At 70.7% G+C, this 55,864-nt stretch carries 49 protein-coding genes (1 of these 49 cut by a window edge); 23 read left to right on the forward strand and 26 right to left on the reverse strand.

The features are described from left to right. The coding region (locus tag GXW76_RS09555; RefSeq protein ID WP_211861785.1) for a hypothetical protein at nucleotides 1-243 on the reverse strand (243 nt) is incomplete at its 3' end. A gap of 129 nt (nucleotides 244-372) precedes the next feature. On the opposite strand from GXW76_RS09555, the gene GXW76_RS09560 reads away from it, so the two are divergent. After that, complete coding sequence (locus GXW76_RS09560) at nucleotides 373-1,464, forward strand: isocitrate/isopropylmalate dehydrogenase family protein (RefSeq protein ID WP_211861786.1); 1,092 nt, start codon at nucleotides 373-375, stop codon at nucleotides 1,462-1,464. 305 nt (nucleotides 1,465-1,769) lie between these two features. Here GXW76_RS09560 and GXW76_RS09565 read toward each other — a convergent pair whose 3' ends face one another. Continuing rightward, nucleotides 1,770-2,747: a tripartite tricarboxylate transporter substrate binding protein gene (locus GXW76_RS09565; protein ID WP_211861787.1), complete on the reverse strand. Its 978-nt coding sequence runs from the start codon at nucleotides 2,745-2,747 to the stop codon at nucleotides 1,770-1,772. Nucleotides 2,748-2,853: 106 nt separating this feature from the next. Here GXW76_RS09565 and GXW76_RS09570 point away from each other — a divergent pair, with 106 nt between their 5' ends. Next, nucleotides 2,854-3,663, forward strand: a complete 810-nt coding sequence (locus tag GXW76_RS09570) for a GntR family transcriptional regulator (protein ID WP_211861788.1) — start codon at nucleotides 2,854-2,856, stop codon at nucleotides 3,661-3,663. A gap of 4 nt (nucleotides 3,664-3,667) precedes the next feature. On the opposite strand, the gene GXW76_RS09575 is transcribed toward GXW76_RS09570, so the two are convergent. Continuing rightward, nucleotides 3,668-5,089 carry an MmgE/PrpD family protein gene (locus GXW76_RS09575; RefSeq protein ID WP_211861789.1) on the reverse strand — a complete coding sequence of 474 codons (1,422 nt, stop codon included), beginning with the start codon at nucleotides 5,087-5,089 and terminating at the stop codon, nucleotides 3,668-3,670. A 123-nt stretch (nucleotides 5,090-5,212) separates the two neighbouring features. Between GXW76_RS09575 and GXW76_RS09580 the strand changes: the two genes are divergently transcribed. From GXW76_RS09580 to GXW76_RS09590, 3 genes are read left to right on the forward strand one after another with little or no spacing between them, the layout of a single operon-like run. Then, nucleotides 5,213-6,004 (forward strand): enoyl-CoA hydratase/isomerase family protein, encoded by a 792-nt coding sequence (locus tag GXW76_RS09580; protein WP_211861790.1) that lies wholly within the window; start codon nucleotides 5,213-5,215, stop codon nucleotides 6,002-6,004. Nucleotides 6,005-6,014: 10 nt separating this feature from the next. Continuing rightward, nucleotides 6,015-8,096, forward strand: a complete 2,082-nt coding sequence (locus tag GXW76_RS09585) for an acetate--CoA ligase family protein (protein WP_211861791.1) — start codon at nucleotides 6,015-6,017, stop codon at nucleotides 8,094-8,096. A gap of 20 nt (nucleotides 8,097-8,116) precedes the next feature. Continuing rightward, nucleotides 8,117-9,280 carry an acyl-CoA dehydrogenase family protein gene (locus GXW76_RS09590; RefSeq protein ID WP_211861792.1) on the forward strand — a complete coding sequence of 388 codons (1,164 nt, stop codon included), beginning with the start codon at nucleotides 8,117-8,119 and terminating at the stop codon, nucleotides 9,278-9,280. A gap of 70 nt (nucleotides 9,281-9,350) precedes the next feature. On the opposite strand, the gene GXW76_RS09595 is transcribed toward GXW76_RS09590, so the two are convergent. Next, entirely contained in the window at nucleotides 9,351-10,130 is a 780-nt protein-coding gene (locus tag GXW76_RS09595; protein ID WP_211861793.1) for an enoyl-CoA hydratase-related protein, read from the reverse strand. Between the two features lie 179 nt (nucleotides 10,131-10,309). On the opposite strand from GXW76_RS09595, the gene GXW76_RS09600 reads away from it, so the two are divergent. Both GXW76_RS09600 and GXW76_RS09605 read left to right on the forward strand, forming a co-directional pair. Then, nucleotides 10,310-10,642, forward strand: a complete 333-nt coding sequence (locus tag GXW76_RS09600; RefSeq protein ID WP_211861794.1) for an FKBP-type peptidyl-prolyl cis-trans isomerase — start codon at nucleotides 10,310-10,312, stop codon at nucleotides 10,640-10,642. Between the two features lie 49 nt (nucleotides 10,643-10,691). Beyond that, the gene (locus GXW76_RS09605; protein WP_338150925.1) at nucleotides 10,692-12,011 is read left to right on the forward strand and encodes an MFS transporter; all 1,320 of its coding nucleotides are present in this window, start codon (nucleotides 10,692-10,694) and stop codon (nucleotides 12,009-12,011) included. Between the two features lie 6 nt (nucleotides 12,012-12,017). Here the strand turns inward: GXW76_RS09605 and GXW76_RS09610 are convergent, their stop codons facing one another. Together GXW76_RS09610 and GXW76_RS09615 are read right to left on the reverse strand one after the other, a co-directional pair. Further along, the gene (locus GXW76_RS09610) at nucleotides 12,018-13,631 is read right to left on the reverse strand and encodes a GMC family oxidoreductase (protein WP_338150922.1); all 1,614 of its coding nucleotides are present in this window, start codon (nucleotides 13,629-13,631) and stop codon (nucleotides 12,018-12,020) included. 108 nt (nucleotides 13,632-13,739) lie between these two features. Next, nucleotides 13,740-14,339 (reverse strand): glutathione S-transferase N-terminal domain-containing protein, encoded by a 600-nt coding sequence (locus tag GXW76_RS09615; protein ID WP_211861796.1) that lies wholly within the window; start codon nucleotides 14,337-14,339, stop codon nucleotides 13,740-13,742. A gap of 93 nt (nucleotides 14,340-14,432) precedes the next feature. Here GXW76_RS09615 and GXW76_RS09620 point away from each other — a divergent pair, with 93 nt between their 5' ends. Continuing rightward, nucleotides 14,433-15,179 carry a dienelactone hydrolase family protein gene (locus GXW76_RS09620; protein WP_211861797.1) on the forward strand — a complete coding sequence of 249 codons (747 nt, stop codon included), beginning with the start codon at nucleotides 14,433-14,435 and terminating at the stop codon, nucleotides 15,177-15,179. Nucleotides 15,180-15,193: 14 nt separating this feature from the next. Here GXW76_RS09620 and GXW76_RS09625 read toward each other — a convergent pair whose 3' ends face one another. Beyond that, nucleotides 15,194-17,485, reverse strand: coding sequence for a heavy metal translocating P-type ATPase (locus GXW76_RS09625; RefSeq protein ID WP_211861798.1), 2,292 nt, complete (start codon nucleotides 17,483-17,485; stop codon nucleotides 15,194-15,196). 363 nt (nucleotides 17,486-17,848) lie between these two features. Here GXW76_RS09625 and GXW76_RS09630 point away from each other — a divergent pair, with 363 nt between their 5' ends. The 6 genes from GXW76_RS09630 (at nucleotide 17,849) to GXW76_RS09655 (ending at nucleotide 24,179) form a co-directional block, all read left to right on the forward strand. Continuing rightward, nucleotides 17,849-19,018, forward strand: a complete 1,170-nt coding sequence (locus GXW76_RS09630; RefSeq protein ID WP_338150926.1) for an MFS transporter — start codon at nucleotides 17,849-17,851, stop codon at nucleotides 19,016-19,018. A 16-nt stretch (nucleotides 19,019-19,034) separates the two neighbouring features. Further along, nucleotides 19,035-19,907 carry an MBL fold metallo-hydrolase gene (locus GXW76_RS09635; RefSeq protein WP_211861800.1) on the forward strand — a complete coding sequence of 291 codons (873 nt, stop codon included), beginning with the start codon at nucleotides 19,035-19,037 and terminating at the stop codon, nucleotides 19,905-19,907. 194 nt (nucleotides 19,908-20,101) lie between these two features. Beyond that, the gene (locus GXW76_RS09640; RefSeq protein ID WP_211861801.1) at nucleotides 20,102-20,842 is read left to right on the forward strand and encodes an enoyl-CoA hydratase/isomerase family protein; all 741 of its coding nucleotides are present in this window, start codon (nucleotides 20,102-20,104) and stop codon (nucleotides 20,840-20,842) included. 3 nt (nucleotides 20,843-20,845) lie between these two features. Beyond that, a complete protein-coding gene (locus GXW76_RS09645; protein WP_211861802.1) occupies nucleotides 20,846-21,967 on the forward strand; it encodes a CaiB/BaiF CoA transferase family protein in 1,122 nt (373 codons plus the stop codon). Between the two features lie 52 nt (nucleotides 21,968-22,019). Beyond that, nucleotides 22,020-23,180, forward strand: a complete 1,161-nt coding sequence (locus GXW76_RS09650; RefSeq protein ID WP_211861803.1) for an acyl-CoA dehydrogenase family protein — start codon at nucleotides 22,020-22,022, stop codon at nucleotides 23,178-23,180. Between the two features lie 30 nt (nucleotides 23,181-23,210). Then, a complete protein-coding gene (locus GXW76_RS09655) occupies nucleotides 23,211-24,179 on the forward strand; it encodes a tripartite tricarboxylate transporter substrate binding protein (RefSeq protein ID WP_211861804.1) in 969 nt (322 codons plus the stop codon). Here the strand turns inward: GXW76_RS09655 and GXW76_RS09660 are convergent. Further along, entirely contained in the window at nucleotides 24,166-25,707 is a 1,542-nt protein-coding gene (locus tag GXW76_RS09660) for an AMP-binding protein (protein WP_211861805.1), read from the reverse strand. The genes GXW76_RS09655 and GXW76_RS09660 overlap by 14 nt on opposite strands. 96 nt (nucleotides 25,708-25,803) lie before the next feature. On the opposite strand from GXW76_RS09660, the gene GXW76_RS09665 reads away from it, so the two are divergent. Together GXW76_RS09665 and GXW76_RS09670 are read left to right on the forward strand one after the other, a co-directional pair. After that, complete coding sequence (locus GXW76_RS09665; protein WP_211861806.1) at nucleotides 25,804-26,511, forward strand: NUDIX hydrolase; 708 nt, start codon at nucleotides 25,804-25,806, stop codon at nucleotides 26,509-26,511. 41 nt (nucleotides 26,512-26,552) lie between these two features. Next, on the forward strand, nucleotides 26,553-27,758 hold the full coding sequence (locus GXW76_RS09670; RefSeq protein ID WP_211861807.1) for an LLM class flavin-dependent oxidoreductase: 1,206 nt from the start codon (nucleotides 26,553-26,555) through the stop codon (nucleotides 27,756-27,758). Nucleotides 27,759-27,883: 125 nt separating this feature from the next. On the opposite strand, the gene GXW76_RS09675 is transcribed toward GXW76_RS09670, so the two are convergent. From GXW76_RS09675 to GXW76_RS09715, 9 genes are all read right to left on the reverse strand, one after another. Beyond that, nucleotides 27,884-28,855, reverse strand: a complete 972-nt coding sequence (locus GXW76_RS09675) for a Bug family tripartite tricarboxylate transporter substrate binding protein (protein WP_211861808.1) — start codon at nucleotides 28,853-28,855, stop codon at nucleotides 27,884-27,886. Nucleotides 28,856-28,922: 67 nt separating this feature from the next. Then, complete coding sequence (locus GXW76_RS09680) at nucleotides 28,923-30,074, reverse strand: thiolase C-terminal domain-containing protein (protein ID WP_211861809.1); 1,152 nt, start codon at nucleotides 30,072-30,074, stop codon at nucleotides 28,923-28,925. A 5-nt stretch (nucleotides 30,075-30,079) separates the two neighbouring features. Beyond that, on the reverse strand, nucleotides 30,080-30,496 hold the full coding sequence (locus GXW76_RS09685; RefSeq protein WP_211861810.1) for a Zn-ribbon domain-containing OB-fold protein: 417 nt from the start codon (nucleotides 30,494-30,496) through the stop codon (nucleotides 30,080-30,082). A 70-nt stretch (nucleotides 30,497-30,566) separates the two neighbouring features. Continuing rightward, a complete protein-coding gene (locus tag GXW76_RS09690) occupies nucleotides 30,567-31,436 on the reverse strand; it encodes a glycosyltransferase family 2 protein (RefSeq protein ID WP_211861811.1) in 870 nt (289 codons plus the stop codon). Beyond that, nucleotides 31,436-32,311 (reverse strand): glycosyltransferase family 2 protein, encoded by an 876-nt coding sequence (locus GXW76_RS09695; protein WP_211861812.1) that lies wholly within the window; start codon nucleotides 32,309-32,311, stop codon nucleotides 31,436-31,438. Before GXW76_RS09695 ends, GXW76_RS09690 begins: the two co-directional genes overlap by 1 nt. Further along, nucleotides 32,308-33,420: a glycosyltransferase gene (locus tag GXW76_RS09700; protein WP_211861813.1), complete on the reverse strand. Its 1,113-nt coding sequence runs from the start codon at nucleotides 33,418-33,420 to the stop codon at nucleotides 32,308-32,310. The genes GXW76_RS09695 and GXW76_RS09700 overlap by 4 nt, the downstream gene beginning before the upstream one ends. After that, nucleotides 33,417-34,493: a glycosyltransferase family 4 protein gene (locus GXW76_RS09705; RefSeq protein ID WP_211861814.1), complete on the reverse strand. Its 1,077-nt coding sequence runs from the start codon at nucleotides 34,491-34,493 to the stop codon at nucleotides 33,417-33,419. The genes GXW76_RS09700 and GXW76_RS09705 overlap by 4 nt, the downstream gene beginning before the upstream one ends. Next, nucleotides 34,490-35,998, reverse strand: a complete 1,509-nt coding sequence (locus GXW76_RS09710; protein ID WP_211861815.1) for a flippase — start codon at nucleotides 35,996-35,998, stop codon at nucleotides 34,490-34,492. Before GXW76_RS09710 ends, GXW76_RS09705 begins: the two co-directional genes overlap by 4 nt. A 133-nt stretch (nucleotides 35,999-36,131) precedes the next feature. Then, nucleotides 36,132-36,770, reverse strand: coding sequence for a sugar transferase (locus GXW76_RS09715; RefSeq protein ID WP_246514069.1), 639 nt, complete (start codon nucleotides 36,768-36,770; stop codon nucleotides 36,132-36,134). A 331-nt stretch (nucleotides 36,771-37,101) separates the two neighbouring features. Here GXW76_RS09715 and GXW76_RS09720 point away from each other — a divergent pair, with 331 nt between their 5' ends. After that, complete coding sequence (locus tag GXW76_RS09720) at nucleotides 37,102-38,727, forward strand: DUF6311 domain-containing protein (protein WP_211861817.1); 1,626 nt, start codon at nucleotides 37,102-37,104, stop codon at nucleotides 38,725-38,727. Here GXW76_RS09720 and GXW76_RS09725 read toward each other — a convergent pair. The 8 genes from GXW76_RS09725 to GXW76_RS09760 all read right to left on the reverse strand — a co-directional run bounded on the left by GXW76_RS09725 (nucleotide 38,646) and on the right by GXW76_RS09760 (nucleotide 47,140). Further along, the gene (locus GXW76_RS09725) at nucleotides 38,646-39,659 is read right to left on the reverse strand and encodes a glycosyltransferase family 2 protein (protein ID WP_211861818.1); all 1,014 of its coding nucleotides are present in this window, start codon (nucleotides 39,657-39,659) and stop codon (nucleotides 38,646-38,648) included. The two genes, GXW76_RS09720 and GXW76_RS09725, sit on opposite strands and share 82 nt — an antisense overlap. Before the next feature lie 92 nt (nucleotides 39,660-39,751). Beyond that, entirely contained in the window at nucleotides 39,752-40,717 is a 966-nt protein-coding gene (locus GXW76_RS09730; RefSeq protein ID WP_211861819.1) for a Bug family tripartite tricarboxylate transporter substrate binding protein, read from the reverse strand. 236 nt (nucleotides 40,718-40,953) lie between these two features. Further along, nucleotides 40,954-41,691 carry a TorF family putative porin gene (locus GXW76_RS09735; protein ID WP_211861820.1) on the reverse strand — a complete coding sequence of 246 codons (738 nt, stop codon included), beginning with the start codon at nucleotides 41,689-41,691 and terminating at the stop codon, nucleotides 40,954-40,956. 249 nt (nucleotides 41,692-41,940) lie between these two features. After that, complete coding sequence (locus GXW76_RS09740) at nucleotides 41,941-43,617, reverse strand: thiamine pyrophosphate-dependent enzyme (protein ID WP_211861821.1); 1,677 nt, start codon at nucleotides 43,615-43,617, stop codon at nucleotides 41,941-41,943. A 239-nt stretch (nucleotides 43,618-43,856) separates the two neighbouring features. Beyond that, entirely contained in the window at nucleotides 43,857-44,834 is a 978-nt protein-coding gene (locus GXW76_RS09745) for a Bug family tripartite tricarboxylate transporter substrate binding protein (RefSeq protein ID WP_246514070.1), read from the reverse strand. Between the two features lie 342 nt (nucleotides 44,835-45,176). Beyond that, on the reverse strand, nucleotides 45,177-45,821 hold the full coding sequence (locus tag GXW76_RS09750) for a flavin reductase family protein (protein ID WP_211861822.1): 645 nt from the start codon (nucleotides 45,819-45,821) through the stop codon (nucleotides 45,177-45,179). Nucleotides 45,822-45,899: 78 nt separating this feature from the next. Next, the gene (locus tag GXW76_RS09755; protein ID WP_211861823.1) at nucleotides 45,900-46,115 is read right to left on the reverse strand and encodes a DUF2061 domain-containing protein; all 216 of its coding nucleotides are present in this window, start codon (nucleotides 46,113-46,115) and stop codon (nucleotides 45,900-45,902) included. Between the two features lie 47 nt (nucleotides 46,116-46,162). Next, complete coding sequence (locus tag GXW76_RS09760; protein WP_211861824.1) at nucleotides 46,163-47,140, reverse strand: 2-hydroxyacid dehydrogenase; 978 nt, start codon at nucleotides 47,138-47,140, stop codon at nucleotides 46,163-46,165. Nucleotides 47,141-47,266: 126 nt separating this feature from the next. On the opposite strand from GXW76_RS09760, the gene GXW76_RS09765 reads away from it, so the two are divergent. From GXW76_RS09765 to GXW76_RS09790, 6 genes are all read left to right on the forward strand, one after another. Further along, entirely contained in the window at nucleotides 47,267-48,058 is a 792-nt protein-coding gene (locus GXW76_RS09765; RefSeq protein ID WP_211861825.1) for an SDR family oxidoreductase, read from the forward strand. A 179-nt stretch (nucleotides 48,059-48,237) separates the two neighbouring features. Beyond that, complete coding sequence (locus tag GXW76_RS09770; protein WP_211861826.1) at nucleotides 48,238-49,503, forward strand: Zn-dependent hydrolase; 1,266 nt, start codon at nucleotides 48,238-48,240, stop codon at nucleotides 49,501-49,503. Nucleotides 49,504-49,510: 7 nt separating this feature from the next. Then, nucleotides 49,511-50,398 carry a LysR family transcriptional regulator gene (locus GXW76_RS09775; RefSeq protein ID WP_211861827.1) on the forward strand — a complete coding sequence of 296 codons (888 nt, stop codon included), beginning with the start codon at nucleotides 49,511-49,513 and terminating at the stop codon, nucleotides 50,396-50,398. An 86-nt stretch (nucleotides 50,399-50,484) separates the two neighbouring features. Continuing rightward, on the forward strand, nucleotides 50,485-51,282 hold the full coding sequence (locus tag GXW76_RS09780; protein ID WP_211861828.1) for a putative hydro-lyase: 798 nt from the start codon (nucleotides 50,485-50,487) through the stop codon (nucleotides 51,280-51,282). A 34-nt stretch (nucleotides 51,283-51,316) separates the two neighbouring features. Then, the gene (locus tag GXW76_RS09785; RefSeq protein WP_246514071.1) at nucleotides 51,317-53,428 is read left to right on the forward strand and encodes a hydantoinase/oxoprolinase family protein; all 2,112 of its coding nucleotides are present in this window, start codon (nucleotides 51,317-51,319) and stop codon (nucleotides 53,426-53,428) included. Next, nucleotides 53,428-55,098, forward strand: coding sequence for a hydantoinase B/oxoprolinase family protein (locus tag GXW76_RS09790; RefSeq protein WP_211861829.1), 1,671 nt, complete (start codon nucleotides 53,428-53,430; stop codon nucleotides 55,096-55,098). Before GXW76_RS09785 ends, GXW76_RS09790 begins: the two co-directional genes overlap by 1 nt. Nucleotides 55,099-55,212: 114 nt before the next feature. On the opposite strand, the gene motA is transcribed toward GXW76_RS09790, so the two are convergent. Further along, nucleotides 55,213-55,864, reverse strand: the 3' portion of a protein-coding gene (gene motA, locus GXW76_RS09795) for a flagellar motor stator protein MotA (protein ID WP_211861830.1). It continues 215 nt past the right edge of the window; the window shows 652 of its 867 coding nt (coding positions 216-867); the start codon falls outside the window, past its right edge — the gene reads right to left on this strand; the stop codon is at nucleotides 55,213-55,215.

Here is a 55,864-nt window from a genome sequence, read left to right on the forward strand (position 1 = left end):
CTTCGCCTCGGCGCGGGCGGCGGCGGCCGCCTGGGCCTGGCGTGCCTCGAGCCCGCGGGCGAGGAAGGCGCCATACGCCGCCGGTGCATCCTCCGGCCGCTCGGCCCGCAGCGCGGCCTCCTGCGCGGCGGCCGCTTCCTCCTGGGCGGCGAGCGCACCCCGCGCTTCCGCAAGCCGGCGCTGGGCAGTGGTGACCTCCAGGGAGCGCAGCCTGGCAAGGGTGGCGAGCGGATCGCGTGGCACGGGTGCAGGGGCTTGGCAGTGGTTTCCGCATCTTCGCGCCGACGCCTTGCCGCAGGGTGAATGGCGGCTCCTGGCGCGCGGGCCGCCGCCATGGGACAAGCGCCGGAACGAAGGCCCCGAGGAAGCTCCATGTCCCTTCCGTCCAACACGCTGAGCATCGCCGTCCTGCCGGGCGACGGCATCGGCACCGAGGTGACGGCGGCGACGCTTGCCGTGCTCGAGCCTCTGGCGAAGCGCCATGGCCTCGGCCTGGCCTACGAGCAGTTGCGCGCCGGCGCCTTCTGCTACCGCGACACCGGCACGGCGATGAGCGAGGAGACCTTCGACAAGGCGGCGAAGGCGGATGCGATCCTGCTCGGCGCCATGGGCTGGCCGGAGATCCGCGCCGCCGACGGGACCGAGATCGCGCCGCAGTTGGACCTGCGCTTCCGGTTGAACCTCTATGCGGGCGTGCGGCCCTTCCGCGCGCTGCCCGGCGTGCCGGTGGCGCTGGCCGATCCGCGTGCGCGCGACATCGACCTGGTGATCGTGCGCGAGAGCACCGAGGGCCTCTTCTTCTCCCGCGACCGCGGCACCGTCACGCACGACATGGCGGAGGAGACGCTGCGCATCACCCGCGGCACGACGGAGCGCCTAGCACGCTTCTCCTTCGACCTCGCGCGGCGGCGGGCGGAACGGCGCGGGCGCAAGGGCACGGTGACGCTGGTGGACAAGGCCAACGTCTTCCGCGCCTTCGCCTTCATGCGCGGCATCTTCGCCGAGGTCGCGGCCGGCTACCCGGATGTCGCGCATGGCGCGCACTACGTCGATGCGATGGCACTGGACCTCGTGCGCAAGCCCTGGGCCTTCGACGTGCTGCCGACCGAGAACATGTTCGGCGACATCCTCTCGGACCTCGGCGCCGGCCTCGTCGGCGGCATGGGCTTCGCGCCGAGCGCCGACATCGGCGACACCCACGCTGTGTTCCAGCCCGCGCACGGGACGGCGCCGGACATCGCGGGGCAGGGGCTCGCGAACCCGACGGCGACGATCCTCTCCGCCGCGATGATGCTGGACTGGCTCGCCGGCAAGGGCGCCGGGCAGGCCTATGCCGATGCGGCGGCGGAACTCGACGCGGCGGTGGATGCCGCCTTCGCGGACGGACTGCGGACGCCCGACATCGGCGGGCGGGATGGCACGGCGGCGGCGGCGCGCGCGGTGGCGGAGCGGATCGGTCGCTAGAGCAGATCGCATGCGGCCGGAATCAGCCGTATGCATGAAGATGCTCGCTCAGCCATGGCTGGTGTGCTGCCCGCGAAGTTTGCTGGATTTCCAGCAAGCGGAGCGGACAAGCAGGCCACTGAGATCGAGGGCAGGTGGCCTGAGAGCGATGTCGGCGGGACTTCGGAATCGGGATACTGGAGCCGTATCCCCGCCCCCGTGAACGTGGCGGGCAGGACGCGGCGAAGTGCCTCTGCCGCCATCCGCTTCCGCGGCACGGCAGCCCAGGCCGGGCTCCGCGGCCAGCGCCCCGACCCGCCGCCGCGTCAGTTCACGCTGATTCGCGCCTCGCGCGCCACCTGCCGCCAGCGCAGGATGTCGGCGCGCAGCGCGTCGCGGAACTCGGCGAGGCCGAGTGGCGCCGGCTGCGCGCCGTCGAGTTCGAGGTAGCGGAGGTAGGACGGCGCGCGCGCCGCCGCGCTGATCTCGGCGTTCAGGCGTTCCTGCACCGGCTGGGGCACGCCGCGCGGCGCCAGGATGCCCCACCAGACGGCGACATCGAAGTCGATGCCGGTGCTCTCGCGGATGGTGGGGATCGCGGGCATGCCGGCGAAGCGCTGGGCGGTGGTCACCGCGATCACCGGCACCGTCCCGGCGTCGACCAGGCCGCGCACGGAGGCGAGCGTGGTCATCAGGAAGTCGATCCGCCCGGCGACGAGGTCGCTCTGCGCCGGTGCGATGCCGGCATAGGGGATCGCCTCCATCTGCAGCCGGCTCGCGAGGTTGAAGGCCTCCATCGTGAAATGCCCGACGCCGCCCATCCCTGCCATCCCGTAGAGCAGCTTGCCGGGATTGGCGCGCGCGTGGCGCACGAGTTCGTCCATGGTGCGGAAGGGGCTGTTCGGCTTCGTCACCACCACCATCGGCGCGGTGCAGAGCCGCGCGATCGCGTCGAAGCTCTCGATCGCGTCGAAGGTGTTGCGGCGGATGGTCGAACTGGTGGCGAAGGAACTGGAGGCCAGCAGCAGCGTGTGCCCGTCCGGCGGCGCGCTGGCGACGAAGCCCGCGCCGATCGAGCCCGCGGCGCCGGGGCGGTTCTCCACCACCACGGGCCGGCCGAGGGCGGTCTGCAGCGCATCCGCGATCGGCCGGGCGATGTTGTCGTTGCTGCCGCCCGGCGTGAAGGGGACCACCAGGCGGATGCTCTGGCTGGGCCAGCCGGGCGTATTGGCGCGCGCGGCGCCGGCCAAGGCGAGGCCGGCGGTGGCCCCGAGCAGGCCGCGGCGGGTCGGGTGGTGGGGCACGGCGTTTCCTCCTGCGGCGCCGGACATTATGAATGCATCGGACGCCGATAATGTCATATGCTTGTACGGACATGCCTATAACTTCCCGCCTTCGGAATCAATGACCATGGTGCGACGCGTGCCCGCGGCCCGACCCCCTCTCGCCGCGGCGGCCATGGCCGATGCGGCGCAACTGCTGGCCGGCAGCCAGCCGCGCTACGCCACCGTGGCGACGGCGCTGGCGGCCGAGATCCTCGAGGGCAAGCGCCCGGTCGGCACGCTGCTGCCGACCGAGCAGGAACTTGGCCAGAGCTTCGGCGTCAGCCGCTCCACCGTCCGCCAGGCGCTACGGCGGCTGGCCGAGCTTGGCCTGGTCGCGAGTGCGCAGGGCGTCGGCACGCGGGTGATCGCCGACCAGCCGCGCGGCCGCTACGTGCTGGCGGTGCGCTCGGTGACCGACGTGATGGGCTATGCCGCGCGCACACACCTCGACATCCGCGGCCGCGGGAAGGTGGTGGCGGATGCCGCGCTGGCCGAGCGCCTCGGCTGCGAGGTCGGCTCGCACTGGGTGCATGTGGCCGGGCTGCGTCGCGCGGCGGAGGGGCGGGCGGCGCCGATCTCGCTCTGCGACCTCTACATCGCGGAGGAGTTCGCCGAGGTGGCGGCCTCGCCCGACCTCGCCATGACGCCGGCCTACCGGCTGATCGCGCAGCGCCGCGGCGTGCCGGTCGAGACGGTGCAGCAGGACATCGCCGCCATCGCGCTCGACGCCGCGCAGGCGGAGGTGCTCGGCGTCGCGCCGGGCTCGCCGGGCCTTTACATCCGCCGGCAGTTCTTCGCCGCCAGCGGCAGGCTGGTGGAAGCGACGACCAACATCCACGCCGCCGCCGACCAGTTCGTCTATACCCTCCGCCTCGGCGGGCCGGAGGAAGGCTGACGGCTCAGGCCGCCAGCGCCTCGGCGAGCGGCGCGATGTCGGCGAGCTCGTCCACCTTCCACAGCATGTCGAGCGCCGCCTGCGCGCGCGCCTGGCCCAGCCGCGGGGCGACGAGGCCGAGGAACTTCTCGGCGACGCCCGCATCGGTCAGCGGGTTGGAGGCGGAGCCGAAGGGCTCCATCACCGTGCGCTCGAGCACGCGCCCGTCGGCGGTGGTGACCTTCACCTTGGCGCCGCGCTTGCGCGGGTAGATGGCATCGCACTCCTCGTCGATCGTGGTGCGGATCGCGCCCGTCAGCCCCAGGATCGCAGGGTCGCGGCGTTCGGCCTCGCCGAAGTCGGCGAGCGTGACGCGGCCGCGCACCAGCGCGGTGGCGACGGTGAAGGGGATGCTCATCTGGGCGGTGGTCATCTCGGTCCAGCCCACTTCGCCATGCGCGGCGGCGACGGCGTAGCTGCCGATGTCCACCGCCTTCACCTGCGCCGCGGTCAGCCCGTCCTTCGCCGCCATGTCGAGCACCGCGTCGATCATGGCGTGGATGTGCCGGCAGGATGCGTAGGGCTTCATGTAGCAGTTGGCGACGGCGAAGCGGGACTTCGGGTGGTTGTCCCCGGCCGCGAGGATGTCGAGCTTCGCGTAGTCGATGCCTTCGCCGCCGGCATAGGCGTTGAAGAACCCGTCCTTGAACTCCAGCGCGCCGCGCGGGGTGGGCAGGCCGGCCTCGACCAGCAGCGCGGCAAGCACACCCTCGCGCGCCGCGTGGCCCGGATGGGTGCGCTTCACGTCGCCACCGGCGAGGAAGGTGAAGATCCCGGAGGCGTAGGAAGCGGCGGCGCCGATCGCGCCTTCCATGCGGTCCGCGTCATAGCCGAGCAACGCGCCGGCGGTGACGGCGGAACCGATCACGCCCGCGGTGCCGGTGTTGTGGAAGCCGCGCCAGCGTGACCGCGGATGGCTCGCGGCGGCGATGCGGCAGGTCGCCTCGTAGCCGGCGACGACGGAAGCAAGGAACGCCTTGCCGCTGACATGACGCTGCGCGCCCAGCGCGAGCGCCGCCGGGACCACCACGCCGCCCGGATGCACCGAGCCCGCGCGGTAGCCGTCGTCCAGTTCCAGCCCGTGGCCGCAGGTGCCGCCGACATAGGTGGCCGAGAGCACGTCATAACGCTGCTTCACGCCCGCCATCGGGACGGTGCCGGCGCCGATGCCGGCAGCGGCGAAGGCCTTCTCCACCGACAGGGTCGCATCCTGCGTCGCGCCGGCGATCATGGCGCCGAGCGTGTCGATGGTGTGCCGGCGCGCCGCGTGGCGGGCGAAGTCGTCCACCTGCGTGAGGTCGAGCCCCGCCACGAATTCCGCCAGGGCGCGCGTCGGCCCCTGGGTGGCAACGGCGGAGGACTTGCTGTCCGGGATCGGCATGTCCATCAGGGGCACTTCCTTCGCGGTGGAGGCCAGGTCGGCCGCGTTGTCATCTTGTGCGAACAAGTTTATGACGGCCCGCACCCCCGGCGCAACCCGGGACGACAAACCTGACCGGGAGGACCCGACATGGCCGACACACCCAGCCCCGAGACCCTGCTGGAAGCCCGCGACGGCCATGTCGCCACCCTGACGATCAACCGCCCGCCCAACAACCACATCAGCCGCGAACTCATGGTCACGCTGGCCGACAGGCTCGAGGCGCTGGACCGGGACGACACCTGCCGCGTCGTGGTGCTGACCGGCGCGGGCAAGCATTTCTGCGCCGGGGCGGATTTCTCGAAGGGGGATTCGGGCGGACTGGCCTCGCCGGAAGGTGCGCCGGGGCGGACGCTCTATGTCGAGGCGGCGCGGCTGTTCCGCACGCGCAAGCCGATCATCGCGGCGGTGCAGGGGGCGGCGGTCGGCGCCGGGCTCGGCCTCGCGGTGGCGGCGGATTTCCGCGTGACCTGCGAGGAAGCGCGCTATTCGGCGAACTTCACGCGCCTCGGCTTCCATCCCGGCTTCGGGCTGTCCTTCACCCTGCCGCGGCTGATCGGGCAGCAGCAGGCGGCGCTGCTGTTCTACACGGGGCGGCGGATCGACGGGGCCGAGGCGTACCGCATCGGCCTTGCCGACATGCTGGTGCCGCAGGCCGAGGTGCTGTCGATGGCGCAGACGCTGGCGAAGGAGATCGCGATCTCCTCCCCGGCGGCGGTGCAGGGCGTGCGCGCCTCCATGCGGCGCGGCATCGCCGAGGCCTTCGAGGCGGCGACCGAGCGCGAGTACCAGCAGCAGGTCTGGCAGCGCCAGATGGAGGACTTCGCGGAAGGCCGCACCGCCATGGCCGAGCGCCGCGAGCCGCGCTTCACGGGCCGCTGAGATGAACGTGATGAACGACCGTGCCGTGCTGGCCGAGGCCATCTTCCGCCCGCGCGCCATCGCGCTGATCGGCGCCACGGCCGACCAGTCCAAGAACAATGCCCGCGCGCAGCGGCTGCTGAAGAAGTCCGGCTATGGCGGGCGCATCCTGCCGATCAATCCGGGCCGCAGCGAGATCATGGGCGATGTGGCCTATCCCGACATCCGCCAGGCGCCCGGGCCGATCGACCATGCCTTCATCATGGTGCCGTCCGCCGCCGTGCCGGACGCGATAGCCGGCTGCGTCGAGAAAGGGGTGAAGGTCGCGACGCTCTACAGCGCCGGCTTCGCCGAGATCGGCGCCGAGGGGCGCGCCATGCAGGACCGCATCGTCGCCATGGCGCGCGAGGGCGGGCTGCGGCTGATCGGGCCGAACTGCCTGGGCCTTGTGAATGTCACGGACGGCGTGCCGATCACCAACAACGCGGCGGTGGAAGCCGAGGAACTGCGCCCCGGCTGGCTCAGCGTGGTGTCGCAGAGCGGCAGCATGATGGGTGCGCTGCTCTCCCGCGCCATGGCGCGCGGCTTCACCTTCGCGAAGCTCGTCTCGGTCGGCAACGAGAGCGACATCGGCGCCGGCGAGATGGCCGAACTGATGGTCGAGGACGAGGCGACACGCTGCGTGCTCATGTTCCTCGAGACGCTGCGCGACGCGCCGAGGCTCGCCGCCGCCGCGCGGCGGGCGCATGCGCTCGGCAAGCCGGTGATCGTGTACAAGCTCGGACGTTCGGATGTGGGGCGGCAGATCGCGGTGTCGCATACCGGCGCGATGGTCGGCGCGGACGAACTCGCCGCGACCTTCTTCCGCGAGAACGGCATCCTGCGCGTCGAGACGCTCGAAGGGCTCGTGGAACTGCCGCGCCTGGTGCTCGGCCGCACGCCGCCCAAGGGCAACCGCGTCGCGATGCTGACCGGCACGGGCGGCGGCGCGGCGATGGTTGTGGACGGCGTCGGCACGCGTGGCGACCAGGTCGTCGGCCCGACGCCGGACATGCGTGCGCGCCTGGCCGAGCAGGGCATTCACATCAGCGACTCCCCGCTGATCGACCTGCCCATGGGCGGCGGGCGCGGGCATTACACGACGGTGCTGAAGGAACTCGTGGCCTCGGACCACTGCGACGCGGTGGTGGCGGTGCTCGGGTCCACCGCGCGGCTGCGGCCGACGCAGGTGAACGACAACGTCCTGGACGTCTATGACGGCAGCAAGCCGATCGCCGTCTTCGCCGCGCCGCAGGCGGACGAGGCGCTGCGCATCCTGGACGAGGCCGGTGTCGCCGGCTTCCGCACGCCGGAAACCTGCGCCGACGCGCTGCACACATTCCTGAACTGGCGCGCGCCGAAGCCGGTGGAGAACGTGCCCGAGGCCGCGTGGCGCGGGGCGGCGGAACGGCTCTACGCGGTCGGCGCGCCGCGGCTCGATGAGGCGCAGGCCTGCGACGTGTTCGCGGCGCTCGGCATCGAAGGGCCGGGCAGCCGCATCGTGGCGGCGCCCGAGGAAGCGACGGGCTTCGCCGGCCCGGTCGCGGTGAAGCTGCTGTCGCCCGACATCCTGCACAAGACCGATGCCGGGCTGGTGCGCCTGAACGTCGAGGGCGACGCCGCCATCCGCGAGACGGTCGCCGCACTGCTCGCCATCGCGCGGGAAGAATTCCCGCAGGCCCGCGTGAAGGGCGTGCTGGTGGCGCCGATGCATCGCGGGCTTGCCGAGGTGATCCTCGGCTTCCGGCACGACCCGGAGGTCGGGCCGGTGGTCATGCTCGGCATGGGCGGCGTGCTGGCGGAACTGAAGCGCAGCTATTGCGTGCGACTCGCGCCGGTGTCGGAAGCGACCGCGATGGAGATGATCGCGGAACTGCCGGAACTGAAGCTGATCCAGGGCTTCCGCAACCTGCCGCGCGGCGACGTCGCGGCGTTGGCGCGTGCCATCCGTTCGATCTCGCTGCTGGCCTGCCTCGATGGCGCGCCGGTGCAGGAAGCCGAGATCAACCCGCTCATCATCCGTGCCGAAGGGCAGGGGGCCGTCGCCGTGGACGGCCTCATCGCGCTCGGCTGACCACGCAGGACACGACCAAGATGACGATCATCTCCGAAGAGGCCCGCATGCTGCAGGACCTCGTGGCCAAGTTCGTCGAGCGCGAACTGATGCCGCTGGAGCCGGCGGTCCTCGCGCGCGAGGCGGCCGGCGGCAAATGGGCGCTGACCGAGGAGGAAGAGGCGCCGATCCTCGCCAAGTGCAAGGAGCTCGGCCTCTGGGGCCTCGACGTGCCGGAGGATATGGGCGGCGCCAACCTGCCGACGGTGACGCGCATGCTGGTGGAGGAGGAAGTCTCCCGCACCATCGTGCCCTTCGAGTTCCCGCCCGACAGCCCGAACCTGCACATGATGATGGCGGTCGCGAACGAGGACCAGCGTGAGCGCTACCTCAAGCCCTATGCCGAGGGCGTTGCGAAGTCCGGCATCGCCATCTCCGAACCCGGCGCGGGCGGCGACCCGGCCGGCATGATCACGCGCGCGCGCAAGGACGGCTCGGACTGGGTCATCAACGGCCGCAAGATCTGGGTCAGCCGCGTTCCTGCCGCCGACTTCATCATCGTCATGGCCCGCACCGGGGAGGGCAAGCGCGCCGAGGGCATGACTGCCTTCATCGTCGAGCGCGGCACGCCGGGCTTCATCGTCGAGCGCGAGATCAAGATGATCGGCGGGCGGCTCACCTACGAGCTGGTCTTCGACGAATGCCGCGTGCCGGAAAGCCAGGTGCTGGGCGAGATCGGCCAGGGCTATGCGCCGATGCAGCTCCGCCTGAACGTGCGCCGGCTCCAGATGGGTGCGCGCTGCGTCGGCATGTGCCGCCGCGCCATTGAAATGATGACCACCCAGGCCAAGCAGCGCGTGACCTTCGGCGTGCCGCTGGCCGATCGCCAGGCGATCCAGTGGTGGATCGCCGACGCCGCCATCAAGATCCACGCGACGCGGCTGATGGTGCTCTCGGCGGCCGAGAAGATGGAAGCCGGCGAGGACGTCAAGGACGAGGCCTCGATGATCAAGGTCTTCGCGACCGAGATGGCGCGGGACGTGCTCGACCAGGCGATGCAGACCTTCGGCGCCATGGGCATGACGAAGGAGTTGCCGCTGCATCTCTTCGCCCAGCAGGCGCGGCTGATGCGGATCTACGAAGGCCCGACCGAGGTGCACCGCATGGCCATCGCCAAGCGCGTCCTGCGCCGCGGCTCCGTCTGACCCCCTATCCGCGGGTCCAGGGGACCGTCGTCCCCTGGCGGGGGAGTTCGAGGGGGCGGCGCCCCCTCGATCACCTGTTCTGCCAATCGGGCTTCCGCTTCTCCGCGAAGGCCTTCGGCCCTTCGATGTAGTCCTGGCTGTCGCGATTGCGCTGCTGCGCCGGGTACATCGTCGTGATCGCCTGTTGCAGCGTCGGCTCGTCCAGCCCCGCATAGACGCATTGCTTGGACGCCCGCACCGCGAGCGGCGAACATTCCAGGATCGTGGCGGCCCAACGCTTCGCCGCGTCCAGCGCCTGACCCTGCGGCACGACCTCGTTGACGAAGCCGAGCGTCCTGCCTTCCTGCGCGGAGACGCGCCGACCCGTCAGGATCATCCCGAGCGCCTGCTTCTGCCCGATCATGCGCGGCAGGCGGTGCACGCCGCCCGCGCCCGCGACCAGGCCGACGCGCGGTTCCGGCAGGGCGAAGACGGCGTTCTCCGCCGCGATGATGAGGTCGCAGGCCAGCGCAACTTCGAAGCCTCCGCCCATGGCGACGCCGTTCACCGCCGCGATCACCGGCTTTTCCAGATCGAAGCGCAGCGTCAGCCCCGCGAAGCCGGAAGGCGGCGTCGGCCCGCGCTTGCCGGCCGCCTGCACCTTCAGGTCGTTGCCGGCGGAGAAGGCGCGATCCCCCGCGCCGGTGACGATCGCGACCCAGAGGTCGGGGCTTGCCGAGAATTCGTCCCAGACCTTCTCGAGTTCGAAATGCGCATCGCTGTGCAGCGCGTTCATCACCTCGGGGCGGTTGAGCGTGACGATGCGCAGCCGGCCCTCGTCCTGGACCTGGCAGTAGCGATACTCGGTCATGGCGGCGTTCCCTCGATCCTTTGCGTCTCGCGGCGCAGCCTGGACGAAGGCGGAGCGGAGGTCGAGGGCGCCACGCCCGGAGCCGCGACACGCGCGACGGAGGGTATGGCGGCCGGGGCGGCTTGCCTGTACCACCGCTCCACGGGCGCCGCGGCGCCATACGCACGGGAGACGCGCACATGACGGACACGAAGATCGGCACCGGCGCGGAGGCGACGCCCGGCCAGTACGTCACGGTCCACTACACCGGCTGGCTCTATGACCCGTCCGCGCCGGACAACAAGGGACAGAAGTTCGACAGTTCCCGCGACCGTGACGATCCGTTCTCCTTCGAACTCGGCGCGGGGCACGTCATCGCCGGCTGGGACAACGGCTTCGCGGGCATGAAGGTCGGCGGCCAGCGCACGCTGGTGATCCCGCCGGACCAGGGCTACGGCGCGCGCGGTGCCGGCGGCGTGATCCCGCCAAACGCGACGCTGCTCTTCGAGGTGGAACTGCTCGCCGTCGGCTGACGCCGTCCCGCCTGCCGTGACGCGGGAGGGCCTGCGGCGACTCTTGCCGGTGCTGCTCGGCACCTCCGTGGTGCCGTTGGACAGCACGGTGAACGTCGCCTTTCCTGCCATCGCCGGGGCCTTCGGTCTCGAGGTGCCGGCGATCCAGTGGATCGTGATCTGCTACACGCTGACCTATGGCAGCCTGATGCTGGCGGTCGGGCGGATCGGCGACATCTTCGGCCATCTGCGCGTCTTCCGCGCGGGACTCGTCTGGAGTGCCGCAGCCTTCCTGCTCTGCGCGCTTGCGCCGACCTATCCTGCGCTGCTCGGTGCGCGGGTGCTGCAAGGGATCGGCGCGGCGCTGGTCATCGGCTGCGGGCCGGCGCTGGCGACATTGCTGTTTCCGGATGAGATGCGCGCCCGCGCGCTCGCCGCCTATGCCACCGCCTTCGCGGCGGGGGCGGCGATCGGACCGCTTGCCGGCGGCGTGCTGGTGCAGGCTTTCGGGTGGGAGGCGGTGTACTGGATCCGCACCCCCGTCACGCTGGCGGCACTCGCGCTGCTGCGTGGCGTGGCGGCCGCACCGGGACCGGGACGGCGCGAGACCTTCGACGCGGCGGGCGCGCTGCTCTTCACCACGACCGTCGCCACGATGCTGCTCGCGGTGAACCGCGCGCCGTCCATGCTGGCGCTGCTCCTGGCCGCTGTCGCCGCGGCCTGCCTCGGCGGCTTCCTGTGGTGGAGTGCGCGCAGCCCGCGGCCGCTCATCGACCTCGGCCTGTTCCGCCGACCGGGCTTTGCGGCGCTCAACCTTGCGAACATGCTGGTGAACCTGGCCTCCTTCGCGGTGATGCTGGTGGGTCCGTTCTATCTGGCGCGCATCGCGGGGCTGCCGGCACTGTGGCTCGGCTTCGTGCTCGCGGCGGCGCCGCTGGGTGGGATGTTGGGCTCGTCCCTCGGCGGCTGGGCGGTGGCGCGCTTCGGCGCGCGGCCGGTGGTGCTGGCCGGTGCGGCGCTGACCGCCACAGGGCTGCTGGTGGTGGCCTTCTGCGGGGCGGCGACACCGATAGCCGCCGTCGTGTTCGCCTTCGCGCTGCAGGGCGTGGGCGTGGGGCTGTTCACCCTTGCCTATACCGACGTCGTCACCGCGACGATGCGGCGAGAGGACCGCGGCGTGGCCGGCAGCCTGGCGATGCTGACGCGCACGCTCGGGGTGGTGACGGCGGCCTCCGTGCTGACCTTGCTGTTCGGCGCGACGGAGGCCTCGCTGCTGGCCGGCGGAGCGGCGGCCGAGGACGCATTCCTCGGCGCCTTCCACCGCGTCTTCCTGGTGGCGGCCGCGCTGCCGGCGCTCGCCCTGCCGCTGCTGGCGCGCCGCGCCGGTTGAACCGCGCTAGGCGGCGCGGCGCACCATTTCGGCGGCGCGTTCGGCCAGCATCAGCACCGCCGGGTGGATGTTGGAGGACGGCACCAGCGGGAAGACCGACGCATCCGCCACGCGCAGCCCCTTTACCCCGCGCACGCGCATTTCCGGGTCCACCACCGCGCGGTCGTCCGCACCCATGCGGTTGGTGCCGCAGGGGTGATAAACAGTCACGCCGGTGCGACGGATGTAGTCGAGCATCGTGTCCTCGCTCTCCGTCGCCAGGCCAGGGGATTGTTCCTGTTCGATCAGGTCCGAGAAAGGTGCGGTTGCCGCGATCCGGCGGCCGAGCTTCGCCGATTCCAGCATGATGCGGATGTCCGAGGCGGCGCTGAGGTAATTGGCGCGGATCACCGGCTTCACATCGGGGCTCGGCGCGCGCAGCGTCAGCTCACCACGGCTGTCGGGGCGGCAGACGCAGAAGTTGAAGGTGAAGCCGGGATGCTTCGCGAGGCTGCTTGCGGAGGTCCCCTGGTCGCCGAGGCTGAAGTTCACGAACTGGAACTGCACCTCCGGCTCCTCGGAGCCCGGCAGCACGCGGGCAAAGAGGCTCGCTTCCGAAGCGCCCACCGCCATCTGGTTCTTCCGCCGCAGGAACCAGCCGAGGCCGAGGCCCGCCGCGCGCACCGGGTTCGCCATGATCTCGTTCAGCGTGCCGCAAGGCCTGGTGCGGAAGGCGAAGCGGACCATGAAGTGATCCTGCAGGTTCCTGCCGACCTCCGGCGCGTGGACCGCGACGGGAATGCCCATGGCCTGCAACGCCGCGCCGTCGCCGATGCCGGAGAGCATCAGCAGCTTCGGGCTCTCGATCGCGCCGGCGCAGAGGATGACCTCACGTCGCGCCAGATACGTCTCGTCCCCGTCAGGTCCGCGCACGACGACGCCGATGGCGCGGCCGTCGCGGATGAGGATGCGCTGGCCGACGCGCTCGGTCTCCACCTGGAGGTTCGGCCGGTTCAGCGCAGGCTTGAGGTAGGCCGTCGCCGGGCTCCAGCGCCAGCCGCGATGGACGTTGAGCTGGTTGGGCGCCACGCCCTCGAACCATTCGCCGTTGTTGTCCGGGTTGCGCGCGAAGCCGAGGCGCTCGCAGGCCTCGACGAAGGCGCGGCAGCCGGGGGAGGGCTCCGGCACCTCGCCGATCTGCATGGGGCCGTCCTTGCCGCGGTAGTCGCTGTCAGGTCCGGCGAAGGTCTCGAGCTTCCTGAACGCCGGCAGGCAATCCTCGTAGGACCAGCCGCGCGCGCCGGATTGCGACCAGCGGTCGTAGTCGCGTGGCGATCCGCGCAGGAACACGAGCCCGTTGACGCTGCCCGAACCGCCGATGACCCGCCCGCGCGGCCAGTAGATCTGGCGGCCTTCCAGTTCGGGTTCCGCTTCGGTCTGGTAGTTCCAGTCGAACTTCTTCGTCACGTAGAGCCGCGCGAAGCCCATCGGGACGTGGATCCAGGCATTGCGGTCCCAGGGGCCGGCTTCCAGCAGCACCACCCTGGCGCCCGGGTCCTCCGAGAGCCGCGCCGCCATGACGCAGCCTGCGGAACCTCCGCCCAGGATGACGTAGTCGGCCTCTCGGACCTTCTCGCTCACGGTTCCATCCCCTCGTGGTCGTTGCGGGGAGGATAGCGGAACCTTCGGCGCTGACAGCCCCCTTCGGCAAGGAAAGGCCGGAGTCCGGCCCTTCCTGCCTGGCGCGGATCAGGCCGCCGGCGGCATGGTGCGCGCCATCGGCGGCAGCGCCACCACCTTCGCGTACCAGGCCTCGAGCTTCGGATGGCCGGGCCGCCAGGGCTCGTTCGGATAGCGGAAGTCGAGGTAGCCCAGCGCGCAGGCGACCGTGATCTCGCCGATGGTGTCGAGCATGCCGAGGCTGTCGGCCTGGGCCTCCAGCGCGTCGAGCGCGCGCGTCACCTTGCCCTGCTGCAACTCGATGTAGGACTTGCGCCCTTCGTCCTGCGGCAGCGCGACCTCGCGCCGGCGCGGCTGGGTGGCGTCGAGGATGCCGTCGCCGAGCGCCGCCAGCGTGATCGCCTTCCAGCGGGCCGGGCCTTCGGCCGGGAAGAGCTTCGGCGCATCCCCGATGCTGTCGAGATACTCGCAGATCACCGGGCTGTCGTAGAGCGCCATCCCGTCATCGGTGATCAGCGTCGGGATCTTCGATAGCGGGTTCACCGCGGCCAGAGACGGATCCGTGGTCGGGACGGTCCACATCGCGATGCGCCCGTCGATGCCGCGCTTGATCGCGCAGGCACGGGCCTTCCGGACATAGGGGCTGGCGGGCGAAAGGGTGAGCTTCATGGTTGTGGATTCCTCCGATGCGGCGCGCGACTTTCCTGCGCCCATCGCCATCCGTCCAGACCACGGCTAGCGTCCGGGGCGGAGGAACCGCCGATGATCGAGACCACGCAGGACATCCCGACGCGCGACGGCGCGATGGAGACCTTCATCGTCCGCCCCGAACGCGGCGGCCCATGCCCCGCCGTGCTGATGCTGATGGACGCGCCGGGCATCCGGGAGGAACTGCACGACATGGCGCGCCGCCTCGCGACGGTGGGCTTCTGCGTGCTGCTGCCGAATCTCTACTACCGCGCCGGGCGCGACACGAAGTTCGGTCCCGGCGTGATGACCCAGGGCGACCCCGAACGCGAGCGCATGCGCGCCATCCGCACCAGGATGACCATCCCGCCGGTGATGGAGGACGTCGCTGCGATGCTCGCCTACCTCGACCGCGAGGGCATCGCGAAGCCGGGCCCCGTCGGCGCGCATGGCTACTGCATGAGCGGCCCCTACGCGCTCGCCGCCGCCGTGCGCTACCCGGGGCGCATCGCCGCCGCGGCCTCCTTCTACGGCACCTGGCTGGTGAGCGAGGCGGAGGAGAGCCCGCACCTCACCCTCGGGAAGGGCAGGGCGGAACTCTACATCTCCTGCGCCGAGCACGACGAACTCGCCCCCCTGCCGATGGTCGAGGAACTGCGGCGCCTGTTCGAAGCATCCGGCGCGGAGGGCGAAGTCGAGGTCCACCCCGGCGTCCACCACGGCTTCGCCTTCCCGCAACGCTGGTGCTTCGACAGGCCGGCGGCGGAGCGGCACTGGGAAAGGCTGATCGCCCTCTATCGCCGGCGCCTCGGCGGCGGCTGAGGGGGGCAACGCGGCTACGGGTGTGCGGCGGACTGCGCGCCCCGGAAATCCGCCAGCATCTCTTCCTCCATCGTCAGGTGCAGGCGCAGCAGCGCCTCGAGCGCGAAGAGGGTGCGGCGCAGTTCCGGCGCCGTCGCCTCCCAGCTTCCATCCTTGGTGGCGAGGCCCATCAGGACCGCCACGCGGTCCGCCAGCGCCTCGATCTCCGCATGCATGCGGATCAGCGGCGCCATCGGGTCCTGGCCACCCAGGCGCCGCGCCGCCTCGGGGTAGAGGGCGCGCTCCTCCTCGTGCTGGTGGGGCAGGAGTTCGGTGCGCAACCTCTCCTCGACGGCGGCGAGTTCCGCCGCGGCCGAGGGCGTGGCGTCGATCGCCTCGCCAGCGTCGCGCAGCGCCTCGGCAAGTTGCCGCAGGCCTGCATGCTCATGGTAGCGCTCGTCGAGCCCGGCCTCGGCGGGCAGGCTGTCGGGGACCTGTTCCTCGGCGCCGGGGCGCAGGGCGCTCAGGGCGTAGAGGATGGCGAAGACGTCGATCGCCTCCTGCACCAGCGCGCCGGCCAGCGGCGTCAGGCCGCCCAGCGCCGCGACGATCATCGCCACGCCGGACATGCCCATGCCGAGCGCGATGGCCTGCAGCGCGACGCGGCGGGAGCGGCGCGCGATGGCGATGGCCTCGGCCACGCGGTCCACGCGGTCCACCAGGAGCACGACGTCGCCCGCCTCGGCGGCGGCGGCGGTGCCGGCCGCACCCATGGCGATGCCGACATCGGCGGCGGCCAGCGCCGGGGCGTCGTTCACGCCGTCGCCGACCATCGCGGTCGGCGCGGCGGCTGCCTCGGCGCGCACCACCGCGATCTTGTCGGCCGGCGTCTGGTGCGAAAAGACCTCGTTGAGCCGCAGCGCGCGCCCGAGCGGCGCCGCTGCCGCCGCACGGTCCCCCGTGACCAGCACGACCCGCCGCACGCCCAGCGCGCGCAGCCGCCGCACCGTGCGCGGCGCTTCCTGCCGCAGCCCGTCGGCCATGACGAAGGCGGCCGAGGGGACCCCGTCCACTGCCAGCCAGGCAACCGATCCCGCTGCCGCGGAAACCTGCGCGGCGATGCTGAAGCCCGATTGCGGATCGATGCCGGCGGCGTGGAGGAAGCCCTCGGCGCCGAGCATCAGGGTCTTGCCTTCGACCATGCCGGTGACGCCGCCGCCGGGCACCTCGGCGACCGTCTCGGGGACGGGCAGTGCGACGCCGCGCGCGGTGGCCGCACGCACCAGCGCGGCGGACACCGGATGCGTCGAACCCTGGGCCAGCGCGCCGGCGAGGCGCAGCGCCTCCTCGCGGCCGAGCGCGGGGTCGGCATCCACGGCCGCCAGGCGCGGATGGCCTGGCGTCAGCGTGCCGGTCTTGTCGAACAGGACGGTGCGGATGCGCGCCAGCCGTTCCAGCGCGCCGCCGCCCTTCACGACGATGCCGCGCCGCGCGGCGCGCCCGATGCCGGCGACCAGCGCGACCGGCGCGGCGAGGATCAGCGGGCAGGGGGTGGCGACCACCAGCACCGCGAGCGCGCGCAGCGGATCGCCCGTCACCGCCCAGGCCCCGCCGGCGAGCACGGCGGTGAAGGCGACGAAGCCCACCGCCCACTGGTCCGCCAGCCGCGCGAGCGGCGCGCGCGCCACCGCGGCTTCCTGTGTCAGGCGCAGGATGGCGGCGTAGGTGCTGTCCTCGGAGCCGTGCGTCGCGCGCATGCGGAAGGCTGGGCCGGCATTGACGCCGCCGCTGCGCAGCACCGCGCCGGCGCGGAAATCGACCGGCAGGGGTTCGCCGGTCAGCATGCTCTCGTCCAGCGTCGCGGAAATGTCGTCGAGCGTGCCGTCGGCCGGCACGGTCTCACCCGGGCGGACGAGCAGCAGGTCGCCGGGGCGGATGGCGGCGACGTCGATCTCCTCGATCGCCTCCCCGTCGATGCGCGCGGCGCGACGGGGCGCGCGGGCCATGAGGTCGGTCAGCGCCCGCGTCGCGCGGCCCTCGGCCCAGGCTTCCAGCGCCTCCCCGCCCGCGACCATCAGGCCGATGACGGCGGCCGCGGCTTCCTCGCCCAGCACGACGGCGCCAAGGATGGCGAAGAGCGCCACTGCATCCACGCCCACCCGGCCGCCGAGCAGCGAACGCACCAGCCCCAGCCCGACATGCGCGGCGACCGGCAGGGCGGCGGCGGACCAGAGCCAGGGCGCCAGGTCCGGCCGGCCCAGCAGGTGGGCCGCGCCACCCGCGACGAGACCGGCAAGGACCCAGGAGAGCAGAAGGTATCGGCGCATGAAGGTGAGATCTCGGCAGTGGGGTGGGAAAGCCAGTATGCCGCAAGCCGTCCGCGGCGTGGATTGTCCAGGATCAAGGCCGCGCTGCCGCGCGAACGCCCGACGGCCACGACGAGGATCCGATGGCGCCGTGCTCGGTTCTCCGGCCGCCGCGGCGTCAGCGTCGGCGGCGAGGTGCCGGTGTTGTCGATCGCCTTGGTCCGCGCACCCTGCATGGCGCCGGCGCGCTGAACGGGATGCAGGGGCTTCGCAGTCCCCGCAGCATGCGCCTATCGTGGATGGGCGACGGTGCCCGCGCCGCCGCGAGGAACTCCAAGACGGAACGACATGCCCGCAGACCGACCAACGAAACTCCTGTTGATCGTGCTCGGTGCGATGTTCCTCCAGCAGACCTTCGCGACGCTGGGCCGTTCCCTGCCGCCGATCATCGCGCCCGCTATCCTCGAGGACCTGGCGCTCGATCCCGCCTGGCTCGGGATCTATGTCGCCGCCGCAGCGATGTCGGCGCTGCTGTTCCAGCTCGGCTGCGGCAGTTTCATCCTGCGCTACGGCGCGATGCGCATGAGCCAGGTGGCGCTGGTGATGCTCGGCCTCGGCATGGCGATCGCGACGGCGGGGCCGGTGGTGCTGTTCCTCGTCTCCGGCGTCATCGGCGGCGGGGCTGCGGCGATGTCCACGCCGGCCAGCTCGCACCTGCTCGGGCGATATTCACCGCCGCGGCAGGCGCCGCTGGTCTTTTCGGTGAAGCAGACGGCGGTGCCGGCGGGGCTGCTCATCGCCGGCATCCTCGGGCCGTGGCTGACGGGGCTGACGGGCTGGCGTGGCGCGCTGCTCACCGCCGCCGTCGCCTGCCTGGTCTTCGCGGCCATGCTGGAGCCGCTGCGCGCGGAGTTCGATTCCGACCGCGTGCCGAGCCAGGCCTTCCGGCTGTCGGATTTCCACACGACGATCACCGGCGTCATCGGCGTGCCCGCGCTGCGGCGCCTCGCCTTCGCCTGCTTCGCCTATAACGGGCTGCAGACGGTCTTCACCTCCTACTTCGTGGTCGCGCTGACGGAACTCGGGCATGGGCTGGCGGCGGCGGGCCTCGTCTTCTCGGTCGCGATGGTCATCGCGGTGCCGGGGCGCATCTTCTGGGGCTGGCTCGGCAGCGGGCGGGTGGATCCGACCGTGGTGATGTGCTGGCTCGCCCTCGGCATGGCGGGGGGCGCGGCGGCGATGGGGCTGCTCGGCCCATCCTGGCCGCTGCTGCTGATCGGCGTGGTGGCGACGGTGCTGAGCGCTACCGTCATGTCCTGGCACGGCGTGCTGCTGGCGGAGGCGGCGCGGCTCGCCGCGCCCGGGCAGCGGGGTGCCGCGACCGGCGGCGTGCTGTCCTTCGGCCAGTTGGGCGGGCTGCTGCTGCCGTTGGTCTATTCGGGCGTGCTGGTGCTGACCGGCAACCACGGCTACGGCTTCGCCGCCTGCGGCCTGCCGGCGCTGGTGGTCGGCCTCGTGCTGCTGCGCGCGCCGCGCGACCACGAGGCGCGATAGGGAAGGGGAACGGCGGATGACCGGCGGCTTCGCATTGGGCGACATCACCATCCAGCGGATCATCGAGGGTGAGTCGCCGCTCTTCGATCCGCTCACCTTCTTCCCGACGCTGACGAAGGAGGCGCTGGAGGAGAACCGGTCCTGGCTGGAGCCGGCCGCGCTCGATCCCGTGACCGGCAAGCTGGTCCTCTGCATCCAGTCCTGGGTGGTGCGCACGAGGCACCACACCATCCTGGTCGATACCTGCGTCGGCAACGACAAGGAAAGGCCGACGCGCGCCTTCTGGCACCGCCAGCGCGGAGACGCCTACATGCGCGGCCTCGCCGCGCTCGGGCTCACGGTGGACGATATCGACATCGTGATGTGCACGCACATGCATGTGGATCACGTCGGCTGGAACACGCGGCTCGAGAACGGACGCTGGGTGCCGACCTTCCCGAAGGCGCGCTACGTCTTCTCGGCGCAGGAATTCGCCTACTGGAACGCCGAGAACGCCAAGGCGCCGGTGCTGCCCTTCGCGGATTCCGTCCTGCCGGTGGTCGAGGCCGGGCGTGCGGTGATGGTCGCCGACGACCACGCCATCGCCGACGACATCCGCCTGGAGCCGACGCCGGGCCACACCCCGCACCACGTCGCGCTGCGCGTCGGCAAGGGGGACCGGGAGGCCCTGTTCACCGGGGACCTGATCCATTCGCCCTTGCAGGCGCGCTACCCGCACATCTCCATGGCGGCGGACTGGGATCCGGCGCTCGCGGCGACGACGCGACGGCGCGTGCTGGAATGTGCGTGCGAGGCCCGCACCCTGCTCTGCTTCGCGCATTTCCCCTCGCCTTCGCGCGGGCGGCTGTCACGATGGGGGAATGGCTTCCGCGCCGATCCGGTGGGCTGACGGGCCGCGGAGACTGGCTTAGCGTTCGACCGGAACCCGCGGATGGAGACGGGCGTGGAGGAAGCCGGGCCGGCCCCTGCCCATCGCGCGCGTCATGACCTTCGAAACCGGCGAGACCTTCGCCGACCGCATCCGGCGGAACCGGGAGATCCTTGGCGCAACCATGCGCCGCACTGGAGCAGGGGTGAACTGACGTGGAACTGGTGACTGTCACGGACGAGGGTCCGATCCGCATCGTGACGCTGAACAACCCGGCCAAGGGCAATGCGATCAGCAAGCCGATGGCCGAACAGGTCCAGGTCGTGATGAAGGAATTCGAGCGGCGCGACGACCTGCACGTCGCCATCATCACCGCGACCGGCACGCGCGCCTTCACCTTCGGCGCAGACGTCGCCGACCCGCCCGAGCTGTGGCGCGCAATCCCGACTGTCGGCTACCGCCCGCTCAAGCCGGTGATCTGCGCGGTCGAGGGCTGGTGCGTCGGCGGCGGCATCGTGCTCGCGATGATGTGCGACCTGATGGTCTGCGGCTCGACCGCGAAGTTCTACTACCCGGAGGCCAAGCTCGGCCTGACGGGCGGCATGATCGCGGGCCTCGTCTCCCGCATCCCGCACAAGATCGCGATGGAGATCATGCTGCTCTGCCGCACCATCGATGCCGATCGCGCCGAGCGCGTCGGCCTGGTGAACGAAGTGGTGCCGGAAGGCCAGGCGCTCGCCAAGGCGAAGGAATGGGCGCTGGAACTGGACGGCATGGCGCCGATGGTGCTCGGCGAGATCAAGCGCATGGTGACGGAGGAGATCATCCCCCGCGGCCCGTCCGAGCAGATGGCGATCCACGGCCAGCGCATGGCGGCGATCCGGGGCTCGGCCGACTTCGCCGAGGGCAAGGCCGCCTTCCGCGAGAAGCGCGCCCCGCGCTTCGAGGGACGCTGAGCCATGCCGGGTCCGCTGCACGGCCTTCGCGTCCTGGAGATCGCCGGCATCGGGCCCGGCCCCTTCTGTTGCACGATGCTGGCCGACCTCGGCGCCGAGGTGCTGCGCATCGACCGCCCGGATGGTCCGCCGGGCAATCCGGCGGATGTCCTCGGGCGTGGGCGGCGCAGCCTGGCGCTCGACCTGAAGAAGCCCGCGGCGGTCGAGACGTTGCTGCGCCTGGTGGAGCGCGCCGACGTGCTGGTGGAAGGCTTCCGCCCGGGCGTGATGGAGCGCCTCGGCCTCGGGCCGGAGGCGTGTCACGCACGCAATCCGCGCCTCGTCTTTGGCCGCATGACCGGCTGGGGCCAGGACGGGCCCATGGCGCCGGTGGCGGGCCACGACATCACCTACATCGCGCTGACCGGCGCGCTGTGGTCGATGGGGCGGGCGGGCGAACGTCCGGTGCCGCCGCTCAACCTCGTGGGCGATTTCGGCGGCGGCGGGATGCTGCTCGCCTATGGCATCATGGCGGCGCTGTTCGAGGCGAACCGCAGCGGCCGCGGCCAGGTCGTGGACGCCGCGATGACGGACGGCTCCGCCACGTTGATGGGCACCTTCTTCGGATTGCTCGGGCAGGGGCGCTGGAAGAACGCGCGGGAGAGCAACCGGCTCGATGGCGGCTGCCCCTTCTACGACACCTATGAATGCGCGGACGGGAAATACGTCGCGGTGGGCGCGCTGGAACCGCAGTTCTTCGCGCTGCTGCTGAAGGGGCTCGGGCTCGATCCCGCGCGCTTCGCGGACCGCGACGACCCCGCCCGCTGGCCCACCATCAAGGCGGAATTCACCGAGATCTTCCGCCGCCACCCGCGTGACCATTGGGCGCAGGTCTTCGACGGCACGGATGCCTGCGTCGCGCCGGTTCTGGACCTCGAGGAAGCGCCGCGCCACCCGCACAACGCCGCGCGCGGCACCTTCTTCGCGCGCGACGGCGGGATGCAGCCGGCGCCGAGCCCGCGCTTCTCCCGCACGCCGCCGGCCGAACCGGCGCCGGCACCGCTGCGCGGCGCAGGCGGGGAGGCGGCGCTCACCGATTGGGGCTTCACGCCCACGGAGATCGCGGCCCTGCGCACCGGCGGCTGACAGCGCCGCCGGCGGCTTGCTAGGCTTGGCGCAACGCAACGAGGAACCGTCCATGGACACCGCCACCCCGGGCGCGGCCGGCGCGCGCAGCGTCTTCAACGCCGATCACGAGATCTTCCGCACCCAGGTGCGGCGCTTCTTCGAGCGCGAGATCGTGCCCTATCACCGCGAATGGGAACGCGCCGAGATCGTCCCGCGCGAGGTGTGGCGCAAGGCCGGCGCCGAGGGCCTGCTCTGCCCCGTGATGTCCGAGGAATACGGCGGCGCCGGCGCCGATTTCGGCTACGCCGCCGTGATCATCGAGGAGATCGCGCGCACCAACGCCTCCGGCATCGGCTTCCCGCTGCATTCCGACATCGTCGTTCCCTACGTCGAGGAATTCGCGCGCCCCGAGAAGAAGCGCGAATGGCTGCCGCGCATGGCTTCCGGCGAGATCATCACGGCCATCGCCATGACCGAACCGGGCATGGGGTCCGACCTCAAGGCGGTGCGCACGACAGCACGGCGGGACGGGTCCGACTGGATCATCAACGGGTCGAAGACCTTCATCTCCAACGGCCAGAACTGCGGCCTGGTGATCGTGGTCTGCAAGACCGATCCCGGCGCGGGGCGGAAGGGCATCAGCCTGATCTGCGTCGAGGAAGGCACCAAGGGCTTCACCAAGGGCCGCAACCTCGAAAAGATCGGCATGCACGCGGCCGACACCTCGGAACTGTTCTTCGACGATGTGCGCGTCCCGGCGGAGAACCTGCTGGGGGAGGAGAATTCGGGCTTCTCCTACCTCATCAGGAACCTGCCGCAGGAGCGCCTGGTCATCGCCATCCGTGCCGCGATGTCGATGGAGGTGATGCTGCAGAAGACCATCGACTACGCCAAGGACCGCAAGGTCTTCGGGCAGACGGTCTTCGACTTCCAGCACAACCGCTTCAAGCTGGCGGAGCAGAAGGCGAACGCGGTCATGTTCCGCGTCTTCGCCGACCATTGCCTGGCGCTGCACATGAAAGGCCAGCTCACCATTGACATGGCGGCGACGGCGAAGCTGCTGGGCACCGAGATGCAGAACCGGCTGCTCGACGACTGCCTGCAGATGCATGGCGGCTACGGCTACATGGCCGAGTACGAGATCGGCCGCGCCTGGGCCGATGCCCGCGTCGGGCGCATCTACGGCGGCAGCTCGGAGATCATGAAGGAAATCATCTCGCGGACGCTGTAGCGCGCGGGCCATTCGACAGGGAGGACAACAATGAACGACATCACCCGCCGCGCGGCCCTCGGTGCCGCGCTGGCCACGCCATTCGTCCGCGGCGCCGCCGCGCAGGAACGCTTCCCCAACAAGCCCATCACCGTCCTGGTGCCCTTCCCGGCGGGCGGGGCGACGGATGTGCAGATGCGCTCCCTCGCCGAGGCGGCGACCCGCGCCTTCGGCCAGACCGTGCTGGTGGAAAACCGGCCCGGCGCGGGCAGCACTCTTGGTGCCGCCGCCGTCGCGCGGGCGCGGCCGGATGGCTACATGGTGGCGCAGATGACGCTGCCGGCGCTGCGCCTGCCGCACATGCAGCGCATGCCCTATGACGTGACGAAGGATTTCACGCCGATCCTGCACCTGACCGGCTACCTCTTCACCGTCATCGTGCGCGCGGAGAGCCCCTACCGGACCTGGCAGGACCTGGTGGCCGATGCGCGCCGCCGCCCCGGCCAGGTGCGGCTCGGCAACACTGGCGCCAACGGCACGCCGCACCTCACGCTGGTGGATCTCGCGGAGCGCGAGCGCGTCGAAATCGTCCACGTGCCCTTCCGTGGGGAGGGCGACATGGTCCCCGCCCTGCTCGGCGGCCATATCGAGGGCGGCGCCGGCGGCTCCGGCGTCGGCCAGTTGGTGGACGAGGGCAAGCTGCGGATGCTGAACGTCTGGTCGCGCGAACGCTCCCCGCGCTGGCCGAACGTGCCGACGCTGATCGACCTCGGCTATGCCGGCATGTCCGTGACCTCGCCCTACGGGCTGGTGGCGCCGGCCGGCCTCGAGCCGGAGATCCGCCGCGCGCTGCATGACGGGTTCCGCACTGCGCTGTTCGACCCTGCGCATGTCGCGACGCTGCGCCGGCTCGACCAGCCGCTCGAATACCTCAACAGCGAGGACTACGCGCGCAACATGCTCGAAACCTACGCGATGGAGCGCCAGCGCGTGGAGCGCCTCGGCCTCAGGACGGGCTGAGGTAGCGTTCCTTCAGGATCCTGCGCAGCAGCTTGCCGGCCTCGCTGCGCGGGAGTTCGTCGACGAATTCCCAGGAGCGCGGGCGCTTCGGGCCGGCGAGCTGGTCCTTGCACAGGGCTTCCAGTGCCGCCTGCAGCGCGCGCGTGTCGGCGCGCGGGTCGCGCGGGACGATCGCGGCATGGACCTGCTCGCCGAAATCCGCGTTCGGGATGCCGACGACGGCGACCTCGGCGACCTCGGGATGGCGCGCGATCGCCGCCTCGATCTCCGCCGGGTAGATGTTCACGCCGCCGGACAGGATCAGGTCCGCGCGCCGGTCCGAGAGGAACAGGAAGCCGTCCTCGTCCACCCGCCCGAGATCGCCGAGCGATGCCCAGCCGCGCCCATTGTAGGCGCCCGCGGTCTTCTCCGGCGCGTTGTGGTAGTCGAAGCGCGGCGCGCCCTCGAAGCAGATGCGGCCGACCTCGCCGACCGGCAGTTCGTTGCCGTCATCGTCGCAGATGTGCAGCTTCACGCCATTGACCGGCCGCCCCACCGTGCCCGGGTGCGCGAGCCAGTCCTGCGGCGAGATCACGGTCGTGCCGACGCTCTCGGACCCCGCGTAGTATTCCCAGATGATCGGCCCCCACCATTCCATCATCCGCTGCTTCACGCCGACCGGGCAGGGTGCCGCGGCATGGATCGCGCAGCGGTGTGATGAAAGGTCGAAGCGCGTCCGGTCCGCGTCCGGCAGCGCGAGCAGGCGGACGAACATGGTCGGCACCCACTGGCTATGGGTGATGCGGTAGCGCTCGATCATCTCGAGCGCGCGCAGCGGGTCGAACTTCGCCATCACCACGGCGGTGCCACCCTCGGTGATGGTACGGCGGATGGTGAAGGTGTGCGGCGCGGCGTGGTAGAGCGGCGCCGGCGAGAGATAGACCGTGTCCGGACCGAAGCCGTACAGCGACTTCCAGGTCATGTCCCATTCCGGCGCGGTGCGGTTCTCCCACGCCACCATCGGGCGCTTGATGCCCTTGGGCAGGCCGGTGGTGCCGGAGGAATAGAGGAATTCCCGCCCGACCGGCCGCTCGGGCAGCCGCGCCGGCGCCGGATGGGCGGAGAGCGCCTCGTCATAGGATCGGTAGCCGTCCACACCTTCGCCGACGGCGAAGCGAGGCACCTCGCCGACCGCGCCTTCCCGCAGCAGGGCGGTGGCGAGGTCCGCGACGCCCGGCGAGACGATGATCGCCTTCGCCGCCGCATCCCGCATCATGTAGGCCACTTCCTGCGGCCGCAGATGCACCGAGAGCGGCGTGTAGTAGAGCCCCGCCCGCCGGCAGGCGAAGGCGAGTTCGATGAATTCCGGCCGGTTGTCCATCAGCAGGGCGATGCCGTCGCCGGGTTCGAGCCCCAGCGCGATCAGCCATTGCGCGGCGCGGTTGGAGCGGGCGTCGAGCGCATCGAAGGTCATGCTTTTCCCGATATCCGGGAAATGCGCCGCCACCTTGTCCGGCGTCTCCCGGGCCCAGCGCGCCAGAAGCACCATGCCGTTCCTCTCCCTCGTTTCCTGCAAGGCTGCTGTGCCGGGGCTGCCGCGTCAACGTGCCTTGCGGTGACGGCGCGGTCGCGCTGCAATGCCGGCATGCCCAGCCCAGTTCCCGCCCGTCCCGCCTCGACCGTCCTGCTGCTCCGTGATGGGCCCGGGGGGCTCGAGGTCTTCATGGTGGTGCGCCACCACCAGATCGACTTCGCCTCCGGCGCGCTGGTGTTTCCGGGCGGGCGGGTGGAGCCGTCGGATACCGTTCTGGCCGGCGGCGACGAGCATGAGGCATTCCGCATCGCTGCCATCCGCGAGACCTGGGAGGAGTGCGGCGTGCTGCTCGCTTCCCCTGGCCGGCCGCGGGCGGCGGAAGGCGAGTTCGCCGCCATGCTGTCCGGCCGCGGCCTCGTGCCGGACTGCACGATGCTGGCGCATTTCGCGCACTGGATCACGCCGGTCCCGGTGCCCAAGCGGTTCGACACGCATTTCTTCCTCGCCGCCGCGCCCCGGGACCAGGACGCCCTGCATGACGGGCGGGAGGCGGTGGACAGCGTCTGGATCCGCCCGCGCGACGCGCTGGCGGAAGCCGAGGCCGGCACGAAGAAGATCGTCTTCCCGACGCGAATGAACCTGACCAAGCTCGCGCGCAGCAATTCTCTCGCCGAGGCCTTCGCCGCGGCGCGCGCCAGGCCGGTTGTCACGGTGCTGCCCATCCAGCGCGACACGCCGCAGGGCCGCTACCTCCGCCTCCCCATCGAGGCCGATTACGGCGGGGAGGAATTCCTCGCCGGCGACCCGCCGTCCATGTGACGCGGCGGCAGGGTTCGCGACAGCAACACAAGGGAACGTCCATGGCTCCGCGCCGCATGCGCTTCGGCATCTTCCTCGCGCCCTTCCATCGGGTCGGCGACAACCCGACGCTCGCGCTCGAGCGCGACATGGCGCTGATCGAGTGGCTCGACCACCTCGGCTACGACGAGGCCTGGATCGGCGAGCACCATTCCGCGGGCTGGGAAACCATCGCGTCGCCAGAAATCATGATCGGCGCGGTGGCGCAGCGGACGAAGCACATCCGCCTCGGCACCGGCGTGACGAGCCTGCCCTACCACCATCCGCTGCTGGTGGCGCAGCGCTTCGTGCAGCTCGACCACATGACGCGCGGGCGCGTGATGCTAGGCTGCGGGCCGGGCGCGCTGGTCTCCGACGCCTACATGATGGGGATCGATCCGGCCGACCAGCGGCGGCGCATGGATGAATCCCTGACCGCCATCACCAGGCTCCTCGCCTGCGAGGAGCCGGTCACGATGGAGACGGACTGGTTCACGCTGCGCGAGGCGCGGCTGCATCTCGCGCCGTATTCGGAACCCTGCTTCCCGATCTCGGTCGCTTCCTCCACTACGCCATCGGGCGCGCTGGCGGCGGCGAAGCATGGGCTGGGGCTGCTCTCGCTCGGCGCGGGGCTGGCTGGCGGGCCGAAGATGCTCGCCGAGCAGTGGCGCATGGCCGAGGCGGAAGCCGCGAAGCACGGCAAGACCATGGACCGCGCGAAGTGGCGGCTGGTGGTGAACCTGCACTGCGCCGAGGACGACGAGCGCGCGCTCCGCGACGTGCGCATCGGCGAGCAGATGGAGACGCTGACCTATTTCAGCGAGACGCTCGGCCGCCCGCCGATGCGGTCGGAAGACCCGCTGCGCGACGGGCTGGCGATGGGCTCGACGCTGGTGGGCTCGCCGGAGACGGTCGCGGCGGGGATCGAGCGCCTGCTCTCCTTCACCGATGGCGGCGCCGGCGGCATCCTGTTCCGTGCCCATGAATGGGCCGACCGGGAAGCGACGTGGCGGTCCTTCGAGCTCTTTGCCCGCTGGGTGATGCCGCGCTTCCAGGGCTCGCTGACCATGCCGCAGCAGTCGCGGGATTGGGTCAGCGCCAACCGCGAGACGATCTTCGCGCCCAACATGCAGGCGCTGAAGAAGGCGTTCCGCGATGCGGGGCAGGAGGCGCCGGAATTCTCGCGCCTCAAGCTCCACACCGGGAAGGTCGATCTGCCCAAGGGCTGATACTCGGAGCACAAAGGCTCGACCTTTGTGCGGCGGGTCTTTGCGCGCGGGGTCGGTGGGGCGGTCGCGCGCCAAACCTGTGATGCCGCCCGGGCGCCAAGGCCCGGGCGGATGTTTCTGCCGGCTCAGTTGATGCGAAGGTTGAGGCGCCGGATGATCGCGCCTTCCTCCTCGATCGTCTGCCGGACCGAGGCGACGTAGTCCGCGCTGTTCTTGTAGACCACCGGCATGTCGAAGCGTTCGAGCACGGCGAGATGCGCCGGGTCATGCAGCGCCGCCTTGAAGGCGTCGTGCAGCACCCGCACGATGCCGGGGTCGATGCCCTTCGGCCCCGCGAGGCCGTAGGGGGAGGCGGAGACGATGTTGATCCCGCTCTCCACCAGCGTTGGCACGTTGGGGTAGCGCTTGGCGCGCTCGGCGCCCCAGGTGACGAGCAGGCGGAACTGCCCGCCATCCACCAGCGGCCCCCAGGATGTGGAATCCGCCATTGCCTGCGTCTGACCGCCGAGCAGCGACTGCGCATTGTCCGCGCCGCCACGGAACGGCACGTGCAGGAACTCGATGCCCTTCTCGGCCGCGATGCGTTCCATGGTGATGTGCAGCGACGACCCGACGCCCGGCGAGCCATAGGCGACCTTGCCCGGGTTCGCCTTGGCGTGGTCGAGGAACTGCTGCCAGTTCTGCCAGGGGCTGTCCGCCTTCACCACCACGCCGAACAGGTAGCCGGTCAGGTGGATGATGTAGGAGAAATCCTTCAGCGGATCCCAGGTCGGCCGGCTGGTCATCATCGGGTAGCGGAAGGCGGTGATGGGCAGTTGGCCCACCAGGTAGCCGTCGCCGCGCGTCTCGGCCGCCATCATCTGCGCCCCGAGCGTGCCGGCGGCGCCGCCGCGGTTCTCGATGATCACCGGTTGGCCGAGATGGCGCGAGGCGACCTCCGCCAGTGCCCGCAATTGCCCGTCGGTGGACCCGCCCGGCGGCCAGGGGACGATCAGGCGGATGGAGCGGTTGGGAAAGCCGGCCTGTGCCACCGCGGGCGCCGCAAGCAGGGTGCCGCCGGCGGCCAGCAGGGCGCGGCGCGTCGTCGTGATCTTCATTCTTGTTTCCTCCCGAGGGAAATGGGGTGCCGGCCCCGCGGTCGTTGCCGCGGGGCCGGGGCGCGGCTCAGGGCCGCTGGTTCGACATCACGATGGTGCCGGAAGCGGAGAACATGCCGCCGACACCATGGCAAAGGCTGACCTTCACGTCCGGCACCTGCGCCGGCGCGATGCCACGCACCTGGCGCACGCTCTCCTGCAAGGCGAACATGCCGTACATGCCGGTGTGGGTGTAGGACAGGCCGCCGCCGTTCGTATTCAGCGGCAGCTTGCCGCCCGGTCGGGTGTTGCCTTCCCAGATGAAGTCCTTCGCCTCGCCGCGCTTGACGAAGCCGAGGTCCTCCAGCCCGTAGAGCGGCAGGTGCGCGAAGGCGTCGTAGATCATCAGGTGATCGACATCGCTGTGCTTGATGCCGGCCATCTCGATCGCCGTCGGCCCCGCCACGCGGAAGGCGCGGGACGAGGTGAAGTCCTGCATCTGGCTGACCATCGTCGTCTCGACGGATTCGCCGCTGCCGAGGATGTAGACCGGCTTCTGCGGGAAATCCTTCGCGCGGTCGGCGGAGGTGAGGATCAGCGCGCCGCCGCCGTCCGTCACCAGGCAGCATTGCAGCAGCCGGAACGGGTAGGCGATCATCTTGCTGTTCAGCACGTCCGCGACCGTGATCGGATCGCGGAATGCCGCGCGCGGATTCTTCCCCGCCCATTCGCGCTGCACCACGGCGACCTGCGCGAGATGCTCGTGCGTGGTGCCTGTCGCCTTCATGTAGCGCAGCACGGGAATGGGGAAGAGCGTCGGCGGGCCCATCGGGCCGAAGGGCGCCTCGAACTGCCCGTTCAGGCTCTGCGGCTCGGGCGGGCGCGGGGTCGCGTTGATGCGCGACTTGCCGCTCTCGCCATGGGTGATGAGGATCGTCTTGGCATAGCCCGCATGGATGGCCGCCGCGGCGTGACGGACATGCAGCATGAAGGAGCAGCCGCCGACGCCCGTGCCATCAACCCACTTGGGCGTGATGCCGAGGTAATGCGCGATCTGCTGCGGCATCATCGGGCCGACGCAGGCCACGCCGTCGATGTCGGAGGGCTTGAGCCCCGCATCCGCCATCGCGTTCAGCGCCGCGTCGGCGTGCAGCATGATCTGCGACATCTCGGGCACGGCGCCGATGCGCGTGCTTTCGGCCGCGCCGACGATGGCGATCTCGCCTGGCTTGATCGTCATGGTCTTCAGCCCTCCTTCGCGGGACGGAAGAGGGCAAGCGTGATCTCGTCGTCCATCGGCGTGAACGCGACCTCGAGCGGCATGTCGAGCACCAGCGCCTCGGGCGTTTGCGCGCAATCGACGATGTTCGTCATCATGCGCGGCCCTTCCTCGAGTTCCACGACCGCGATCGCGTAGGGCGGCTTGAAGCCCGGCACCGGCCGGTGGTGGATCACGTAGGAATGCAGCGTCGCGCGGCCCGAGGCCTCGAAGACCTCGACATTGCGCGTGCCGGTATAGGGGCTGAAGGGGCGCGGCGGGAAATACGCGCGGCCGGTGTCGCCGCAGCGTTGCAGCAGCAGCTTGCCGTTCTTCGTGCCTTCCCAGAAATGCTTCGTTTCGGGCGTGGGCTCCGGCCGCGGGCGGCCAGGTTCGAGTGCCATCTCGGCGTATCCTCCTCCTTGGGTCGCACGCATCGTCGCCCGAAGCGGCGCGCGACGGAAGAGGGGGGGGCTACAGTTCCAGGATCCGCTCCGGTGCCGCCTTGCCGCGCAGCAGGTCCCACAGTCCGATCATGTTCCCCTTGAACCGCCCGGCGCGATCCGCCCAGGGCTCGGGCTTCAGCGAACGCACGAGGTTCGCCAGGCAATGCCGCGCCGCGCTCGGGATGGCGTGGTTCCAGGGGAAGGTGCCCTTTCGCGCCAGATAGACCGGGTTCACCACCTGCGAATATCCGAGCCGCACCTGCTTCACGCGCCCCGACTTCGACCCGAGATGCACGCCGCGCGCCCCCGCGAGCCGCAGGATCGCGCCATGCGCACCGAGCTGGCGCGACACGTCGATGTCCTCGTACCAGGCATAGAGCGGCAGGCGTTCATCCACGCGGATGCTGTGCGCGCGCACCGTCGCCATGCGGAAGGCCATGTTGCAGCCATAGCCGTTGAAGTGTGGCGCCATCGTCATGCAGTCCGCCGGCGGCACGTCGGCGGCGAGCAGCGCGGCGCCTTCCTCCAGCGAGTAGCCCGGCCCCTTGGCGCCGTCCGCGACCACGGTGCCGGTCGCCACCACCATGTCCGGGCGCGCCGCGAAGGCCGCTTCCGTCACCGCGACGTAATCCGGCGCACACAGGAAATCGTCGTCGAGGAACAGCACCACGTCGCTGTCGGATGCCGCGTCCATGATGGCGTTGCGCTGGCGCGGCAGCCCGGCCTCGGCGGTGATGAACTCGGCGCCCGCGATGGCGTCGCAGCCGGTCACGTCGTCGGGCGTGACGTGGCAGACGATGGTGCGGTCGGGCGCGCGAGTCTGGCGTTGCAGGTCGCGCAGCACGCCGGCCAGGATCCCCGGCCGCCCGCGCGTGGCGATGCCGATGGCGATGCGCATCACGCGGCCTCCGTCAGCGGGGCGATGCGCGCCGGGCGACGCGCTTCGGCCGCCATGGCGCCGGCGATGCGCCCGCGCCAGGTCATGAAGTAGTAGGCGGCCTCGTGCATCCGCCCGCGCAGCAGGCTCACCGCCACGCCGCCGAGCGGCCGCACCAGGAACGCCATCCATGCCGAGGCAGGCGCATGATGCCGCCGCAACGCGAAGCCAAGCCCGCGTCCGTAGCGTTCGGCACGCTCCACCGCGATGTCGGTCAACCGCTTGTCGGGATGCACGATGCGCAGCGCGGCATCGTACCGCGCGCCGACGCCAAGGGCCATGGCGCGGCACACCAGGTCGTTGCCCTCGGCCGAGCCGAAGGGACTGCCCGGCCCCATCCCCTCGTCGAAGCCGCCGAGGGCCAGCGCCGTCGCGCGGCGCAGGAACAGGTTGAATTCAATCACGCTGGTCCAGACATTGCCGAGGTCGATCGGGCCGCTCTCCATGCGCCAGCGCCCGGAACCGAGGCCGCCCGCCGGCGAGGCCGCCGGCCCGGTCAGCACATGCAGCGCAGGCTCGGCCACGAAGGCCGCATCCACGCGATCCAGCACGCCGGGCGGATAAAGGCAGTCATCGTCGGGGAAGGTCACGATCTCCCCGCGCGCATGCCGCAGGCCGAGATTGCGCGCGTTGTTCGCATTGCGGATCGCCGACCGCAGGCGCCGAATCTTCAGGCGGGATGAATACGCGGCTTCGACCGCGCCCAGCCGGTCGTCATCGTTCTGATCGACGATGATGACCTCGAAATCCTGCCGCCCCTGCGCGAGCAGGCTGTCGAACAATTCAGCGACTTCCCGGTCCCGCCCGAGCGTCGCGACGACGAGCGAGAACCTCATCGCCGCGCCTCCTCGACGATGCCCCGCATCTTCGCGCGGAAGGCGGCGTGGCTGAAGCGTTCGGCGTTGGCGCGGCAATCCTCGGGGGCGAAGCGCAGCGTCTCGAAGCGTTCGACGGCTGCGACGATGGCCTCGGTGGATTGCTCGGCGAAGAATAGGCCGGTCGGGCGCTCCGCAGGGGGAGCGACCACGATGTCGCAGGCGCCACCCTTGCCGAAGGCGATGACCGGCGTGCCGCAGGCCTGGGCCTCGACGGTGGCGATGCCGAAATCCTCCTCCGCCGCGAAGACCGCGGCGCGGGCGGCCTGGGTCAGGCGCACGAGTTCCTCCGTCCCGACACGGCCGCGGAATTCGATGTTGGGCGCACCGCCGGCGGCCTCACGCACGCGCGCCTCGTTGGCGCCGTCGCCGACCACGACGAGACGACGGTCCGGCATGCGGCGGAAGGCCTCGGCGACCAGTTCGATACGCTTGTAGGGCACCATGCGGGAGGCGGTGAGGTAGAAGCCTTCCTTTTCCGCTCGCAGCGCGAAGCGTTCCACGTCCACCGGTGGATGCACGACGATGCTGTCACGCCGCCACACCTTGCGGATGCGCTCGGCGATGTAGCTGGAATTCGCCAGCACCACGTCCGGGCTCAGCGCGCTGGCGCGGTCCCAGATGCGCAACTTGTGCAGGAGGTGGCGCGTGTAGAGGCCCTTCAGCCCGCGCTCCATCCCCGCTTCGCGCAGATACTGGTGCTGCAGGTCCCACGCATATCGCATCGGGCTGTGCACGTAGGAGACATGCAACTGCCCCGGTCCGGTGATCACGCCCTTGGCCACCGCATGCGACGACGACAGCACGAGATCATAGCCCGACATGTCGAACTGCTCGATCGCGATCGGCATCAGGCCGAGATACTTGCGGAAGTGCTTCCGCGCGAAGGGCAGGCGCTGGATGAAGCTGGTGCGCGGCGCCTTGCCGCGCAGGAAGCCGCGCTCCGCCTCGGGCATGAAGTCGCAGAGGACGAAGAGGTCCGCCTCCGGCCATTCGGCCAGCAACTGCTCCACCACGCGCTCGGAGCCCGCGAAGGAATCCAGCCATTCATGGACGATGGCGACCTTCATGCGATGCGATCCTCGATCAGCGCCAGCAATTCGCGCGCGGCGCGTTCCCAGGTGAATGTGGCGGCACGGGCGAGGCCGGCGGCGCGCATGCCGTCGCGCAGGCCGTCTTCCTCGATGAGCCGCGCCAGGGCTTCGGTCAGCGTGGCGGGTCGCGACGGGTCGAACCACAGCGCGGCCTCGCCGCAGACTTCCGGCACCGCGCCGGCATGGGCGGCGATGACGGGGCAGCCGCAGGTCATGGCTTCGAGTGGCGGCAGGCCGAAACCCTCGTAGCGCGAGGGAAACACCAGGCAGAGCGCATTCCCGTACAGCGCGCGCAACTCAGCGTCAGACACGCGGCCGAGCACCCGCGCCGCTTGCGCCGCCACGCCATTGCCGGACCGGAACACCGCCGGGTCCGCGGCACCCGCCACCGCCAGCGTCAGCCCGTGGCGCCCCAGCACGTCCGCCGCCGCCGTCAGCGCCGCGAGGTTCTTGTGCGCCGCCGGATTGCCGACAACGAGCGCATAGCGCGCCGGTTCCAGCCCATGCCGCGCGAGCACGGATTCGTCGGCAGCGATGCGCAGGATGTGCTCCCCGCTTTCAGGCACGACGCCGATGCTCGCCGGCGAGACACCGAGCGCCGCCGCGATGCGCGCGCGGGAAAACTCCGACACCGTCAGCAGCCTCGCCCCGCCGCGCGCCAGCCGCTTCTGCATCAGCCGGTACCAGGTGCGGAAAGCGAAGGAATAGGATTCCGGCGTATCGAAAGCGCCGGCATCGTGGATCACCACCGCCTGCCGCGCGCCTGCCAGCAGGGGCGCGGTATTGCCCAGGCTCAGCAGGAAATCCCCGCGCAGCGCGCGCGGCAGGTCGATCTGCTCCCAGGCCTGCCCGCCGCGGGTGCCGACCGCTTCGGAACGCAGCGCGCCCAGCCCCGCCGCGCGCGCACCGGCCGGATGCAGCACGCGCGCCGCCGGCCATGCGCCACGCCCGGCCAGCGCATCCGCGGCGGCGACGATCTCCGTCGCGAAGCGCTGCACGCCCGTCATGCCCTGGGTCAGGAAGCGGCCGTTGATGGCGATGCCGCTCATGCGGCCCCCTTTCCGATGCGACGCAGCAGCATGGCGCGGTCATCCTCGGGCGCCACGCGCCAGCCGAGCCACAGCACGACGCCGAGCGTCACGCCGCCCACCACCACCGCCGCCATCCACGGCAGCGGCACCATCACCGCCAGCCCAACCCCCGCCACGGCCAGCACCGGCCGCAGCATGCGCCCGGCCTCGGCGGCCGGCGGGTAGAACCGCGCCGCGAACAGGAACCGCCCGGCGCAATCCGTCGCCGCGCGCAGCGCCCAGGCCATCGCCGCGCCCTCGATGCCGATCATCAGCAGCAGCGCCACGCCGAGCGGCAGGAACACCGCCGCCTGCGCCAGCGAGAATGTCGCCGTCACCTCCGGCCGCCCGATCGCGTCCAGCAGCGTCCCCGGCACAAAGGCGAGGCAGGAGAAGAAGATCCCCACACCGAGGATCCGCAGCACCATCCCGCCGCCCTCCGCGAAGGCATTGCCGAGCCACAGCCACAGCAGCCATTCCGCGAAAGCCACCAGCACCAGACAGGCCGGCAGCACCAGCCCGGCGACGATCAGCGCGCCGCGCCGCATCAGCAGCGCCGTGCGTTCGGGCGAGGCGCGATAGGAAGAAGCGATGGCCGGCAGCAGCGTCTGCGCCACCGCCACGGGCAGGATCCACATGCGCATGACGAGGTCGAGCGGTGTCGCATAGAAGGCCACCGCGGTCAGCCCGATCAGCGCGCCCACCAGGAAGCGGTCGGCATAGAGCAGCACCTGCGTCAGCGCGCCGGACAGGCTCATCCACCCGCCCTGGCGCAGCAGCGGCTTCAGAAGCGAAAAGCGCGGGCGCGAAAGCCCCAGCCCCGGCACGTCCTTCAAGGCCAGCACCGCATAGGCCAGCCCGCTCGCCAGCCGCACCGCGACCAGCGCGAGCATCACGCCCACCAGGCTGTCCCAGGCCAGCAGCGCGATCACCGGGCCGAGGTAGTAGAAGACGCTGACCGGCATGTTCACGAGGTTCGCCGCCCGGAACCTCTGCCACGCCGCGAGCACCCCCCACAGCGCCGCATTCAGCACCACCAGCGGCGCCGCTGCCGCCAGCACGCGGAAGGCGGCGAGCGCCTCCGCCTCCAGCCCCGGCGGCACGATCAGCACGCGCCCGATCAGGACGGGCATGAAGGCCCAGGCGAGCGCGGCCATCACGGCAGACAGCCCCAGCAGAGAATAAAGCGTCGCCCCCACCAGCGCCGGCGCATCCCGCCCGCGCCCTTCGCCGATCGCCTCGGAGACCGCCCGCGTCAGCGCCATGCCGAGGCCGAGGTCGAAGACCCCGAAGATCCCCACCATGGCCAGCGCCAGGGTGAACAACCCCCAGCGCTCCGTCCCCAGCAGGTGGACCAGCACCGGGGTGATCCCCAGCGCGATCAGCAGGGGGATGCCGCGCCCGAGCGCGTTCCAGAGCACCCCGGAAACGAGCCGGCGTCCGCCAGCCCGGTCCTCCGGGCCCTCGGACGCCGTGCCTGTCATGAAATGGGTTCCTTGGTGGTCCCGAGGCTCATGCCGCCCGGCGAGGCCGGGCGATATGGCGCGCGGGGCTGGTGGGGCGGCCGCGCGCGAAACATAGGCTCTGATACCGAGTCAGCCGAAAGGCTGGCTGGTATCAGTGCGCGCCGCGGCGGGAGAGCACCGCCACCGGGGTCTTCAGCAGGATGCGGATGTCGGTCAGCAGCGAGGGCTGCGAGACATAGGCGACATCGAGCGCCACGCGCTGGTCGTAGGAGGTCTCGCTGCGGCCGCTGACCTGCCACGGGCCGGTGATGCCCGGGCGGACGGTCAGGTAGTGCGCGGCGGCGACACCATAGTAGCAGTCGAGTTCGGACTGCGTCACCGGGCGCGGGCCGACGATCGACATCTCGCCCTTCAGCACGTTGATCAGCTGCGGCAGCTCATCCAGCGAGGTGGCGCGCAGGAAGCGGCCGACGCGGGTGATGCGCGGGTCGTCCTTCAGCTTGCGGGTGGTTTCCCACTCGGCGCGGGCGGTGGGGTCGGCGGCGAGCAGCGCCTCAAGCCGGGCCTGGCTGTCCACCACCATCGAGCGGAACTTCAGGCAGCCGAAGATCCTGCCGCCGCGCCCGACGCGCGGATGCGCGTAGAAGGTGGGGCCGCCATCGGCGCGCGTCAGCGCGCCCACGGCCAGGAAGAAGGGCAGGGCGACCAGCAGGGCCGCGCCGGCGATGGCGATGTCCATCGCGCGCTTGGCCAGCGGCAGCAGCCGGGCGGCACGGTCGCGCGCGGACATGCCATGGACGGCGCCGGCGGGGGCGCTGTGCGGGGGGAGGGGACCAACCGGGACGCTGGACATGCGTGATATCGGCCTTCTGGTCTCATCGCCGCCGGTGGGGGGACCGGCTGCGGCCAAGGGAGCCCTTGGACCCGATCGCCCTGCCGCATCTGCGGGAGGGGCGTACCTGGCCCTCGGATGACGCTAGTCATGACCCTGGGTGCTGACGGATTTGGGACCTGCTTGCGGCGCAATTGTGGCGCCGCAGAAGGCAGCGTCCGGAATCTCCGTTCGGTGCCGCTTGCCGCCATCCGTCGGCAGGGCCTAGACGGCCCGCGTCCAGCACGGAGTGCGCGCCCTGTCCCGCCGAGCGGAAACCGCCCTGTCCTACGGCTTCGCCCTGTTGCTCGGCGCGGCGCTGGTGCTGCTGACCTTCCCGGCCGACTTCCTGCTGCCGCAAGCGGGCTCGCCCTGGGCGCCGCAGGGGGATGCCGCGCAGCACGCCATCGCGCAGCGCTACTTCCTCGGTGACGCCTGGCGCTGGCCGCCACTTGCGGTGCGCAACCTGATCCCGCCCGAGGGGCTGAACATCGCCTTCGCCGACGGCATCCCGCTGCTCGCCCTGCCGCTGAAGGCGATGCGCGGCGTGCTGCCCGAAGGCTTCCACGGCATCGGGTTGTGGTACGGCATCGCCTGGCTGCTGCAGCCGGTCGCCGCGGTCTGGTGCCTTCGCGGCACCGGGGAGCGCCGGGTGCTGCCGGCGATCGCGGTGGCGCTCGCGGCCTCGGCCATGCCGGCCTTCATCAACCGCTACGGCCATGCGGCGCTCACCGGGCATTTCACCCTGTTGGTAGCGCTCGGGCTCTACCTGCGGTTGGTGCGTGCGTCGTCGGCCGCGCGCTGGGCCGTGGCGGTGGGGGCGGCGGTGGCGACGCTGCTGGTGCACCCCTACCTCGGCGCCATGGTGCTGGCGCTGCTCGGCGCGGTGCCGGCGACGCTGCTGCTGCGCAGGGACCGTCGCTGGATCGGCGCGGCGGTGGGCGTCGCGGTGGCGGCGGGGGCGGTGGGTGGGACCATGGCCGCCTTCGGCTACCTTGGCGCGGCGGGAGACGGCGGCTACGGCGACTTCGCGCTGAACCTGCTTTCCCCGGTCTGGCCGCATCGGTCCTGGATCCTTGGTGCGCTGGCGGCGAGGGAGATCGACGCCACCGGCCATGGCGGGTGGGAGGGCTACAACTGGCTCGGCGCCGGGCTGCTGGCCGGGATCCTGGCGGTGGCGGTGCTGGCACCGCGCCAGGCCGTGCAGGCGCTGCGGCGGCATGCCGGGCTGGTGCTGGTGCTGTTCGGGCTGACGCTGCTGGCCGTCTCCTTCCGTGTCGGCGCCGGGGAGCGGATCGTCCTGGACCTCGGCGAGGCGCCGGGCTTCCTGCAACAGTTCCGTGCCTCGGGGCGCTTCTTCTGGCCGGTGGGGCTGGCGCTGCTGGTGGGGACGGTGGCGCTGCTTGCGCGCCTGCCGCGATTCGGCACGGCGGCCGTGCTGCTGCTGGCGCTACTGCAATTCGCCGACGCCGCGCCGAACCGCGCGGCCATTCGCGACTGGGCGCAGGCGCGCCACGCCTGGACGGTGGACGCCCCGGCGCTGCGCGCCCTGCTGGCGGAAGCCGATCGCCTGACCCTGCTGCCGACCTGGCCCTGCGTGGCAAAGCCGGACACGCTCGGGGACCATGCGCGGCAGTTGCAGGTGCTCAGCCTCGCGGCGGAACGCCCGGTGCCGGCCAACACCATGTATGTCGCCCGCTGGCGTGGGGAGCGGCCGCGCTGCACGGATGCCGCGACCCTCGCCACGCCGCTCGCCCCGGGGGAACTCCGCCTGATCCTGCCCGGCGCGCGGGATCAGGCGTTGGCGACCATGCCCGGCGCGACGGCGCTCTGCGTGCCGGTGGGCGAGCTGCTGGCCTGCCGGCTCGGCAGGTAGCGCTCGGTGAAATAGAGCGGCCGCTGCTTCGTCTCGTTGAAGATACGGCCGAGGTATTCCCCGATGATGCCGAGCATCATCATCTGCACCCCGCCGAGGAACAGCACCACCGCGAGCAGGCTGGGGTAGCCGGCGACCGGGTTGCCGAAGAAGACCGTGCGGACGACCAGCTGCGCCAGGTAGATCACCGCCCCGATCGCCGTCAGCAGCCCGAAATAGGTCGCGACCTTGAGCGGGGCGACGGTGAAGGAGGTGATCCCCTCCAGCGAGAAGTTCCACAGCTTCCAGTAGTTCCACTTGGTCGTGCCGGCGGCGCGCGGCGCGCGGTCGTAGCGCACCGCCTTGGCCGGGAAGCCGATCCAGGCAAACAGCCCCTTCATGAAGCGGTGCTGTTCCCGCAGTTTCAGCAGGGCATCCAGCGCGCGGCGGCTGAGCAGCCGGAAATCGCCGGTGTCGGGCGGCAGCTGCACCTTGCCGCCGATGCGCTGCATGAAGCGGTAGAAGGCATGCGCCGTGGCCTTCTTCAGCCAGGTCTCGCCCTCGCGCGTGTTGCGCCGGGCATAGACGACGTCGAAGCCTTCCTGCCAGCCGGCCACCAGTTCGGGGATGACCTCGGGCGGGTCCTGGAGGTCGGCGTCGATCACCACCACCGCGTCCGTGCCGCGCGCATGGTCGAGCCCGGCGGTCAGCGCGATCTCCTTGCCGAAGTTGCGCGACAGGTTGACCACCGCCACCCGCGGGTCTGCCGCCTGCAGCCCGAGCATGACCTCGAGCGTGGTGTCGCGGGACCCGTCGTTCACATAGACGACCTCCCAGGCGAGGCCGAGATCAGCCAGCGCCGAGGCGAGCCGCCGGTGGAATTCCGGCAGCACCTCCTGCTCGTTGTAGGCGGGCACGACGATCGAGAGGGCGGGCGCGTCAGGACTGGTCATCGGTGGTTCCGGGCGGCGTGCCGGGCGGCGGTTCCGCCGCCCGTCCTGTGCAGGAACAGCACGGCTCTGGCCAAATCAAGGCGATCCTGCGGTCAGCCCTGGACGCTGAGGTTCAGCTCGGTCGCGATCGCCGTCCATTCGCGCAGGGAGCGGATGATGTCCTCGCGGAACTCGGCCGGACCAAGATAGGCGGGGATGGTGTCGATCTCGAGCAGCCGGCGCCTCGTGTCCGGGTTCTCCATGATGCGGCGGAAGAGGCCGGAGGCGCGGTCCAGGATCGGCTGCGGCGTGCGCGCCGGCGCGAGAAGGCCGATGAAGCCGGAGAAGGCGAAGCGCCGAGAGAAGCCGCTGTCCTGCAACAGCGGCACCTCCGGCAGCGAGGGCAGCGGCCTCGTGCCCGAAAGCGCGAGCGGCCGGATGCGCCGCGCGCGGATTGCTCCGCCGCTCGCCGCCATGGAATGGAAGGCGCAGGCGACGTTGCCGGCCAGCATGTCCTGCAGCATCGGCCCTTCGCCGCGATAGGCGACATGGGTCATGTTCAGCCGCGCCTCGTCGGAGAACATCTGCCCATAGGCGTGCCCCGAGGAGCCCGGCGCATAGGAGCCGTAGGACAGGTCCTTCCCCCGCGCCCAGGCGACGAAGTCCTGCAGCGTGTCGCCCTGGGTGGAGGGCGAGGCACAGAGCACCAGCGGCGTGACGCCGAGCTTTCCGATCGGCGCGAAATCCGCGACCGGGTCGTAGGGAAAGCGCCGCAGCACCACCGGCGAGGTCACATGCGTCGTGATGGTGAACAGCATCGTGTAGCCGTCCGGCGTCGCGCGTGCGGCCGCCTCCGTGCCGATCAGCCCGCCCGCCCCGCCGCGATTGTCGATGACGATGGGCTGGCCGAGTTCCGCCGACATCGGTTCGGCCATCAGGCGCGCCCAGAGGTCCGTCGAGCCGCCGGGCGGGAAGGGCACGATCCAGCGGACCGGGCGATCCGGCCACTGCCCCTGTGCCAGCGCCGGGCGCGCCAGCGCCACCCCGGCCGTGGCGACGAGAACTTCCCTGCGATGCATGCGCGCGTCCTCCCTCTTCCTTGTGGTTGCGGGAAGCCTAGGAGGGCGCCGCGGCCCGGGGCAAGCGGTGCGGGGATGTCGCGGATGGCTCCGCCATCTGCGGGGCCGGCGTAGGGACGGCCCCGCGGTTCGTGCCGGAACCGGCCGGCTGCCCCGGGCACATCGCGCTCCGGGCCGACGACTGCACGCCACTTCGGCGGGAGGCGGGCGAGCGCCTCGCCAACCTACCCCGACGGTCAGAATGTCCAGGACAACGAGGCGATGAACCGCCCGTCGCAGATCTTCAGCCCGCCGCATTCCGACTGGCTGATATCCGTGCCGTACCAGCCCGCCGAGACCGCGAAGCCATAGGCGATCGGCCGCGAGACGTAGATGCTGTAGGCGAGGTAGTCCGGCGCGCCGAAGCGGCTGTTGCGCTCGATCCACTGGTAGCCGAGGCGGCCCGAAAGGGTCACGTCGATGCCCGGGATCTTCACGTCGATCCCGCCCTCGACATAGTAGCCGTCACCCGAAGAGCCCCAGAAATTCGGCGAATAGGCCGCGGTGCCGACGAAGGTGACCGGCTCCATCTCGTACTTCAGCCGCAGGATGCCCTCGGCGAAGTTCAGCCCGTACTGCCCTGGCTGGTTGCTGTAGCCGGGATAGGTGTACCAGGTGCCGCCGATGTCGGCGGTGAAGCCGCCGGCCGTGTAGCGCCAGCCGCCGCTGACATCGACCTCCTGCCGCGCATCTGTGCCCGCGAAGGCGACGTTGCTGGCGAAGGTGCTGATGTAGAAGCCGGTCTCGTGGGAGAGTTCGACCGAGCCCTGGACCGCGGGCCGGCTGCGCGTCTGGCTGATGTTGCGGAACACGTAGTCGGTGGCGCCCGTGACCGTGCCGGTCACCGAGAAGCCGCTGCCGAGGTCCACCTGCGCCATGGCAGGGGCAGAGATCAGCCCGAGGCCGATGGCGAGCGCTGCAAGCCGTTTGCGCATATTCGTGTCCGATCCTCTCCTGGCCGCCCTTGCGGCTTCATGGGTGGGGCGCCCGCCGCCTGGGCGCCCCTCGGATCGGATTTCAGCAAGACCCGTGCCGCGAAACGGTCACGGGCGGTGGCGCTTCATGCGGGCGGCAGCGATCGCTGACTCGAGGTCGAAGATCGCTGCCGCCCGTAGTCCCTTTGTCTTGCACGGGCCGCCCCACCAGCCCCGCATGCGGATACGCCCGGCAAGGATGCGGGCATATCAGGCCGGCAGCGGCATCGTCCGCTTCTTCCATGCGGAGGCCTGCACCGCCGAGGACTTCACATGCACCACCACCGGCCGGTCGGTGACGGCGAAGGCCTCGGCCAGCACCTTCTCGACTTCCTCCTCGGTGCGGATGGAGAAGGCCGCGGCGCCGAAGGACTTCGCCCAGGCGATGAAATCCGGGTTCACCAGCCGCGTCGCCTGGTCGTAGGGGCGGCCCGGGTAGCGCCCTTCATGGTGCATGCCGATCGTGCCGTAGCCCGAATTGTCCGACAGGATGACCACCGGCGCGACGCCCTCCCGCATGGCGGTGGCGATCTCGTTGCCCGTCATCAGGATGCCGCCGTCGCCCACGAAGGCGACCGCCCGCTTGCCCGGCCGGCGCAGCGCCGCTGCCACCGCCATGGGCACCGCCGAACCCATGGCGCCCACATTCGAGGCGAGGAACATGTGGGTCTGCCGGAACGGGAAGTAGCGGTGCAGGAAGGAGGAGAAGTTCCCCGCATCCGAGGTCACTGCCGCATCCTCCGGGATGTGCCGCGACATCGCCGCGCAGACGGCGGCGAAGTTCACCCCGTCCTCCATCCTGTCCCATTCCGGCGCGAGCAGGCCGCGGTGGATGGTGTTGAGCCCCTTCACCCAACGCTTGCGCGCCTCGCTTGCCTCGGGCGCATTGCACGCCAGCAGGCCGCGGATGACGGCGTGCGGGTCGGCGGCGATGGGCAGGTCCACGCGCCAGACGCGGCCGATCTCGTTGGCATCCGGCCACACCTGCACCAGCGGCAGTTGCGGGTCCGGCGCGGCGGGGAAGGTGTAGGACTGGCTGATGCTGTCGGACAGCCGCTCGCCCAGGCAGACCATGAGGTCGGCCTTCTTCATCTCCTCGATCAGCGGCTTGGGCACGCGGATGCCCATGTAGCCGCCGTAGTTCGGGTGATGCGCGTCGAACAGGTGCGGGCGCCGGTGCGTCGGGCTGATCGGCAGCGTCCAGGCTTCCGCGAGGCGGTTGAGGTCGGCCAGCGCCGCTTCCCCGCCCGCCGCCATGGCGCCGCCGACGAGCACCAGCGGGCGTTCCGCATTCGCCAGCATCTCCGCGAGGCGATCGAGGTCTTCCATCCGCGGCCCCGGCTTCGGCAGGGTGCGCGGCGCCACGACGGGGCCTTCCGCCGGCTCGTCGAAGATGTCCTCCGGCAGGATCACCGCGACCGGGCCCGGCGTGCCGGACTGCGCCAGGTGGAAGGCGCGGGCGATCACCTCGCTCGCCTGGATCGGCTGGATGACCTCGAACACGCCCTTGGTCACGTCGGAAAGCAGGCGCGAGTAGTTCTGTTCCTGCAGCGCCAGTCGGCCGACATCCTTGCGCTCCACATGGCCGATCAGGATCACCAGCGGCGTCGCATCGTGATAGGCGGTGTGCAGCGCGATCATCGCATTGGTCACGCCGGGGCCGCGCGAAACGAGGGCCACCCCGGCCCGCCCGTCGCGCATGCGCCCGTCGGCCGCGGCCATGAAGCCGGCGCCGCCCTCGTGCCGGCAGACCACCAGGCGGATCTGCGGGAACTCGGTCAGCGCATCGGTCAGGCCGAGATAGGATTCGCCGGGGACGCAATAGATCAGGTCCACGTCATGGGCGGCGAGGCTCTCGGCCAGGATGCGGCCGACGGTGCGGGTCATGGGTCTGTCCTTGGTGGGGTGAGGAACGTCAATCCGTCTGGATGCCGGGCTGACGGATACGGTTGCCGAATTCCATGCTCAGTTCGGCGACCCGGACACGGTACCCGCCCGGCCCGCGCGGGATCGCCGCCGTGCCGATGGCCGCGAGCGAGCATCCGCGCGCCTGGCCTGCGAGCCGTACGCCGACCGGGCGCGGTCCCGCTTCGCGCTCCCGGCCGAAGCGTCGCGTCGGGACGCCGTCATTCCACGCTGACGCCGGCGCGGCGCACCACCGGCTCCCAGCGCGCCGCATCCTCCGCGACGAAGCGCGCGAAGGCGGCCGGGCTCTCGCTCGGCTCCACGTCGAGGCCGCCTTCCTCGAGCTTCCGGCGGATCTCCGGGTCGGCGATGGTGGCCGATAGCGCGGCGAAGAGCCGATCGACGCGATCCCGCGGCGTGCCGCCGGTCGTGAGGAGCGCAAACCAAGTGGCCGCCTGGATGTCGGGGAAGCCGGCCTCGCCCGCCGTCGGCAGGTCGGGCATTGCCGCATTGCGCCGCGGCCCCGCGATGGCGAGCGCGCGCACCGTGCCGGCCTGGATCTGCGGCTGCAGGGGCGCGAGCGCATTGGTGAAGACCTGGATGCGCCCGGCCACCACGTCGTTCATCGCCGGGCCGGTGCCGCGATAGGGCACGTGCTGCATCTCCACACCGAGCACCTGCGTGATCAGCGCCCCCGCCGCATGCCCCGTGCTGCCGACGCCCGGCGATGCATAGTTCAGCGGCGGACTGGCCTCGCGCGCCGCGGCCTGCAACTCGCGCAGGTTGGTCGCGCGCACCGAGGGATGCACGACGATCACGTTCGCCCCGCTGCCGATCATGCCGACCGGTGCGAAGGCCGTCGCCGGGTCGTAGGGCAACCGCCGCCGCACGAGCTGGTTGATGGTCAGGCTGCCCGAACCGCCGAGCAGCAGCGTGTATCCGTCCGGCGCCGACTTCGCGACGACCTCGGCGCCCAGCGCGCCGCCGGCGCCGCCGCGGTTCTCGATCACCACCGGCTGGCCGAGGCGCGCCGCCAGACCGTCCGATACGAGTCGCCCGACGATGTCGTTGGTGCCGCCGGGCGGCCAGGGGATCACGAAGCGCAGCGGGCGGTCGGGATAGGCCTGGGCCAGGGCAGGGACCGGAAGCGCCACGGCGAGCGCCATCAGGCAACGCCGCATCAGGCGCGGGGTAGTCATCGGACAGGTCCTCCTCGGCACTGTCCCGGCGCGGGACGTCCGTTGTTGCCGGGAGGCTGGCCGTGGTGGCCGGGGAAGTCCAGGGGGGTATTGGAGGGGCGCCGCCCCTCCAAGCCACCCCGCCACGGGATCCCATCGGCCGAAAGGCCTTTGGGAACCGATACCTTGGGTGCGGTGGACGCGGCAGGAAGTTCTTGATACGTTCCATGCGGCGATGGGGCTGCGCGTGCGCGGTAACGGCACCTAAAGCGCTAAAGTCCTAAAATCCCAAAACGCGACCCCGTCATGGTTTCCAAAGGCCTTTCGGCCTTTAGCGGGGGTGGCCCGGAGGGGCGGCGGCCCTCACTCCGCAGCGCCCTTCTTCCGCGCTTCCCAGTCCGCGACGGAAATGCGCGGGATCTCGATCCGGTCCGTCGTGCGGGCGTACCACCCGCGCCCGTGCATGCGCCCGACGAGTTCGAGCTTCGGCGTATCGACATAGAACTTCGCCGCGTCGAGCACGCAGTCGTCCCGCACGTACTGCGCGAGGACGCGCCCCATCACGATGGTATGCCGCCCGGCGGGGACGAACTGGAAGACCTCGCATTCCAGCGCGACCGGGCTTTCAGCGATGCGCGGCACTTTCACCTTCAGCGACGGCGCGGTGGTCAGCCCGGCCTCGGCCAGTTCGTTCACGCCGGGCGGGAAGTCGATGGCGGTGACGTTCATCTGCTCGGCATTCGCGGCCGAGACCAGGTTCACCACGAACTGGCCGGTCGCCTCGATGTTGGCGAGCGTGTCCTTCACCGCGCCCGGCGCGCGCGGGCCGCAGCCGATGCCGACGACGACCGGGTTGTCGGAGAAGGCATTGAAGAAGGAATAGGGCGCGGCATTCACATGGCCCTCGCGGTCCTGGCTGACGACCCAGGCGACAGGGCGCGGCACGACCGAGGCGACGACGAGCTTGTAGGCCTGCTCGTGGGGAATCCGCGCGAAATCGAAATGCATGCTGGTGGTCCCGATGCTGATGCCGCGAAGGTGGCTCCGGCTGGCACGGCTGTCGAGGGGCCGGGCCTGCGGCGAGGGTCACATCTCATGCACGCCCCAGCCGATCTGCGCCCAGATCCGCTCGTGCAGGAGGTAGGCGACGGAGGTGTAGAGGTTGCTCGCCACCATGAAGCCGAGGGCGATGTGCAAGGCCCCGGTGAAAAGGTAGATCGTCAGGAAATCCAGGCACATCACGACCATGCGGTAGGTGATCGCCTTGACCATCGACCGCTTGGCGCTGACCAGGCGCCGCATCGCCGCCTCCCGCGCTTCAGGCACCCCCATATGGGGGTGCCGGCAGCCTAGGCGACGCGGCAGGGCGGCTCCTGGTCCTTCATGAGCAGGGCTTCGAGGTTCTCGATGCAGCGCGCGCCCATCGCGTCGCGCGTCTCGATGGTGGCGGAGCCGAGATGCGGCAGCAGCGCCACGTTCTCGAGCCCGAGATAGCTGGGGAAGACGCTCGGCTCGCCGTCATACACGTCGAGGCCGGCGGCGCGGATGTGGCCGGAACGCAGCGCGGCGACCAGGGCTGCGTCGTCCACCGTCGTGCCGCGGCCGGTGTTCACCACCAGCGCGCCGGGCTTCATCTTCGCGATGCGCTCGGCGTCCAGCCATTTGCGCGTCGCCTCGCCGCCGGGGATGTGCATCGACAGCACGTCGATCGCGGCCAGGAAGCCGTCGTCGCTGTCGTGGAAAATGGCGCCTTCCTCGAGGTCCGGCGCGACGCGGCTGCGGTTGCGGTAGTGGATTTCCATCCGCATCCCGCGCGCCATCTGCGCCAGTTCCCGCCCGATGCGCCCGAAGCCGAGGATGCCGAGCTTCTTGCCCTCCAGCGTGACGCCCATGAGCTGCGTCGGTGCCCAGCCGGTCCAGGCGCCGGCGCGCACCAGGCGCTCGCCTTCCCCGGCGCGGCGCGCGGCCATCAGCATCAGGGTGAAGGCGATCTCGGCGGTGGCGAAGGAAAGGACCTCGGGCGTGTTGGTCACGACCAGCCCGCGCGCGCGGGCGGCGTCGAGGTCGATATGGTCCGTCCCGACGCTGAAGGTCGCGAGGATGCGCACCGAGGGCGGCAGCGCCGCGATGGTCCGGGCATCCATCGCGTCGCCCGCGGCGCAGAGGATGCCCGCCGCGCCCGCTTCCGCCGCGCGGCGCACGATCTCCGCGCCGTCCCGCGGCCAGGGATCGTCGGCGGGGTTCAGCCGCGCATCGAACAGGGATGACAGCCGCGCCTCGACGCCATCCGGCAATTTCCGGGTGACCAGGATGACGGGCTTGGCCATGGAACGCGTCCTGCTTGAATCGAACGAAGGGGGCGCACCATGGCGCGGCGTGCCCCGTCTTGCCAGGGGGCGGGGGAGGGGGCAGGGTCCGCCCCGGTTCTACGGCAGGAAACGAGGGGTTCAAGGATGGATCTGGGTCTGAAGGGCAAGCGCGCCCTGGTGATGGGCGGGGCCAAGGGCCTCGGGCGGTCGATCGCGGATGCGCTGGCGGCCGAGGGCACCGTGCTGACCATCAGCGGCCGCGACACCGCGGCGATGGAGAAGGCCGCGGCCGACCTCAAGGCGCTCGGCGCGCCGTCCGTGACCGTGGTGCAGGCGGACGTCTCCTCGGGCGAGGACATGGACCGCCTGGCCGACGCCGCCGTGAAGGCGATGGGCGGCGTGGACATCCTGGTGCTGAACCACGGCGGCCCGCCCGTCTGCACCGCTTCCGAGATGAAGGAAGCGGACCTGACGAAGTGGTTCCAGAATATCGTCGTCTCGCCGATCCGCATCACCATGAAGCTGATGCCGGCGATGCGGGCGCAGAAGTTCGGCCGCGTGATCGTCGTCGGTTCCTCGGGCATGCAGCACCCGATCCCGACGCTGGCGCTGTCCAATACGCTGCGCGCCTCGATCTGGGCCTGGCTCAAGACGCTGGCGGCCGAGGTCGCGGGCGACGGCGTGACGATGAACATTCTCGCGCCGGGTTCGATCCGCACCGACCGCATCACCCAGACCGCCGCCGTGCGCGCCGAGAAGGCCGGCACCACGGTGGACGAGGAGATCGCGCGCGCCGGCAAGGAAGTGCCCGCCGGCCGCGTCGGCGAACCGCATGAATACGGCCCGATGGGCGCGTTTCTCGCCGGCAAGACGGGCGCCTACATCACCGGCACGATGGTCCGCGTGGACGGTGGCCGCGTGCGGAGCATGCTCTGATACCGGCCAGCCGGTATCGGAGTCTTGTGTTTCGCGCGCGGCCGCCCCACCAGCCCCGCGCGCCTTGCCGTTCACCTCGCCGATGATGGGATCATCGGCGAGGCTCGGCGGCAAACACGCTCCGGGGCGCCGGCCATCCGGCGCCCCGGGCGGAACCCCACCTGACGGAAGACGCCGCGATGCTGCCGAACCTCACCCCCGACATGGACCTCGCCGCCGAGCTCTTCGCCGGGCTGCGCGCGGGCAGCACGGACGGGGAGGGCGTGACGCGCGAGGCCTACGGCCCCGGCGAGCGCATGGCGCATGCGCTGGTGCGCGCCGCGGCCGACCGCCTCGGGCTGGAAAGCAAGGTGGATGTCGCGGGCAACCTCTACATGACGCTGCCCGGCACCGATCGCGCGGCGAAGCGCATCGTCATCGGCAGCCATCTCGATTCGGTGCGCCAGGGCGGCAACTATGACGGCGCGGCGGGCGTGCTTTCCGGGCTTGCCGCGGTGGCGGGAATGAAGCGCGCGGGCTTCGTGCCGGGGCGGGATATCACCGTCATGGCGATCCGCTCGGAGGAAGCTGGCGCCTGGTTCCCGGTTTCCTATCCCGGTTCGCGCATGGCGCTCGGGCTGTTCAAGGCCGATGGCCTCGACATCCGCCGGCAGGATTCCGGCCGCACCCTGGCCGAGCACATGAAGGAAGAAGGCTTCGACCCCGACGCGGTGGCGCGCGGAGAGCACGCCATCGGCCCGCACAACGTCGCCGGCTTCCTCGAACTGCACATCGAACAGGGCCCGGTGCTGGACACGGAGCAGGTGCCGGTCGGCATCGTCACCGGCATCCCCGGCAGCCGCCGCCTGCGCCAGGCGCGCGTGGTGGGCGAGTACAACCATTCCGGCGCGACGCCGCGGAAGTATCGCCGCGATGCGGCCGCCGCGCTTGCCGAACTGGTGCACCGCATGGACGAGGAATGGTGCCGGCTGGAGACGATGGGCCATGTCCTCGTCTGCACCTTCTGCACCATGGCCACGACCTCCGAGGCCGGCTTCACCAAGATCGCGGGCGAGGCGACATTCTCCCTCGATGTCCGCAGCGTCAGCCCGCACGCCTGCGACCTGATGTTCGAGGCGCTGCACCGCTTCATGGAGGAAATCGAGGCCCGCCGCGGCGTGCGCTTCGAACGCGGCCCGGAAACCGGCAGCCGCGCCGGGATCATGGACGAGGGCATCCGCGCCGGTCTGAGGCGCGCGGCGGATGCGCTCGGTATCCAGCATCTGGATATCGCCTCCGGTGCCGGTCACGACGCAGCGGCCTTCGCCGAGGCGAAGGTGCCGTCCTGCATGCTCTTCGTGCGCAACCAGAACGGCAGCCACAATCCGCACGAGGACATGCGCATGGAGGACTTCGCCGCCGCCTGCGCCGTGGTGCAGCGCTGGGCCGCGGAGGCCGCGCAGTAAGGAGCGCATGCGCGACCTGCGATCGCTCGAGACCGTCATCTGGGTGGTCCGCCTCGGCGGCTTCCGCGCCGCGGCGGCGCGGCTGAACACCACGCAATCGGCGGTCTCCGCGCGCGTCGCGCAACTCGAGCAGGAACTTGGCATCCGCATCTTCCAGCGCGGCCCTCGCCTGACGCTGACCGCCGAGGGCACCGCCCTGCTGCGCTACGCCGAACAGATGGTCGACCTGCGCGAGGAGATGCTGCGCGCCATCGCGGACCCGGCGGCGATGCGGGGCTTGCTGCGGATCGGCGTGTCGGAGACGCTCGCGCATACGCTGCTGCCGCGGCTCGTCGAGCGCATCGGCGCGGCGCATCCCGGCATCGTGCTGGACATGGTGGTGGACATCACCCCGGCGCTGCGCCAGAGCCTCGCGGCGGGGCATATCGACATCGCCATGCTCGCCGGCACGGTCGAGGATCCGCGCGCGGTGAACCAGCCGCTGTGTTCCTACCCGCTCGGCTGGCTGGCGAGCCCGCGCCTCGGGCTGCCCGAGCGGCCGCTGCGGCTGTCGGAACTGACCGGCTGGCCGATCCTGAGCTTCTCCCATGACACGGAGGTCTCGGCCGCGCTGCGCCGGCTGTTCGCGGAAGCCGGGGCGCCGGGCGTGCGGCTCTGGGGCAGCACCTCCATCGCGACCATGGCGGAACTTGCCTGCGCCGGTGTCTGCATCAGCGTGATGCAGATGGTCGCGGCGGAGCGCGAGATCGCCGAAGGCCGCCTGCGCCGCCTGGACGTGGAGGACGTGGCGCTGCCGGACGTCGCATTCCATGTCAGCTATCTGCGCAAGCCGGACAGCCATGTGGCGGCCACCATCGCTGCCCTGGCGCGGGACCTGGCCGGCGCCGCCGACTGATTTTTTCGATCACCCCGATCCAGATTTCGCGTTCGACATGCGGCCCGCCAGGGTCTGGAATGCCGCGCCGACCGAGGAGGCCCCGTATGGACCACAATCCCGTGCAGCACGAAACCGGCTGGGACGTGCGCCAGCGCATCCGTCGCGGCGAATGGACGCGGCCGACCCAGGGCATGGCCCCGGGCTATGTCCAGGCCAACCTCGCCATCCTGCCGCGTGATCTCGCCGCCGACTTCCAGCGTTTCTGCGCGCTGAACCCCAAGCCCTGCCCGCTGCTCGCGACCTCGGAGCCGGGCGATCCCTCGCTTCCGACGCTCGGGCGGGATATCGACATCCGCACCGACATCGGCACCTACCGCGTCTGGCGCGATGGCGTGATGGTCGAGGAAGTGCACGACATCCGCGACCTCTGGCGCGACGACCTGGTGGCCTTCCTGCTCGGCTGCTCCCATTCCTTCGAGGAGGCGCTGCTCGCCGACGGCCTGCCGTTGCGCCACTTCGAGGAGGGCAAGCCGGTGCCCGTCTACACCACCAACGTCCCGACCGCGCCGGCCGGCCCCTTCCATGGCCCGCTGGTCGTCTCCATGCGGCCCTTCAGGCCGGCGGATGCGATCCGCGCCATCCAGATCACCTCGCGCTTTCCGTCGGTGCACGGCGCGCCGGTGCATATCGGCAAGCCGGAGATGATCGGCATTGCAGATCTTGCGAAGGTCGATGCCGGCGCGGCCGTGACGGTCGCCGAGGAGGAGCTGCCTGTGTTCTGGGCCTGCGGGGTCACGCCCCAGGCCGTGGTCGCCGCGACGAAGCCGCCCTTCTGCATCACCCATGCGCCGGGATGCATGCTGGTGACGGACCTGCTGAATTCGCGCCTCGCCGTCTTCTGATCCCACCCGGCGCGCGATAGGATTCGCGCGCCTCATGACATCCCAGTTCCAGGACAGCATGACACACGACATGGTCAAAGCACGCCTTGCCGTCGATATCGGCGGGACTTTCACCGACCTCGCCATCGAGAAGGGCGAGCAGCGCTGGACGGCCAAGGTGCTGACCACGCCCTCCGCCCCCGAGAAGGGCGTGCTGGAGGGCGTGCAGCAGGTGCTCGCCAAGGCCGGCATGGCGGCGGGCGACCTCGACCTCTTGATCCACGGCACGACGCTCGCGACGAACGCGATCATCGAGCGCAAGGGTGCCAGGACCGCGCTGCTGACGACGGATGGTTTCCGCGACGTGCTCGCCCTGGCGAACGAGGCCCGTTACGACCAGTACGACCTCAACATCGAGTTGCCGCAGCCGCTGGTGCGCCGCCGCTGGCGCCTGCCGGTGCCGGAGCGCCTGGACAACACCGGCAAGGTCCTTCTGCCGCTCGACGAGGCCGCGGTGCGCGCGCAGGTCGAGTTCCTGAAGGGCGAGGGCATCGAGAGCCTCGCCATCGGCTTCCTGCATGCCTTCGTGAACCCCGCGCATGAGCAGCGCGCGGCAGCGATCGTGAAGGAGATGTGGCCGGAGATGAACGTCTCGCTGTCCAGCGAGGTGTCGCCCGAGATGCGCGAATGGGAGCGCTTCTCCACCACGGTCGCGAATGCCTATGTCCAGCCGCTGATGGCGTCCTATCTCGGGCGGCTGGAAGTGGGCCTGCGCGCGGCGGGGCTGACCTGCCCGCTCTTCCTCATGCTGTCCGGCGGTGGCCTGACGACGATCGAGACGGCCTCGCGCTTCCCGATCCGCCTGGTGGAATCGGGTCCGGCGGGCGGGGCGATCTTCTCCGCCTTCGTCGCCAAGCAGCGTGGCTTCGACAAGGTGCTCTCCTTCGACATGGGCGGCACCACGGCGAAGGTCTGCCTGATCGACGCGTTCCGCCCGCAGGCGAGCCGCACCTTCGAGGTCGCGCGCGTCGGCCGCTTCAAGAAGGGCTCCGGCCTGCCGCTGCGCATTCCTGTCATCGAGATGGTGGAGATTGGCGCCGGCGGCGGGTCCATCGCCCAGGTCGATTCCATGGGCCGCATCCAGGTCGGCCCGGAATCCGCGGGTGCAGACCCCGGCCCGGCCTGCTACGGCCGCGGCGGCACGCATCCGGCGGTGACGGATGCCAACCTCGCGCTCGGCCGCTACCAGCCGGAACTGTTTGCCGGCGGGACGCTGCCGCTGAAGCCTGAATTGTCCCGCGATGCGCTTGCCGCGCATGTCGGCGGCAAGCTGGGGCTGTCCGGCGAGATGGCGGGCCTCGGCGTCGTCGAGATGGTGGACGAGAACATGGCGAACGCCGCGCGCGTCCACGCCATCGAGAGCGGCAAGGGCTATGACGGCCGCATCGTCATCGCCTTCGGCGGCGGCGGGCCGGTGCATGGCTATCGCGTCTGCGAGAAGGTGGGCGTGAAGCGCATGCTGGTGCCCTCGGGCGCCGGCGTCGGCTCGGCCATCGGCTTCCTGCGCGCGCCGGTCGCGTACGAGGTGGTGAAGTCGCTGTACCAGCGCTTCGGCTCCTTCGACCTCGCGGCGGTGAATGGGCTGCTGTCCTCCATGTCCGCCGAGGCGACGAGGGTGGTCGGCGAGGGCGCCTTCGGCCAGCCGGTCGAGGAAACGCGCATCGCCTACATGCGCTATGTCGGCCAGGGGCACGAGATCTCGGTCCCGCTGCCGCCGCGCGCGTTGACGGTGCACGACGTCGCGGAGATCCGCGCCCTCTACGACACCGAATACACCCGCTTCTACGACCGGCCGGTGCCGGGGTCGGATGTGGAGATCCTCTCCTTCGCCGTCACCGTCCGCACGGTGGAAGCGCATGTGGAACCCGCCGCGCCGGTCGCCGCCGCGCCGGCGCCGAAGCCGATCCGCACCCAGATGGTCCGCGACACCGCGACCGGCGAGGTGACGGAATGGCCCGTCTATGACCGCGAGCACATGACACCGGGTGCGACGGTGCAGGGCCCCGCCATCGTGGCTGAAGCCGAGACCAGCACCCTGATCGGGCCGTCCTGGACTTGCCGGATGGACGGGCTCGGTTATCTCGACCTGACGCAGGAGGCCGCGTGATGAACAAGGAAACCGGAGCCCTCGCGCAGATCCAGCGCCAGATCCAGTGGAACCGCCTGATCGCGGTGGTCGAGGAACAGGCGCAGACCATGATCCGCACCGCCTTCAGCACCACGGTGCGCGAGGCGGGCGACCTGTCCGCGGGCATCTTCGACCTCGAAGGCCGGATGCTTGCGCAGGCGGTGACCGGCACGCCGGGCCATGTGAATTCCATGGCCGAGGCGGTCGGGCACTTCCTGGACAAGTTCCCGGCGCACACGATGAAGCCGGGCGACCACTACATCACCAACGACCCCTGGCTCGCGACCGGGCACCTGCATGACCTGACGGTGGTAACGCCGGCCTTCCGCAACGGGAAGATCGTCGGGCTGTTCGCCAATACGGCGCACATCATCGACATCGGCGGCCTCGGCATGGGGCCGGAGGGGCGGAGCGTCTTCGAGGAAGGCCTCTATATCCCGATCGTGAAGTGCTTCGATCGCAACGTCCCGAATGAGACCTTCTTCGACTTCATCCGCGCGGGCTCCCGCACGCCGGTGGAACTCGAAGGCGACATCTACTCGCTGTGCGCCTGCAACGACGCCGGCGCGAAGCGGCTCGTCGAGATGATGGACGAGTTCGCGATGGACAGCCTTGACGACCTCGCGACCTACATCTTCGAAGCGAGCACCCGCGCGACGCTGGCCGAGATCGCCAAGCTGCCGCGCACCACCGTCCGCAGCGAGATCACTTCGGACGGCTACGAGGCGCCGGTCACGCTCAAGGCCGCGATGACGATCCACGATGACCGGATCGTCGTGGATTACGCCGGCACCAGCGGCTTCTCCAGCCGCGGCATCAACGTGCCGGCGGCTTATTGCCGCGCCTATGCCTGTTTCGGCATCAAGTGCGTGGTCGCGCCGGAGGTGCCGAACAACTGGGCCTCGCTGGCGCCGTTCCAGATGGAGATCCCGGATACCTGCATCCTGAACGCGCCGCGGCCCTATCCGGTGTCCGTGCGCCACGTCATCGGACAGTTGCTGCCCGACCTGATGATGGGCTGCCTGCACCAGGTGGTGCCGGGCCGCGTCAATGCCGAGGGTTCCTCCGCGCTGTGGAACCCGCCGCTGCGCGGTGGATCCCAGGTTTCCGGCCAGGCGGCGGAAGTCGATGACTTCGAGATCATCACCTTCAACTCCGGCGGCACCGGGGCCCGGCCGACGAAGGATGGGCTCGACGGCACGGCCTTCCCTTCCGGCGTGCGCACCATGCCGGTGGAGGCGACGGAGAACGTCGCCCCCGTGATCTTCTGGCAGAAGCAGCTTCGCCCGGATTCGGCCGGCGCCGGTCGCACCCGTGGCGGCTTCGGCCAGGTGATGGAGATCGGCGCGAAGAACGATGCCGAGTTCGCGGTGAACGCCATCTTCGACCGCGTGGCGAACGCGCCGCGTGGCCGCGACGGCGGTGGCGAAGGTGCCACCGGTTGGGTCGGCATGAACGACGCCAACGGCACCGTGCTGCGCACCAAGGGCTTCCAGGTCATCCCGAAGGGCCGGCGCCTGCTGCTGAAACTGCCGGGCGGCGGCGGGATGGGGAACCCGAAGGAGCGCGATCCCGCGCTGGTGCAGCGGGATGTCGAGGACGGGCTGGTGAGCCCGGAGACGGCGCGGACGGTTTACGGGGTGAAGTGATGTCGGGGGGAGAAGGGAACTTCTCCCCCCGCACCCCCCTCAACCTTCTTTGGTTTTTTGGGACTGACAGCCGGGGGCGGCGCCGATCGGGGGGAGGTTCTCCTCCCCCGGCCTTTACGCGATCTGCAATCCCTGCAGCGATTCCTCCAGTTCCTGGAACGATGGCATATGCTCTGACGGCACCATCTTCCGACCTGTCTCCACCGCCACCTGCGGGGCGTTGCCGTGCAGGTGCGCCACGAGCACGGCGCGGATCACCTCGAAGAACTTGCTCTCCTCCTCGACCACGCCTTTCAGCCGGGCGGCGAAGGGCCCCATCAGCCCGTAGGCCAGCAGCACGCCGAGGAAGGTCCCGACCAGCGCGCCGCCGATCATCCTGCCCAGCACCGCCGGCGGCTCGTTGATCGAGGCCATGGTCTTGATGACACCCATCACCGCCGCGACGATGCCGAGGGCCGGCAACGCATCCGCCATCGACTGCATGGCGTGGGAAGGGTGCATCTCCTCGTCCTTGATCTTCTTCAATTCCCTCGCCATCACGTCCTCGATCTGGTGCGGGTCGTCGGCGTTCATGCCGACCATGCGCAGGTAGTCGCAGATCAGCGCGACCGCGTGGTGGTCGGCGGCGATGCGCGGGAACTTGTTGAAGGCTGCGCTTTCCTCCGGCTTCTCGATATGCGGTTCGAGCGCCATCGGTCCCTTGGTCTGCGCCAGGCGAACCAGCCAGTAGAGCAGGCTCAGCAGGTCCATGTAGTCCTGCCGGGTG

It is taken from the genome of Neoroseomonas soli, assembly GCF_018129065.1.
In the GTDB taxonomy this organism is placed as follows: Bacteria; Pseudomonadota; Alphaproteobacteria; order Acetobacterales; family Acetobacteraceae; genus Neoroseomonas; species Neoroseomonas soli.

What these genes read in the sequence shown, in the direction of transcription:
- GXW76_RS09570 (WP_211861788.1), top strand. Translation starts at nt 2,854, where the DNA reads ATGGTGCGACGCGTGCCCGCGGCCCGACCCCCTCTCGCCGCGGCGGCC.
- GXW76_RS09695 (WP_211861812.1), bottom strand. Translation starts at nt 32,311, where the DNA reads ATGAGGTTCTCGCTCGTCGTCGCGACGCTCGGGCGGGACCGGGAAGTC.
- GXW76_RS09580 (WP_211861790.1), top strand. Translation starts at nt 5,213, where the DNA reads ATGGCCGACACACCCAGCCCCGAGACCCTGCTGGAAGCCCGCGACGGC.
- GXW76_RS09635 (WP_211861800.1), top strand. Translation starts at nt 19,035, where the DNA reads ATGACCGGCGGCTTCGCATTGGGCGACATCACCATCCAGCGGATCATC.
- GXW76_RS09665 (WP_211861806.1), top strand. Translation starts at nt 25,804, where the DNA reads ATGCCCAGCCCAGTTCCCGCCCGTCCCGCCTCGACCGTCCTGCTGCTC.
- GXW76_RS09600 (WP_211861794.1), top strand. Translation starts at nt 10,310, where the DNA reads ATGACGGACACGAAGATCGGCACCGGCGCGGAGGCGACGCCCGGCCAG.
- GXW76_RS09705 (WP_211861814.1), bottom strand. Translation starts at nt 34,493, where the DNA reads ATGAGCGGCATCGCCATCAACGGCCGCTTCCTGACCCAGGGCATGACG.
- GXW76_RS09585 (WP_211861791.1), top strand. Translation starts at nt 6,015, where the DNA reads ATGAACGACCGTGCCGTGCTGGCCGAGGCCATCTTCCGCCCGCGCGCC.
- GXW76_RS09690 (WP_211861811.1), bottom strand. Translation starts at nt 31,436, where the DNA reads ATGCGCATCGCCATCGGCATCGCCACGCGCGGGCGGCCGGGGATCCTG.
- GXW76_RS09780 (WP_211861828.1), top strand. Translation starts at nt 50,485, where the DNA reads ATGGACCACAATCCCGTGCAGCACGAAACCGGCTGGGACGTGCGCCAG.
- GXW76_RS09655 (WP_211861804.1), top strand. Translation starts at nt 23,211, where the DNA reads ATGAACGACATCACCCGCCGCGCGGCCCTCGGTGCCGCGCTGGCCACG.
- GXW76_RS09680 (WP_211861809.1), bottom strand. Translation starts at nt 30,074, where the DNA reads ATGACGATCAAGCCAGGCGAGATCGCCATCGTCGGCGCGGCCGAAAGC.
- GXW76_RS09660 (WP_211861805.1), bottom strand. Translation starts at nt 25,707, where the DNA reads ATGGTGCTTCTGGCGCGCTGGGCCCGGGAGACGCCGGACAAGGTGGCG.
- GXW76_RS09790 (WP_211861829.1), top strand. Translation starts at nt 53,428, where the DNA reads ATGAACAAGGAAACCGGAGCCCTCGCGCAGATCCAGCGCCAGATCCAG.
- GXW76_RS09710 (WP_211861815.1), bottom strand. Translation starts at nt 35,998, where the DNA reads ATGACAGGCACGGCGTCCGAGGGCCCGGAGGACCGGGCTGGCGGACGC.
- GXW76_RS09620 (WP_211861797.1), top strand. Translation starts at nt 14,433, where the DNA reads ATGATCGAGACCACGCAGGACATCCCGACGCGCGACGGCGCGATGGAG.
- GXW76_RS09590 (WP_211861792.1), top strand. Translation starts at nt 8,117, where the DNA reads ATGACGATCATCTCCGAAGAGGCCCGCATGCTGCAGGACCTCGTGGCC.
- GXW76_RS09615 (WP_211861796.1), bottom strand. Translation starts at nt 14,339, where the DNA reads ATGAAGCTCACCCTTTCGCCCGCCAGCCCCTATGTCCGGAAGGCCCGT.
- GXW76_RS09575 (WP_211861789.1), bottom strand. Translation starts at nt 5,089, where the DNA reads ATGGACATGCCGATCCCGGACAGCAAGTCCTCCGCCGTTGCCACCCAG.
- GXW76_RS09645 (WP_211861802.1), top strand. Translation starts at nt 20,846, where the DNA reads ATGCCGGGTCCGCTGCACGGCCTTCGCGTCCTGGAGATCGCCGGCATC.
- GXW76_RS09760 (WP_211861824.1), bottom strand. Translation starts at nt 47,140, where the DNA reads ATGGCCAAGCCCGTCATCCTGGTCACCCGGAAATTGCCGGATGGCGTC.
- GXW76_RS09560 (WP_211861786.1), top strand. Translation starts at nt 373, where the DNA reads ATGTCCCTTCCGTCCAACACGCTGAGCATCGCCGTCCTGCCGGGCGAC.
- GXW76_RS09775 (WP_211861827.1), top strand. Translation starts at nt 49,511, where the DNA reads ATGCGCGACCTGCGATCGCTCGAGACCGTCATCTGGGTGGTCCGCCTC.
- GXW76_RS09750 (WP_211861822.1), bottom strand. Translation starts at nt 45,821, where the DNA reads ATGCATTTCGATTTCGCGCGGATTCCCCACGAGCAGGCCTACAAGCTC.
- GXW76_RS09725 (WP_211861818.1), bottom strand. Translation starts at nt 39,659, where the DNA reads ATGACCAGTCCTGACGCGCCCGCCCTCTCGATCGTCGTGCCCGCCTAC.
- GXW76_RS09740 (WP_211861821.1), bottom strand. Translation starts at nt 43,617, where the DNA reads ATGACCCGCACCGTCGGCCGCATCCTGGCCGAGAGCCTCGCCGCCCAT.
- GXW76_RS09765 (WP_211861825.1), top strand. Translation starts at nt 47,267, where the DNA reads ATGGATCTGGGTCTGAAGGGCAAGCGCGCCCTGGTGATGGGCGGGGCC.
- GXW76_RS09715 (WP_246514069.1), bottom strand. Translation starts at nt 36,770, where the DNA reads ATGTCCGCGCGCGACCGTGCCGCCCGGCTGCTGCCGCTGGCCAAGCGC.
- GXW76_RS09785 (WP_246514071.1), top strand. Translation starts at nt 51,317, where the DNA reads ATGACATCCCAGTTCCAGGACAGCATGACACACGACATGGTCAAAGCA.
- GXW76_RS09735 (WP_211861820.1), bottom strand. Translation starts at nt 41,691, where the DNA reads ATGCGCAAACGGCTTGCAGCGCTCGCCATCGGCCTCGGGCTGATCTCT.
- GXW76_RS09650 (WP_211861803.1), top strand. Translation starts at nt 22,020, where the DNA reads ATGGACACCGCCACCCCGGGCGCGGCCGGCGCGCGCAGCGTCTTCAAC.
- GXW76_RS09770 (WP_211861826.1), top strand. Translation starts at nt 48,238, where the DNA reads ATGCTGCCGAACCTCACCCCCGACATGGACCTCGCCGCCGAGCTCTTC.
- GXW76_RS09730 (WP_211861819.1), bottom strand. Translation starts at nt 40,717, where the DNA reads ATGCATCGCAGGGAAGTTCTCGTCGCCACGGCCGGGGTGGCGCTGGCG.
- GXW76_RS09755 (WP_211861823.1), bottom strand. Translation starts at nt 46,115, where the DNA reads ATGCGGCGCCTGGTCAGCGCCAAGCGGTCGATGGTCAAGGCGATCACC.
- GXW76_RS09700 (WP_211861813.1), bottom strand. Translation starts at nt 33,420, where the DNA reads ATGAAGGTCGCCATCGTCCATGAATGGCTGGATTCCTTCGCGGGCTCC.
- GXW76_RS09675 (WP_211861808.1), bottom strand. Translation starts at nt 28,855, where the DNA reads ATGAAGATCACGACGACGCGCCGCGCCCTGCTGGCCGCCGGCGGCACC.
- GXW76_RS09625 (WP_211861798.1), bottom strand. Translation starts at nt 17,485, where the DNA reads ATGCGCCGATACCTTCTGCTCTCCTGGGTCCTTGCCGGTCTCGTCGCG.
- GXW76_RS09595 (WP_211861793.1), bottom strand. Translation starts at nt 10,130, where the DNA reads ATGACCGAGTATCGCTACTGCCAGGTCCAGGACGAGGGCCGGCTGCGC.
- GXW76_RS09685 (WP_211861810.1), bottom strand. Translation starts at nt 30,496, where the DNA reads ATGGCACTCGAACCTGGCCGCCCGCGGCCGGAGCCCACGCCCGAAACG.
- GXW76_RS09670 (WP_211861807.1), top strand. Translation starts at nt 26,553, where the DNA reads ATGGCTCCGCGCCGCATGCGCTTCGGCATCTTCCTCGCGCCCTTCCAT.
- GXW76_RS09745 (WP_246514070.1), bottom strand. Translation starts at nt 44,834, where the DNA reads ATGACTACCCCGCGCCTGATGCGGCGTTGCCTGATGGCGCTCGCCGTG.